Source organism: Gammaproteobacteria bacterium, assembly GCA_013151035.1.
Lineage (GTDB): Bacteria > Pseudomonadota > Gammaproteobacteria > JAADJB01 > JAADJB01 > JAADJB01.
Genome location: JAADJB010000009.1, coordinates 1 through 57,671, shown reverse-complemented (window position 1 = coordinate 57,671; position 57,671 = coordinate 1). Strand labels below are relative to the sequence as shown.

The following is a 57,671-nucleotide window of genomic DNA, read 5'->3' as shown; positions in this document are numbered from 1 at the left end:
GGGGAATTCAAACAGGGTTTCATCGGTTTTGTTCATTGGTTTTTTTCTCCATTGCGAAGAGCCTCACGGCAATCGTGGTAGAGGGCTGCCATGTGGCGGAATAAAGGCCCTGGCTTGCCATCACCAACGAATTGATCATCCAGTTGGGTGATGGGGATGATCTCACGGGTTGAACTGCTCATCCAGATCTCGTCAGCATGGCGTAGATCCTGTTCGCTAATATCCTTTTCACACAGGGGAATATTATGGTGGCTTGCCAGTTCAACGATTAGATCACGGGTAATGCCGGGCAGAATATAACCACCCTTGGGTGGGGTAATGAGCTGCTTGTCACGCACAATAAACAGATTGCTGGCAGCACCCTCGGTGGCCTTGCCATTCCGGATCAGGATGGCCTCGGCGGCATCGGCCTCAACCGCCTTTTGTCTTAATAGCACATTGGGTAACAGGGTAATGGCCTTGATATTACAGTATTTCCAGCGGATATCCTCGTGGGTAATCGCCTTGTAGCCCTGTTGTAGATCGAGTTCAGGGATGTGGATCGGGTTACTCATGGCAAACACGGTGGCGATGACATTATCAGGGAAGTGATGTTCGCGTTTGCTGGCAACGCCGCGTGTGATCTGAATATAGATGGACTGGTCATGCACGCCATTACGTTGTACCAGATCTTCCAGCATATCCTGCCATTCGTTGCTTGTCTTTGGATTGCTCAGCTGAATAGCTGCCAGGCTATTATCCAGCCGTTGCAGGTGTTCTGTCAGACGGAACAAACGGCCACCATAGGCAGGGATCACCTCATAGATACCATCACCCAGCAGAAAACCCCGATCCAGAACAGAGACATGGGCCTGTTCTATTGGCAGGAAATCACCATTTAGATAGACGATGGACATTGATTAAAATTTCCCTTGTTACTCGAAATATAACAATATCTTGTCGCTAATGACCTGCCAGAGGGAGCCTTCTTTTACGGCTTGCAGGGCAATCAGGGGTTGTTGTTTGATAATCTTGTCGTGGAGTTGAATGTCCAGTGAGCCATATTTCTGACCGGTGGTCACCGGTGCGATAATCTGTTCATCAATCTCTAGTATGGCTTTGACCTGTGCATGTTCACCACGCGGTATAGTGATGTATAGATCATCCATCAGACCCAGGGCAAGCTTTTCCTGTGTGCCTTGCCAGACGCGAGTGGTGGTTAATTCGGTGTTTGCACTATAGGGTTTGTGAGTTTCAAAGAAACGAAAACCATAGTTTAATAATGCCTGACTCGCCTCGGTGCGGGCTTTTTTGCTTTCGGTGCCCAGTACCACTGAGATCAGGCGCATCTCGCCGCGTTTGGCTGAGGTTACCAGGCAATAACCGGCAGAATCGGTATGGCCGGTTTTTAGTCCATCAACACTGGGGTCACGCCAGAGCAGCTTGTTGCGATTGTATTGGGTGATATTGTTAAAGGTGAATTTCTTTTCGGAATACCAGCTGTAGTATTCGGGGAACTCGCTGATCAAGGCACGGGCCAGTTTAGCGATATCTGCGGCTGTGGTGATATGTTCAGGATCAGGCCAGCCGGTACTATTGACGAAGTGGGTGTGTACCATATCGAGGGCGACGGCGTGCTGGTTCATCAGTGCGGCAAAGGTGATTTCATCACCGGCTGTGTATTCAGCCAGGGCGACAGTGGCATCATTACCCGATTGGATAATCATGCCCTTGATCAGGTCTTCCAGTAGAACCTTTTTACCGACCTCGATAAACATGCGTGAACCTTCCATGCGCCATGCGCGTTCACTGATGGTCACCTTGTCGGTTAATTTGATATTGCCTGCCTTGAGTTCCTTGAAGATGACATAGGCGGTCATCATCTTGGTGATACTGGCCGGTTCCATCGGTTGTTCAGCATCCTTGGCAGCGATGATATAAGCACTATTGTAGTCTTGCAGAATAAAGCTGCGCGCACCAATCGCAGGTGCCTTGGGCACTGGGCGCGGGGCAGTCTGTGCCATCATGGGTAAGGCGATCAACAGTAAAACAAGGATTCTCTGGATTTTAATAAGCATAATATTTCTGGTGTGTTCCGGGCTGGTTAATATATGGGGGCAGTTTTGGCTTATTCAAGCAGGATATGCGGGTTATGTATGCCTAACTCAGCAAGATGACGAGTGAGTCGATCAGCAGCATCGTTGCTATTCAGTGGCCCCAGTTTAACACGGTACACGCGTTGCTGTCGGCTGTTAGTAACGGGTTGAATGACAATATTATGGATGGCAGCCTGTTGCAGACGTGATCTTAGACGATGGGCGTTTTCCTGGTTGGCAAAGGCACCCACCTGTAGGTAGATGTTGCCGCTACGTGTGTAGGGGGTCAGCGTTACTTCATCCTTATAGGCTGAATGTCTTTTTTCCTGGACACCCGGTTGCAGCGCGCGTACCTCGACACGACCGGTTCCTCGTTTGTTAATGCCGAGTTTGATGGCAGCCGCATAGGATAGATCAATAATACGTCCCTCATGGAAGGGGCCACGATCATTGACGCGAACCACCACCGAGCGTTGATTATCCAGATTTGTTACCCGCACATAACTGGGCAGAGGCAGGCTCTTGTGTGCCGCTGTCATCTTATACATATCATAGGGTTCACGGCTGGAGGTCAGTCGACCATGAAATTTAGTGCCATACCAGGAGGCAATGCCGCGTTCGACATAACCCTCAGCGTGATCCATTACATGGTAACGCTTACCTAGCACCTCATAGCTGGAGGGGTTGCCATAACGTGCCCTCGCCTCGTGACGAGGAACGGCATCCGGGATCTTGCTAACATCAACATGACGTGACGGGGCACTATCTTGTTGCTCAAAGATTCGGCTACCACTACAGGCTGTGAGCAAAATGGATAGCAGTAATAGGCTAATTAGTTGCATGGTGTCCTCTTGATTCAGGATGATTATACTATAAGCAGAAAAACCGGGGACAGACCCCAATAAAAACCGGGGACAGACCCCAATTAAAAAGAATATGTTATCCTCAACAGACCATGAATAATATTGCTGCACGGCTGATTGAGTCACTTCAAAACCCGGCTATCTACCCCCATGAGGTCACTGGGCTGTCTGTGCTTGAAACTCATATCTCCTGGGTGATTCTCACGGGTCGCTATGCCTACAAAATTAAAAAGCCGGTTAATTTTGGCTTTCTTGATTTTTCAACACTGGAAAAACGTAGGCACTATTGTGAGGAAGAGGTTCGGCGTAATGCCTGCCTGGCTGCGGATATCTATCTGGGAGTGGTCGCCATAACAGGCAACCCGGATAGCCCTGTTCTTGATGGCGATGGTGAAGTGTTGGAGTATGCCGTCAGGATGCGTGAATTTAATCCGCATAATGAACTGGATAAATGCCTTGCGCGTGGTGAACTCAGAGCTGAGCATATTCGCTTGCTAGCGAAAAAGGTGGCACGCTTCCATCAGCAGATTATGGTTGCAGATAGTGCTTCAAGCTATGGTGGTAATGAGGCTATTCTTGCCCCGAGTATGGAGAATCTGGATCAGATTAAGACCCTGATTGGTGATGAGGTTGAGTCTGTTATAGATCCTGTTCGGCAATGGATGATGCAGGCCTGGGATCAATTAAGACCGGTATTTGAAGGACGTAAGGCGGGTGGCTATATCCGCGAATGTCATGGCGATCTTCATCTGCATAATATCGCACTGGATCAAGGTGATCTCTTGATCTTTGACTGCATTGAATTCAATCCCGATCTATACTGGATTGATGTGATGAGTGAGATTGCCTTTACTGTTATGGATCTGGATGATCGTCAGCAGTCGCAACTGGCGTGGATATTTCTCAATTATTATCTACAGCAAACGGGTGATTATGAGGGGCTGTCGGTATTACGCTTCTATCTTGTCTATCGAGCGATGGTGCGTGCCAAGGTGGATTGTATCCGCGCCCATCAGGAAGGGGTGTCTGCCCATGACCGGGATCAGATATTGAATGAATTCCGTTCTTATCTTGATCTGGCAAAACAATATATTGATCATAAAAAACCGTTGTTGGTGATCACTCATGGTTTATCGGGATCAGGCAAGACCTTGATTGCCTCTCAATTGGCACCCGTGCTGGGGGCTGTTCATCTACGCTCTGATATTGAACGCAAGCGTCTATTCGGTTTGGCTGAGACAGCATCATCAGGTGCATCAATTAATACGGGTATCTATAACAAAGAAGCTACGGAGAAGACCTATCAACAGCTTTTCGATATTACTAAAAAAGCTATTCAATCGGGTTTTAATGTTATTGTCGATGCTGCGTTTCTTGAACAGGACAGGCGTCAGTTATTTTATGAGTTGTCACTGGCGCTGGGTATGCCCTGCTACATACTGGATTGTCAGGCACCAGAAGCAGAACTAGCTATGCGTATCAGTCAACGACAAAGAGCGGGCAATGATGCGTCAGAGGCTGATCTTGATGTGCTTAAACATCAACTGAAGACAGCGGCCCCGTTGACACCGGCCGAGACCCTGCGATCCATCCCTATTGATACCTGTCAGATCTTAAATATTAACAAGATATTATCAACCGTAAACAGGGCGTAAGCTGGGGAAAAACCGTGGTCTGTCCCCGGTTTTATATATTGTCTATTACGGCATTAAAACACTCACTTGGGCGCATAATTCTTGCAGTGAGTTCTCGGTCGGGGTGATAGTAACCCCCCATATCAACAGCGTGACCCTGCACTGAGTTTAGCTCGGTAATAATCCTGTCTTCATTGTCGGTCAACTGTTGTGCAACGGGTGTGAATCTGGTTTGCAAGTCTTTATCATCATCCTGGCTAGCCAGTGCCTGTGCCCAGTACAGGGCAAGGTAGAAATGACTGCCTCGGGTATCTCTTTCACCGGTCTTGCGTGAGGGTGATTTATTGGTTTTCAGGAATTGTCTATTGGCCTGATTCAGTGCGTTGGCAATGACCTGAGCCTTATTATTGCCAGTTTTCTGCGCCATATCCTCCAGTGAAACGGCAAGGGCAAGGAACTCACCCAATGAATCCCAACGTAGATGATTTTCTTCCAATAGTTGTTGTACCTGTTTCGGTGCGGAACCACCGGCACCGGTCTCAAACAGACCACCACCTGCCAATAGTGGCACGATAGATAACATCTTGGCACTGGTGCCCAGCTCCAGGATGGGGAATAGATCGGTGAGATAGTCACGCAGTACATTGCCGGTTACCGAAATGGTGTCTTTACCCGCTGCTACACGATCCAGGGTATAACGAATCGCCTCAATGGGTGACATGATCTTTATGTCTAATCCATCGGTGTCATGGTCTTTTAAATAAGTTGTTGCCTTGTCAATCAGATGGGCATCATGGGCACGATTCTCATCCAGCCAGAAGATAGCGGGTTGTCCGGTGAGTCGGGCACGATTAACCGCCAGTTTAACCCAGTCCTGTATCGGCAGGTCTTTGGTCTGACACATACGCCAGATATCCCCTTTTTCAACCTGATGTTCCAGCACGGTATCACCCGCTGTATTGGTGACACGCACGCTACCATTGGCAGGTATCTCGAAGGTCTTGTCATGGGAGCCATATTCTTCAGCCTTTTGTGCCATTAAACCGACATTACTGACTGTACCCATAGTGGTGACATCAAAGGCACCGTGCTGACGGCAGTAATCAAACATCTCCTGATAGATGCCTGCGTAGTTGCGATCAGGGATCATCGCCTTGGTATCATGTAGCTTGCCATCGGTTCCCCACATCTTGCCTGAGGCACGCAGGGCAGCGGGCATGGAGGCATCAACAATAATATCGCTCGGCACATGCAGGTTGGTAATGCCCTTGTCCGAGTTTACCATCGCCAGTTCAGGACGTGACTGATAGACCGCCTGGATATCGGCCTCAATCTCGTTACGTTGTGCCTCTGGCAAACGGGCAATTTTGGCGTAGACATCACCCAGACCATTGCGGGTGTTGACACTCAGTTGTTCAAAGGTAGTAGCGTGTTTGGTAAATACATCTTTGTAATAGACGTTGACGGCGTGACCAAAGATGATGGGATCAGACACTTTCATCATGGTTGCCTTCATGTGCAGTGAGAGTAATATGCCCTGTTTTTTGGCATCCTGCATAGCCTGTTCAAAGAAGTGGCATAGTTTATTGCAACTCATTAATGAGGCATCAATGACCTCGCCATCAAGTACCGCAACGGATTCCTTGAGTACGCGGGTATCACCTCCATTGCTTATCAATTCAATCTTCAGCTTATCAGCCGATGTCATGACGATAGATTTTTCACTGGAATAAAAATCACCATCGCTCATGGATGCAACATGGGATTTTGAATCGGCAGACCACTCGCCCATGGAGTGAGGGTTATTCTGTGCATATTCCTTCACCGGTGCCGCCACACGGCGATCCGAATTGCCTTCGCGTAATACCGGGTTAACCGCACTACCTAATATTCTGGCATAACGATCCTTGATAGCCTGATTAGTCTCACTGCTAGCCTCTGCCGGGTAGTCGGGTATTTTGTAACCCTGGGCTTGTAATTCCTTGATCGCGGCGATGAGCTGTGGAATCGAGGCACTGATGTTGGGTAGTTTTATGATATTGGCAGTGGGAGCCTTTGCCAGTTCACCCAGTTCCGTCAGGGCATCATCCTGTCTCTGGTTTTCATCAATATATTCAGGGAAGTTAGTGAGGATACGGCTTGCCAGCGAGATATCGCGAGGTTCAATAGTAATATCAGCCGCCTGGGTAAAGGCCTGCACAATGGGTAGAAAGGAATAGGTTGCCAAGGCAGGGGCTTCATCGGTTTCGGTATAAAATATAGTTGAGCTTGGCATTGTTCAGGTGTCTCTTCTCTGACTGGTTAATGTTGTCATTATAACGCAAAGGGGTAGGGTGCGTGGTACGCACCCTACCGTTCGTGTAGGGTGCGCACTGCGCACCATTCTGTACTATTGGCACGCACCAACTTTTCTTCCATCTGTTGCTCAGTCACAGGATGAGCCAATATCGCATGGATAGGAAACAATTCCTGTAGCAGTGACACATATTGTTGTTCCTGACGACTCACCAGGATAATGACGCGTGCATCGGGGGCATATTTTTGCAGGCTGGATAGAAAGACATCAAGATTACAGACATTGACTCCGGCGTAGTTATTACCAAAGCCATAAAAAAACTCAGCGACGACAATATCAGGTTTTGTCTTTTTTAATGCGCCCATGGCCTTGCGGCTGGAATTGTGGCGTGTCTGTTGAATATCCAGGCGTTGATACAAGCTGGAAAAGTCCGGATGTGACGGGGACTCTACCAGGGATAGCAATTGGTTCATGTTTGATCCGAATGATGGGCCCTGCGTTGACGAATGGCTTCACTCAGTTGATAAACGGCCATGGCATACATACTGCTGTGATTGTAGCGTGTGATGACATAAAAATTATGCAGAGCGACCCAGTATTCCAGCCCTTGTTTTAATTTGAACTCAATGAGTTTAGCTTTCTGCTGAGGGTTCAGTTGATCATCGGTGCTTATGCCGTGACGTAACATCTCGGATAGATCGGCCTCGGGCTTGAGTTTTTTGTTAAGGAAATGGGTGTAGCCATCACCCTGAACAGTGGCGCGACTGGTGATCGGCTCGCCGGCCTTCCAGCCGTGTTTCTTGAAGTAATTGGCAACGCTGGCAATGATATCGTGTGGGCTATTCCATAAATCTCTCTGACCATCACCATCCGCATCAATGGCATAGTGTCGGTAACTGCTGGATATAAACTGTGATTGCCCCATGGCGCCAGCATAAGAGCCCTTGGCCTTGGCGGGGTCAATATTCTCCTCACGAGTGAGGAGTAAAAAGTGTTCCAGCTCACGGGTGAAAAACTTGCTGCGTTTGGGGTAAGCGAAGGCAATGGTGCTAAGGGATTCAATGACTCGATTACGTCCGGTCCGTTGACCATAGAGTGTCTCTACGCCAATAATGGCAACAATAATCTGTGGATCTACACCGTATTTTTGAGCCGCTTGTTGCAGTATTTTTTCATGCTTGTTCCAGAACTCAACCCCGCCCTTGATGCGTGATTCCTTGATGAAGATCGGTCGGTATTCAAACCATTCTTTACTTTTCTCTGCCGGACGGGAGATTGCCTTGAGGATATCCTCTCGTACCTTAATGCCCTTGAATAGATGGATCAAAGGTTCACGTTCAAAGTGATGCTGTTTTACCATACGCTCAATAAAGGGCGTGAAGCCAGCCTGTTGACTAATGAGCTGATCGGCATTGCTGGTTAATGGTAGCAATAGTAGTCCGCTGATAAGGAAAAAGATTTTCATGAATGTGCCCTATGCTGGTAGAAGTTTGCGATGTGTGTGAATAGACATAAGAATACCGAACCCTGCCATTAAGGTCACCATAGATGTACCGCCATAACTAATTAGGGGTAAGGGTAGACCAACCACGGGAAGAAGACCAGTGACCATGCCGGTATTAACAATGATATAGATCAGGAAAGTGAGTGCCAGGCTGCCACCTAACAGGCGTGTGAAGGTGTCCTGTGCCTGGGTCGAGATAAACAGGCTACGGACGATGATAAATCCGTAGATAAATAATAACACTAATATCCCCATCAGACCGGCCTCTTCGCCCAGCACGGCGAAGATAAAGTCAGTTGAACGTTCGGGTAAAAAGTCGAGTTGTGCCTGAGTACCATTGAGCCATCCCTTGCCATAGATGCCACCGGAGCCAATGGCAATCTTGGACTGGATAATGTGATAGCCCGAGCCCAAAGGGTCCTGTTCAGGGTTGAGGAAGGTAATGACTCTTTGACGTTGGTAATCATGCATGAAGTGCCATAGAACGGGGGCCCCTGCGGCAGCGAGAAAGAACATGCTGCCGAGGATGCGCCAGCTCATACCGGCGAGGAACAGTACAAAGAAACCGGCGCTGCCAATGAGCAGGGAGGTGCCCAGATCGGGTTGCATGGCAATCAGGACGACCGGGACAATAATAATCAGACCTGCAATGATTAGGCGTTTAGGTGCCGGTGGTAGATGTGCCTCGGCGAGATAGCAAGCGACCATCATGGGTACTGTGAGCTTCATAATCTCCGATGGCTGGAAACGAATAAAGCCTAGATCCAGCCAGCGCTGTGCTCCCTTACCGATATCACCCATCAAGGGTACGATTGCCAGCATAATAAGTCCGCTGGCGTAGAGCCAGGGGGTCCAGCGTTGTAATAGAGAAGGTGGCACCTGGGCTACAACAAAGAGTACGGTGAAGGCAATCCCCAGGCGTGTCAGTTGGCGTAAGGTATGCCCCATATCCTGGCTGCTGGCACTATAGAGTACCAGTAGACCCAGGCTACATAATACAATAAGACCTAATAGCAGGGGCGAATCAATATGCAGACGTTGTTGCCAGCCCGGAGCGGGTCTTTCATGAAAATTTTGTGCGGAGTGTATGTTCATTTGATTAGATAGGCATCCAGTATTTTTCTTGCAATCGGCCCGGCAACTGAACCACCTGAACCTCCGTGTTCAACAATTACAGCAACGGCAATACGAGGTTTATCAACCGGGGCAAAGGCAATAAATAAGGCATGGTCATGGAGTTTTTTTGCCAGTTTCTTTGCTTCATATTTTTCTTCTGCCTTGAGTCCAAAGACCTGGGCGGTACCGGTCTTGGCGGCCATCTTGTAGGGGGCATTACGGCCAATACGCCGAGCGGTACCGTGCGCACCATGGGTAACCTTGGTCATCGCCTCGATAATACGTTGCCAGTTCTTATGGTTATATATCCTGATTGATTCACCAATGGGTTGTTGTGCCAGTAGTAAGGGAGCATTACCTTTGCCACGAGTGGCATGAACCAAACTTGGGCGGATATGTTTACCATGACGTGCCAGAGTAGCGGTGGCGGTGACCAGTTGTATTGGTGTAACAAGATTAAAGCCTTGTCCGATACCACTGATCAGGGTCTCACCCGGATACCATGATTTATTCTTTGTGCGACGTTTCCATTCCCTTGAGGGTAATAGCCCGGGCAATTCACCATTGATATCAACCCCGGTCTTTTTACCAAAACCAAACAGAGTCAGATAATCATGGATCTTGTCGATGCCCATGGAACGTGCGAGATCATAGAAATAGACATCACAGGATTGAGCAATGGCCTTGGTAATATCAACGGTACCATGCCCTCTGCGCTTCCAGTCACGGTACTTACGGCGGCTGTTGGGCAAAGTATAAAACCCCGGACAGAAGGTCTTACTGTGTTCGTTGGTAATACCCAACTCCAGTCCGGCAAGTCCAATAAAGGGTTTTAGTGTAGAGCCTGGGGGGTACTGTCCGCGCAGGGCACGGTTGAATAGGGGTTGGTTTTCATTCTGTGTGAGCGTTTGATAGTCCTGATAGCTGATGCCATTGACGAAGCTGTTGAGGTTATAGGTGGGCATGCTGACCATTGCCAGGATCTCACCGCTTTCTATATCCATCGCAACAGCGGCACCATTGTAATCATTAAAGGCATCCTCAGCGACATTCTGTAAGACGGTATCAATACTAAGGTAGATATCACGACCCGGCTCCGGTGGTTGGGTGCTGAGGGTGCGTAAGACGCGCCCGCTGGCAGTGGTCTCGGTTTGTCGATAACCAACCTTGCCATGCAATAAGGACTCGTAGGTCTTTTCGATACCGGTTTTGCCGACATGACTGGTGCCTCGATAGTTGACGGCATCCAGTTGTTGTTGTTCGCGTTCATCAATGCGTCCAACGTAGCCCAGGATATGAGCACTACGTTTATCCTGGGGATAATGTCGGGTCAGTACGGCCTCAACATCAACCCCCGGGAAGCGGTGACGGTTGACAGCAAATGTGGCAACCTCCTGGCTAGTGAGATTAAACAGCAGAGGGATAGCCTCAAATTCATGTGAGCGTTTACGTAGACGCTGGAAACGCTTGAGATCGCGAGTTGATATTTCCAGGATTCCAGACAAGGCGTTGAGGGTCGTATCCATATCCTTGACCTGTTCCGGGGTGATTTGTAAACGATAGGCGGGTAGGTTGGTTGCCATTAATACCCCGTTACGGTCATAAATAAGCCCGCGATTAGGTGGTACCGCACTGATCTTGATACGGTTATTGTTCGCCAGGGTAGTGAAGTGTTCGTGTGCGATGACTTGTAGATAGATGAGTCGCCATATGAGAAGTAAAATAAGTATGCCGCCAATAATCAGGGCGATGAATACCCGGTTAAGGAATAAACGATTCTCCAGAAAATGGTTTTTTATTTTAGTAGGACTTGGCATGGTATCTGACTTGAATTCGTGGGCTTGAATTGATGTCTATTTTACATGAAACCAGCGTCTTATCTTACGCAGTAGATAAAATATAACAGGCCATAGCAGGGTGCCGGTGACGCTCGGCAGCCAGTAAGACCAACTATTGAGTGAGCGTCCTATAATGCCATTAATCCATAATGTGATCAGTTGGGTAAGCAGGAGTAATAAGGCAACAATAATAGCCTGTTGCCAGGGCGGAAAGGGGCGGATACGCTGATGAAAACGGAGCACAATATAGGCAATTAAGGCGAGTATGAGTGCATGTTGCCCCAGCAGACTGCCAATTAACACATCTTGTAGTAGACCTGTTATCCAGGCAATACCCACGCCAATACGTTGTGGCAGAGCAAGACACCAGTACAGCAGGGTCAGGGCAACCCAGTCGGGTCGAAAGACCTGTAGTGTCTCTGGTAATGGGGTAATACTCAGTAATAATGCAGTCAGTAGGCTCAGCAGGATAATACGACCGCCATGATGTTGGCTGCGTATCATGGCTGTATGTCCTCTGCCGGTTTATCCTGTTGCCATACCAGTAGCACTTCACGGCTGCGGTTTAAACGTGCGAGTGGCAGGGCACTGACCTCAGCAAAGGCTTGTCCGGGATGTTGTTTGATGCGGGTGATGCGGGCGACAGGATAACCGGGGGGGAAGCGACCACCCAGCCCTGAACTGACCAATAGGTCACCAATTTTAATATCAGCATTATTGGGTAGATGAGGTAGATTGAGACGATCCAGGTTGCCGGTACCAAGGGCAATGGTGCGTAAACCGTTACGGTTGACCTGTACCGGGATGGCGTGAGCGGGATCAGTAATGAGCATGGCGCTGGCACTAAAGGGGCCGATGTGGATGATCTGCCCCATAATGCCCTGGGCATCAATCAGGGCTTGCCCTGCATAGACACCATCATTGCTGCCCTTATTTAATAGTATTTGATGGCGATAGGGGTCGAGGTCAACAGAGAGTAATTCTGCGATAAGTACCCGGTCGCTGATCTTGAATGAGGAATCGAGCAAGCTACGCAGACGTTGGTTCTCTGCCTCCAGCGCATCGAGTTTTTGTCGTTGTGCCTGTAATAGCAGGTTCTGGGTCTTGAGGCGGGTGTTTTCGTCAGCCAGGGTACGGCGGCTGACCAGGGTTTCTTCAATCCACTCACTTGCCGTGGTGGGTAAATCAACCAGCCATTGCATTGGATAAGCGATAATGGAAAGTTTGCTGCGTAGTGTCTCCAGGTGTTGTTGACGGTGGTCAACCGTCATCAGGATAAGGGAGATAAGGACAAAAACGACCAGGCGTGTGGTAAGCGCGGGACCTTGTGAGAACAGGAGTTTCAATTATTCCACTGTTCCGCTATTCCACAGCGAATACATCGCCACCACGTTCATCAATCAGTTCCAGTGCGCGACCACCGCCACGGGCGACACAGGTGAGGGGGTCTTCGGCAACCACCACAGGCAGCCCTGTTTCTTCCATCAATAGACGATCCAGGTCTCTTAGCAGGGCACCACCACCGGTGAGTACGATGCCGTGATCGGCAACATCCGCACCGAGTTCGGGCGGGGTTTGTTCCAGTGCCTTTTTAACTGCATCGACAATACCTGATAGAGGCTCTTGCATTGCCTCCAGGATCTCGTTGCTGTTGAGGGTGAAGCTGCGCGGGATGCCTTGTGCCAGATTACGACCCTTGACCTCAATCTCCCTGACATCTGTGCCAGGGAAGGCAGAGCCAATTTCCTGTTTGATACGTTCGGCGGTGGCTTCGCCAATCAGGGTGCCATAGTTGCGGCGTACATAGCTGATAATGGCCTCATCAAAGCGGTCACCACCAATGCGTACTGAGGCTGCATAGACAATACCATTGAGTGAGATAACAGCGACTTCCGAGGTGCCACCACCAATATCCAGCACCATAGAGCCACTGGCCTCCTCAACCGGCATTCCGGCACCAATCGCTGCTGCCATCGGTTCTTCAATCAGATAGACCTCACGCGCACCCGCACCTGCGGCTGATTCCTTGATGGCGCGACGTTCGACTTGGGTGGAACCACAAGGTACACAGATCAATACGCGTGGGCTGGGTTTGAAAAAACGGGTCTCGTGCACGCGATGGATGAAGTGTTGTAGCATCTTCTCGGTGACGGTGAAATCGGCAATTACACCATCTTTTAACGGGCGAATGGCGGTAATGTTACCTGGGGTACGTCCCAACATCCGTTTGGCCTCACTGCCAACGGCGGCGACGCTCTTAGGACCACCAGGGCCTCGATCCTGACGAATCGCAACGACGGATGGTTCGTTAAGGACAATACCTTGTCCACGGACATAGATCAGGGTATTGGCGGTACCCAGATCAATAGATAAATCGTTGGAGAACATCCCCATCAGACTCAGACGTTTAAACATTTTGACTTGCAACCCGGTTCTTATATGAAATCCGAAATACTGTAACAACGGGCGGGGGTTTCAGCAAGGTATTAATTAGGTATAATTTACGTAAAATGGCATAATAGCCCGTTATTAGTGAAACGCTTAAGGAATACACATGGCTTTGGATTCATCCGATATTAACAAGATTGCTCATTTGGCACGCCTTGGCATCAATGATGCCGATGTCCCGGACTATGCCAGGAACCTGTCCGATATCCTGGCCTTTGTCGAACAACTGGAAAATGTGGCGACGGATGATGTCGAACCGATGTCGCACCCGCTGGATGCGGTACAACTATTGCGTGAGGACAAGGTGACCGAGGGTAATCATCGTGAAGAATTTCAGGTCATTGCACCACAGGTTGAAGCGGGACTCTATCTGGTGCCGAGGGTTATCGAGTGATGTATACAAAAAGTGTTGTTGAATTAGTGGCGGGGCTTAAAGCGGGAGATTTCTCCAGTGTCGAGTTGACTCAGGCCTATCTGGATCGTATCGCTAGCTTGGATGCCCGGATTAATAGTTTTATTACGGTGACCGGGGATCAGGCGTTAGCTGCTGCCAGGCAGGCTGATGAGCGCATTCATAAGGGTGAGACTGATTATTTAACCGGGATTCCCTATGCCCATAAGGATATCTTTTGTACCCAGGGGGTACGGACCAGTTGTGGTTCGAAGATGCTGGATAACTTTATCTCGCCTTATGATGCGACCGTGACGCAACAGTTAAATGCAGCGGGTGCAGTTATGCTGGGCAAGACCAACATGGATGAATTTGCCATGGGTTCCAGTAATGAAACCAGTTTTTATGGTGCGGTGAAAAACCCCTGGCGGCTGGATGCCGTGCCGGGTGGTTCCTCCGGTGGCTCAGCGGCAGCGGTTGCCGCACGTCTGGCACCACTTGCAACGGGCACCGATACCGGAGGTTCGATTCGTCAGCCAGCGGCATTATGTGGTTTGACGGGGCTTAAGCCTACCTATGGGCGGGTATCTCGTTATGGCATGATCGCCTTTGCCTCCAGTCTGGATCAGGGCGGCCCGATGGCACGTTCTGCCGAAGATGCAGCCGCCTTGATGCAGGCAATGGCAGGTTTTGATCGACGTGACTCAACCAGTGTGGATCGTGCCGTGGATGATTATTCGGCTGACCTGAATCAATCCCTCAAGGGCTTGAAGATTGGCTTGCCAAAGGAATATTTTGGTGAAGGTCTGGAAGCTGATGTGGCTCAGGTAATTGAACAGGCGATTGATGTCTATAAGAGTCTGGGTGCGGAGATTGTCGAGATTAGTTTGCCTAATACTCATCTGGCAGTACCCGTATATTATGTGGTGGCACCGGCTGAGTGTTCATCCAACCTGTCGCGTTTTGACGGGGCGCGTTTTGGTCATCGTTGTGATGCACCTCAGGATCTGGAAGACCTTTACAAACGCTCGCGTGAGGAGGGTTTTGGTGATGAAGTCAAACGTCGTATTATGATTGGTACCTATGCCCTATCAGCTGGTTACTATGATGCCTATTATCTGAAGGCGCAGAAGGTGCGTCGTCTGATTCGTGATGATTTTCGGCAGGCACTGTCCGAGGTAGATGTCATCATGGGTCCAACCACCCCGGACACAGCCTTTGGCGTGGGTGAAAAGAAGGATGATCCGGTCACCATGTATCTTTCTGATATATACACCATTGCCGTGAATCTGGCCGGGGTGCCGGGGGTGTCGATTCCTGCTGGTTTTGCCAATGATATGCCGGTGGGTCTACAGATTATTGGTGATTACTTTGCCGAGGCAAAATTATTGAATGTGGCGCATCAGTTTCAGCAACAGACCGATTGGCATACACAGATTCCAAAAGGTTTCGAATGATGGTGTGTCATCCCCGCACAGGTGGGGATACCAGCGGTAGGGTGCGTACCACGCACCATAACCCAACAATTTGCAATTAAGAGGTTATTAAAAGATGGAATGGGAAGTCGTAATCGGTCTGGAGATCCATGCCCAGCTCGCAACCAAGAGTAAGATATTTTCCGGTGCATCGACTGCCTATGGTGCCGAACCCAATACCCAGGCCTGTGCCGTGGATCTAGGTTTCCCCGGTGTGTTGCCGGTCGTTAATGCCGAGGCAGTACGTATGGGTGCTAGCTTTGGTTTAGCGATTGGTGCCGAGGTGTTGATGCGTTCGGTGTTTGCCCGTAAGAATTATTTTTACCCTGATCTGCCCAAAGGCTATCAGATTAGTCAAATGGATCTGCCTATCGTGGGTAAGGGTGAGCTTTATATTGAGTGGGGTGAGGGTAATAGCAAGACCGTAGGGGTCACGCGCGCTCATCTGGAAGAGGATGCGGGCAAGTCTCTGCATGAGGATTTTCATGGCTCCACTGGGATTGATCTTAATCGTGCCGGTACCCCGTTATTGGAGATTGTCTCCGAACCAGATATGCGTTCAGCCGCTGAGGCCGTTGCCTATATGAAGAAGATTCATGCCCTGGTGCAATATCTTGGCATCTGTGATGGTAATATGCAGGAAGGTTCTTTTCGCTGTGATGCTAATGTCTCGGTGCGTCCAAAGGGGCAGGGTGAATACGGTACCCGTGCCGAGGTTAAAAACCTGAACTCCTTCCGTTTTGTCGAGAAGGCGATTAATCATGAGGTGGAACGCCAGATTGATGTGATTGAGGGTGGTGGCAAGGTGGCACAAGAGACGCGTCTATATGATGCGGATAAGGATGAGACCCGTTCCATGCGTAGCAAGGAAGAGGCGAATGACTATCGTTATTTCCCTGATCCTGACCTGTTGCCAGTAGAACTGGATCAGGCCTTTCTTGATGAAATCAAGGCCTCTTTGCCTGAGTTGCCCGATGCCAAGCGTCAGCGTTTTATTCAGGAATATGAACTGAGTGAATATGATGCCGGGGGATTAACCTCATCCAGGGCGATGGCTGATTATTTTGAGGCGGCATTAAAGGCCTCAGCAGGCAAAGGTAAACTGACTGCTAACTGGGTATTAGGTGAATTATCTGCCGCCTTGAACAAAGCGACGATGGGCATTGAACAAAGCCCGGTCGATGCTGTAGCTTTTGGTGGTTTGCTCAAGCGTATTGAGGATGGCACCATCTCTGGCAAGATTGCCAAACAGGTATTCGAAGCCATGTGGAATGGCGAAGGTGATGCCGATGCGGTGATTGAAAACAAGGGTCTGAAACAGATCAGTGATCCAGCGGCTATCGAGAAGATTATCAAAGAAGTATTGGCAAATAATCCCGGTCAACTGGAACAGTATAAGGGTGGGCAGGAAAAGCTGTTCGGTTACTTTGTTGGTCAGGTAATGAAGGCGACCCAGGGTAAGGCTAATCCGGGTGAAGTGAATGCCATGCTGAAGAAACTGATTGCCGAAGCCTGATGTCGGTGATCAAACTCTCCAGGGTGTTGGTCAACCAGTTATTGACCCATGCACAGTCCTCACCTGAGCAAGAAATCTGTGGCCTGGTTTCAGCGCGTGATGGTGTGGCTAATCACAGTTACCCGATAAAAAATAGTGCCACCGATCCGGGGCGTATTTTTGAGATGGCACCCCAGCAACAGATTGATGCCATGCGCCAGATGCGAGAGCAGGGTGATGAGCTGTTTGCCATCTATCATTCCCACCCCCATGCCTCTGCCGAACCCTCATTAGCCGATATCCAGCAGTCAGCCTATCCCGATACCTGTTATTTGATTATCTCACTCGATATCGAAGGTGTGCTGGAGATGCGTGCCTGGCAGTTGCGGGATGATGGTGTGGTGGCGGTTGATATAGCAGTTTGAGATATAGGTTTTGTTTGGAGCTGTTTTCAGGAGTGAGGCATGAATCACCTATATTGATCATAGACACGCCGTGAATACATCCCTGTCTCGAGCTTACCAGGCATATTTTTTCTATTAATATCATATTATTACAGTAATTAAATAAATCCTTAACGGGGCAGTAGTGTAATTACATATAACAAGGGACTATTATCAAGGATACCATGATGAATGATCAAGATATTCGTTGGCAACAACGATTTAATAATTTCAAGCGTGCCTTTTTATTGTTGCGAGAAGCAATGGAAGGCGATCTGGATAATATGAGTCAGTTGGAAAAGGAAGGCATTATTCAACGTTTTGAATATACCTTCGAACTGGCATGGAATGTTTTAAAAGATAAAATGGAATATGATGGTGTTAACCTGGATAAAATATCGCCAAAGACAGTAGTAAGACAGGCCTATGCCTCCAGGTATATCAAGGATGCAGATACATGGTTAAAAATGATCGGTGACCGGAATCTAATGAGCCATACCTATGATTTTGCAAAATTCGAGATGGTGATAGAAAGTATTGCTGCGAGTTATTTGCCTATGCTGGATGAATGGTATATGGAACTTTTGTCGGAAATTAACGCGTAATGCAGGATACGGGTTTAACAGGACAAAATAGGATGACTCTGGAAAATATACTCAAGAGGTTTCCTGCTATTGAGCAGGTGAAACTCTATGGATCTCGTGCTAAGGGCACGTATAACTCGCGTAGTGATATTGATTTAGTCGCCTTTGGTCAGGGAATTGATCGTGCTGTTATTGCAGAGGTGTTAATGGATCTGGATGATTCGGATATTCCTTATTTGGTTGATTTGCAGGCCTACCATGATTTAAGGAACCCACAACTTATTGATCATGTTGATCGTGTCGGTGTGGTTATTTACCCATAAAGTGTAGACGGAGTTTCACCATGAAAAAATATATTGTCGTACTAAGAATGCTGTTATCAGTTTGTTTGTTAATTGCTCCACTATCGGCGACTAATGCTGGCTGGAATCCATTTGATGACAAGACTAAAGATAATTCGACCAATGATAAGGGAATCAATAAAACTATTACCAGTTTCAAGAAAAAGGATGCCGATTTAAAACGGTTCTTTGCTGATGCCTACGGCTATGCTGTTTTTCCAACGGTAGCGAAAGCCGGTATGGGTATTGGTGGTGCCTATGGTAAGGGTAAAGTTTATCGCCGGGGAAGTTATATTGGTGATACTAGTCTGACACAACTGACCATTGGTTTTCAGTTGGGCGGGCAGACCTACAGTGAAATCATCTTCTTTGGTACTAAAGCCGCGCTTAATGAGTTTATGCGCGGCGAGTTTGAGTTTAATGCGCAGATCTCAGCGGTTGCTGTGACAGCAGGTGCCTCGGCTGATGTGGACTATAATCATGGTGTCGCAGTATTTACTGTTGCCAAGGGTGGCTTGATGTATGAGGCCTCGGTCGGTGGGCAGAAGTTTACATTTAGCAAAAAATAGATAATGTTAAAAATCACCGCGAACATATCTATCCCTGATGATGAGATTGAATTGACGGCAATCCGTGCACAGGGGGCGGGTGGTCAGAATGTCAATAAGGTCTCTTCAGCGATTCACTTGCGTTTTGATATTAATGCATCTTCATTAGCCGGTTTTTATAAACAGCGACTGTTAAATCTGCGTGACCGGCGTATCAGCAAGGATGGCATTATCATTATTAAGGCGCAGCGCTTTCGCACTCAGGAAAAAAACAGGGAGGATGCGCTGGATCGTTTACAAGAAATGCTCGGAGCTGTTACGGTGATAAAGAAAAAACGCAGGCCGACCAAACCAACAAAAGGTGCGCAGAAAAGACGAGTGGACAGTAAGGTTCAACGCGGTAAGATCAAGTCATTACGAGGGAAGATTCTAGATTAACCCGTTCTTGAATGCATGGGTGGCATCCGCATTAAATTATATTTACATGCGTTTTTTTTGATATGAATCAATTTCATCTCTAGCTATTTACAGCATACTGGTATCTGTATTATAAAATAGGTCGGTTCTTTATGAGTGCTAATGGTAAGACTGAATCTAATGTGTTAAATCCAATCCAGTTATCGAAACAGTGGGTTCGTTGTGATAACTGTGGCTTATTCGGTATCTGTAATGAGCTTGGTCTGAATAGTGATATGAAGTTATTTGATCGGCTAATCACCCGATGCAGCCATGTGCTTAAGGAAACCCGCCTCTTTGATGTGGATGATGAGTTTAATTATCTTTATGTGGTGAAGTCCGGATTTATTGCTACCTTTAGTAGTGACGATCATGCAACAGGCAGAATGACGGGGCTATATTTCCCCGGAGATCTTGTTGGTCTCGATGCTATTGAACGCGGTGCCTATAATAGTTATGCCATTGCGTTAGAGGAAAGCAGTGTCTGTATGATGGATTATAGTCAGGTTCATTTGTTGGAAGATCGCAAGACGGGTTTTTATCATCAGCTTGTTAGTGCCATGAGTAATCGCATTATGCATGAGCGTTGGTTTTCGACCTTTATTAGTGCCAGGTCAACTGAAGAACGGCTCGCTTCTTTTCTGATTTATATCTCATCACGCCTTTATGTGCGTGGTCTACCCCATATTGAATTTCGTTTGCCCATAACACGTCGTGATATTGCCGAATATCTTGGTCTCGCTGTGGAGACTGTTAGTCGTGGTTTTCGTCGCTTTCAGGATAATGGTGTATTGACAACGAGTGGGCGAAAAATACGCATTGATAACCTTGATAAACTAATGCTTTCGGCTGCGCTGGAACCGGGCTTCTTCGATTTCCTGGAAACGGATAAGTCAGCATCATGACTTTACCTATTTGGCCTCTTAAATTTGCGCTACGTGCTATTCCTGATTGGGTTCACGCGCGTGTTTTGAGTCAGGGATTTAATTATTTAATGAAGGGTCAATGTTTTTGTTCAAGACTGGAGTATCTGAATGGTAAACGTTTATGGTTGACTTTAAATAACACGGGTAATAGCTGGCGCTTTCAGATTGATAATGGTCGTTTTTATCCCGATAAGATGAACGCCTCTCCCGAGATTCACATCAAAGGTGACCTTGAGCATTTTATTCAGTTGGCAACACGTAGTGAAGATCCTGATACTCTGTTTTTTGCACGCCAGCTGAGTCTGGAAGGTAATACCGAAGATGGCCTCTATCTAAAAAATATGCTTGATGCAATGGAGTTTGATACCGAGGCTCATTTCAAGATGTATCTTGGTAAGGCTATCGGGAAGAAGCTGGATGAGCTATTCAAACAACTTGATATTGGTGGTAGGGCGCATCGTATTGTCAGTAAATCAAGGGGTCAGAGCTTTTGAAATATTCCATTTATTCAAAGAACCGATGATTCTTTCAAAAGCTCTGACCCCTTGATTTATTATTGCCAGTTCATGCCGGGCTCGCCATGCCAGAATCCGTTACACCACTTATTGTCATCACTGCGTTTTTGTATTCTGCTTTCAGCCTGTTGTGATGATATTTCACCTATTGATGTTTGATGAAATATATCAATCAATTCCCCCATACCCTTTAATTCAGGTGACAGGCGTAAAATATCAACGCCCGTTTTCTCCAGACTATCCAGTTCGCTAACCAGATTACAGGGTACTCCTGATTGTAATTGTATGCCGTTAATAGTAAATAACTCGTCACCTTCCTGGGTCAATAGAGGCAGACCTTTGTTATCAGCAAGGCAGCGCAGTTCACACTGATCTTTACCAACATTGTGAGCTCTTGCAGTGAAGCATCGGGCTGAAAATGCCAGGGGTATGCGACCATAAACCAGTACTTCGCTTTCCATACCACCAGGCTTTTGTTTAATGAGATCGCGTAAGGTATGCTGACTTAATTCAAAAGGCATCACCCAACGTATGGCACCACACTCATGTAGTACATCAATGGTCTCCGGGTTGTAGCTATTGATATGAGGGCCAGCAATAAAGCTGGACTGTTTATTGAGTAAATACACTGCTGACATATCATTGGCTTCAACTTTGAAGTCTGTTTGGGCACAGATATGTTCCAGTCTTTTTAGTTCTGAATCGGCCTCAAGCAAGATCAGGGTGGATAGCACCACTTCTTTACCTGCCTGTTGTAACTGAGAAGCAATATCAAGCCAGTCATTGAGTTTTAATTCACGCCGTTTGGAACAGACCACTTCACCTAGATAGATAATATCAACAGGCCAGTCTGTAGCCTGTTGGTAAAAGCTGCGAACCTTGTCTTCTGGCCAGTAATATTGGATGGGGCCGAGTGATAATTTCATGTTATTGCCATGGTCTATGGAAGGCACCGAGGGTATGTGAACGACCTTCAGATACCTTGTCCAGTGTTGATATCCAGCGTTTATCGATTTTATAGTTATTGAGATTATTCTGACAACAGTCTAATGCAGCGCGCATGACACTGGTGACCTGCCTGACATAGGCAGGACTTCGTTGACGGCCTTCAATCTTGATGGCTGCAACACCCATTGTTATAAGGTCAGGTAATATCTCCAGTGTATTCAGACTGGTTGGCTCTTCCATGGCGTAAAATATATTTTCGCTTTCACCCACCTTGAAGCGACCTTTGCATAAGGTAGGATATCCCGCTGCCTCACCTTTTGCATAACGATCAATGAGCACATTATTGAGCCGTGATTGACGACCTTGAGCGGTCTCTTCCCAACGGACATCCTTTGCGGGTGAACAAACTCCGCAGGTGTTGGGTGATTCTCCAGTAACATAAGATGAAAGCGCGCACCGTCCTTCAACCATTACACACAGGCTACCAAAGCCAAACACTTCGACCTCGACTGGACTGGAATCAACAATGTTTTTAATTTGTTTTAGAGATAATACCCGTGGCAGAACAACGCGCTGGATATTAAATTGTTCGTGATAAAAGGCAATCGCGTGGCGGGTGGTTGCAGAGCCTTGTACCGATAAATGCAGCCGTAAACCGGGGAAATTACGGGTTGCATAGCGCATTAATCCAGGATCAGCCAGTATTACTGCATCGATACCGAGTAACGCTGCCTGTCTTACTGCTTGAGTCCAACGGTTAAAATGTTCAGGCTGGGGATAGGTATTTAGCGCGAGCAGTACCTTGCAGCCTTTATTATGTGCATATTTAATACCCTGTCTTACTTCTTCATTATCAAAATTCAGTCCGGGAAAATTGCGAGCATTGGTTTCATTACGAAATCCAATGTATACCGCATCAGCGCCATGATCAACGGCTGTTTTTAGTGCAGGTAGACTGCCGGCAGGGCAAACCAGGTCGATCTTTTTACGTGCTGAAGGCATAATCATTCTCCAGCGCAGCGCCTTGATAGCTGCCTCGATTGATTAGTTCCCTCTCTATTGAATTAAGTACATGCCATTTTTTTGAGCACCACTGTGGTGCTAATAGTAAATTTTCCGATGCTGTACCTGTTAGTCGGTGAAATATAATTTTTTTGGGTGTTAACTCCACTATGTTGGCAACTGTCTGAATGTAGTCATCAAAATCAAGTGGCTGGTATTGTCCTTCACGCCATTCGTTAGCCAGTACAGTGCCTTTTACAACATGCAGAGGATGAATCTTTAAACCATCAACGCCTTTATCCAGAACCTTTAGTAAGGTTTCTTCGGCATCTTTCCCCGTCTCTCCGGGAAAACCGATAATCAGGTGTGTGCATACCTTTATACCATGCTGTCGAGCCATTTGTACTGCGTCACAATAGTCCTCATAGGTATGTCCACGATTGACACGCTCCAGGGTCTCGTTTGAGGATGATTGCAGCCCCAGTTCCAGCCAGATTTCATAACCTTGTTGTTGGTATGCTTGCAGTAATTTGACTACCGGTTCGGGGACGCAGTCCGGGCGGGTGCCAATGGCGAGACCAATGACATCCGGCTCGGAAAGTGCCCGATCATAAAGTTCTTTTAGCTGGTTGATATCAGCATAGGTATTGGTGTAGGCTTGAAAGTAGGCAATGTATTTACTGGCTCGGGTACGTTTTAGAATAACCTGTCGTCCGGCTTCAATCTGTTGTCCTAATGATTTTGGTTGTCGACCATTGGGACTGAATGAGCTGTTATTACAAAAGGTGCAGCCGCCAACACCTTTTGTTCCATCCCTGTTTGGGCAGGTAAATTCAGCATCAATCGCCAGCTTATGGATGCGTTCACCATACAGTTTTTTCATGGCCTGACCAAAGGTGTGAATATAATCGGATAAGGCCATTCTAGGTTCTCTAAGTTTCTGATGCGTCTTTGTTTTTATGACAAAAAGCAATTTTTATGCTTGTAATATAGAGCATAATTAAGATGGCAGTGATCCTATCATTATGATCGAATAGAATCGTTGATCCAGGTCAGGTCTGTATAAGGTTTTACTTTGGGGTTTTCCTATGAAATGCACGGTATTCATTTTTTCAGTCTGTCTGTTGGTGCTCTCTTCGCTTGCCTATAGCGATAAGTCGAACCTTGGCAATCGCCTTATCCTGGAGTCCTCCCCTTATCTGTTACAACATGCAAATAATCCGGTGGATTGGTATCCCTGGGGTAAAGAAGCCTTTGATCGGGCACGGCAGGAAAACAAGCCGATTTTTCTTTCAATTGGTTATGCGGCATGTCATTGGTGCCATGTGATGAGGAAAGAGAGTTTTGAGAATATAGATATTGCCCGGTTTTTAAATAAACATTTTATTGCCATCAAGGTAGATAGGGAACGTCGCCCTGATATTGATGAGTTTTATGGTAATGCTGTGATGGCCTTTCAAGGACATCAGGGCTGGCCTATGTCGGTGTTTCTTACGCCGGATAAAAAGCCTTTTTATGGTGGCACTTATTATCCTGCCAAGGCATTCCGAGCACTTTTATCCGAGATGTCAGATTATTGGACTAATCAAAGAGAACAAGCGGTTAATCAGGCTAGTCAATTGGTTGATCAATTGTATAGTAGAAAAAAAACAGGGGGGCAAGCCTTAATGTTTGATAAGGTTCTCAGGAACAGGGCAATTAAGTCTCTATTATCGATTGTTGATCGTGATAATGGTGGATTTGGTGAGGGGAGTAAGTTTCCTCGTGAACCATGGTTGTATCTTTTGCTGGATGATAGTTATGGCAAGGCAGAGGATAACCTCTCGTTAATGTCATTACGTACTACATTAACCCGAATGGCCTATGGCGGTATTTATGATCAATTGGGTGGTGGTTTTCATCGTTATACAACAGATCCTCACTGGAGAACACCTCATTTTGAAAAGATGTTGTATAACCAGGCCTTGTTAGTGCCTTTATATTTGCGTGCTAATGATATTTATCCTGATCCATTATACCGAATGGTTGCACAACAAACGCTTGATTTTGTATTAAAAGAAATGCGCTCTCCACAGGGTGGGTTTTATGCTTCTCTGGATGCGGATAGTGAGGGTGGTGAGGGACATTATTATTTATGGACACGGGATGAATGGCAAGCACTGTTGAATAATGATGATAGCCGGTTGTCAGCCAGTATTTTTGATGTAGATGAATATGGTGAGATGGATAACGGGGATAATGTTCTCTATTTTTATCTGACACCGGAAGAATATTCTGATGAGAATAATATATTACTTTCCAGTGTGTTAGGTAAATTAAATAAGATTCGCTTTCAGTTGAAGCAGGCGCGTAATAAACGTATTAAACCTGCGCTGGATAAAAAAATAATAATGGCTTGGAATGGCCTTGCTATTACAGCTTTGGTTGAGGGTGCTATGCGGTTTAGTGAGTCAGATTACCTGACTTATGCCAGGGGTGCGGCTCGATTTATATGGGAAAACATGCAGGGTGATGATCACTTTTATCGTATCAATTTCCAGGGGAAAAATTCGCAGGATGCACAATTAGAGGATTATGCCTATTACCTACAGGCATTAATTGCTCTTTATGATATTGATCAGGATAGGGCCTGGCTGGATAAGGCAAAAATCCTGGCTGGAATGATGCAGCAATTATTTTGGGATAATCAGCAGGGTGGTTTCTATGATATTCCTGTTGATCAGGATACTCCTTTACCGATACGACCCAAAACAGGCTTTGATAAAACACTGCCTTCAGGCAATGCTGTTGCAGCGCGCATGTTTATACGGCTTGCTCGTCGCACAGGTGATGATGCCTATTATGATAAAGTTAATGCAGTATTAGCACTATTTTTCCCCGAAACCAAAGAAACGCCAAGTGCTTTTTCCAGTCTTTTAGTGGCTTCCCGTGAGGAACAAGAAGGGGTTGTTACACTGCCGGTTTATGCGGCACGGGGGCATGTTCGTATTGACGCTTTTATCCGTGCTGTGAATGATAAACAATATACCCTGAATATTGAGATGAAATTTGATGATAAGTGGCATATTAATTCTCATACCCCTTTTGATACTCAACTGATTCCTACTGCTATTCGTTTGCAAGAACCGTCAGAATGGACACTGTCTGATATCCAGTATCCTGAGCATGAGGTGGTAAAACTGGGTTTTAGCCAACAGGCTTTGGCTCTTTATCAGGGGTATGTTAGTATTCGATCCCTGTTGAAGAAAGGATCAACAAGTGTGAATCCATCTATCAGATTACGATTGCAGGCGTGTAATGATCAGCTTTGTCTGCCACCTGAAGATTTATTGTTATATCCCCGCTTTATGGTCAATCACATCGTGGAATGAAAAAATGAGGGTTAATTAATTGGATCAGGATAAAAAAATTGAGCAGTTGGTATTAACGTGTATTGATACGGCAAAGGCAATGCTGGATGAGTATGGTCTGGTTGTGCCTTTTGGTATCAGGTCATTTAATGACTCCAATGATCTAAAAATGAATTGTCCCGCTGACAAGAACCCTGAGGATAATATGGATTTACAGGTTGATTATATTGTTGCCGAGCTGAAGGAGTTTGTTGTTAATGAGGATGTTTTTGCTACAGCACTGGTTACTGACCTTGAGGCAGGTGATGAAAAAGGGGTTGGTTTACAGATTGAAACAGCGATGTCATCAGTATTATTTGTTTACCCTTATGTAAAAGACAATGATGAATGGCTTATCTCTGATCCGATACAAACAGATCAATTATTGGTGACGGTTTTTCCTGGGAGTTGATCAAAGCATCTCTAGTTCCCCTGGTTTTTTTTTGCTTTTTGTTCCACTACCCATACTGCTGCCTCAACCCGACTATGAAGATTTAATTTTCGTAGTATATTTTTTACATGAACCTTGACTGTGGATTCAACAATATTGAGTTGTCGGGCAATGACTTTGTTGCTGAGGCCTTTTGCAACAAGAGATAAAATCTGCTCTTCACGCTGGGTTAGTTCTGTTTTTTCTCGTGCTTTTATACTGGATTCTTTATGTAATCCACGGACAATTAATTCAGATACCTTCTGGCTAAGTATAATATGCCCATTAACAACCTGGTGCAGTCGTTGTAGCATATCTTCCGGTTCCATGTCCTTCAGGAGATAGCCATCTGCACCTGCTCGTAAGGTTTCAACTACATTTTTTTCATTATCTGATACGGTTAATATAATAACCCGGCTATTAATGTTTGCAGCCTTTATTGCTTTTAGTGTTTCCAGTCCATTCATCTTGTCCATGTTAAAGTCAAGCAGGATAATGTCAGGTTGTAGTGATTTTGCCAGCTCGATACCACTAAGGCCATTATCGGCATCGGCAACCACCTCAAAAGAATTATCCATGGACACCAGGTCTCGGATGCCTCTTCGAATCAGAGGATGATCATCAATAACCAGAATTGTAATTATTTTATTCATTGATCTGTACAGGGGTTGCCTTGTTTATTGGTGTGAATGTTAATTTAACCTCGGTTCCAGTGTCTTGATTATTGATTATTTCAAATGTGCCATCCAGTGTTTTAGCGCGTTCTTTCATTATGCTTAGTCCATAATGATGTGTTTTTGATTGTTCTTTATCGATTCCTATGCCGTTATCTTCGATAATTATCTGTATGTCACCAACAGAATTATATTGTATGAGGAGAAAGGCTCTGGAGGCATGGGCATGTTGAATGATATTTGATAGCGCTTCACGTATTAGTTGGAGTATATGTATTTCTTCATTAGGGCTTAGGTCGAAATAAGTGATTTTACTATCGCAACTTATGTTTGTTTCACTACGATCATTAAATTCAAGGACGGTCTTATGTAATGTGTCATTGAAGTCATTGCCATCAATTTTTAGACGGAAGGTGGTTAATAACTCGCGTAATTCACGATAGGCGCTATTAAGCCCAATACGTAATTCAGAAATAATATTTATTTCCTCGGGATTATTAGAAGATTTTTCAGATATTGCCTGTAGGCGGCTTACCTGGATCTTCATAAAGGTTAGTGATTGTGCCAGGGAATCATGTAATTCCCGTGCGATGGCACCACGTTCTTCAATTAAGGCCAGTCGACGGGTTTCTGCTGATTGTTGTGAGAGTTTAATGGCTATCCCGATATGATTGGTAATATTTTCAAGTAATTGCTGTTGCCAGGGTGTAACAGGTTTGTTATTGGTTTGCTCTATTATTAAAACACCATATTGTTGGGTCTGGTCTTGAATAGGTATAGTGAGTAGTTGTTTTTTATTTTTATTGTTGTCAGTAATATTTATTAAATGATTTTTTTTACCTGTCAGGCATTGTCTGCAATTGGTTTCTTCGCATAATTGTGTGACAAGATCATCTATAGGCAAGGTTGAAGCCAACATAGTAGCATTCTCTTTTTTATTATTATTCAGACAAATGGCACCTTTACCAATGCCGGGTAGTTTCTCTATATCCTCCAGAATTATCGGATACGTTGTGTTCAGAGATTCAGCTTCATTTAAGCGGTTAACGGTTTTATAGAGGAGTTCTAATGATAGATTGCTTTGCTCTAGATCAATGGTTTTCTGTTGTACGCGTTCTTCCAACTCTGTATAAATCTTTGAAAGATCTTCAGCCATGGAATTGAAGGCTGATCCCAGTTGTCCTAATTCATCCTTGCCCGTATAGGTTGAACGAAATGAAAAGTCCCCATTCCGGGCTTTTTCTGCCCCTGTAAGTAGTTGTTTTAATGGTTTTTGTATGCGGCTATAGATAAGAACAAGAGCAATTAAAACCAGTATTATGGTCAGTATTAATACAATGAACTGAAAATTGCGTAAGCGTTTAATTTTTATTTTTGCATCTTGTTCCAGCAGTGCAACAAGATTGTCAATGTTGGCAACAAAATCGGGCGCGATCATAAAGTAGCGATTACGTAGATTAGTAACCGCAGCCTCACTAATGGACATATCCATTCCTGCGTTACCTGCTGTCTGGATGTCCATAATCCCATCTAGATAAGTGTCAAACAATGGTCTTATTTCTTCTACCCACTGTTTCTCAGTTTGTGCATATCCTGTGTGTAAGTGGTGATGTTTCTCATTGGGGCGCACGCTATTTAGATTGAAATTAGATAGGTGTTTTTCAAATTCAGTAATAAGCTGATGTGTTTTTATCCAATGTTCACGATTATCTACTGTGTTATGTATAAGCTCATTTGCTATTCGGTAGGAGCTCATGCGTAAGGTGCCCGATTCATTAATGGCGGTAGCCAGGCCTTCTGTAGTATTGGTAATAAATAATGATGCTGCCATGCTGGCAAAGGCCAGCAGGGTAATTGTTATCATAACAATACCCATGCTTGTTAATAATGAATGCTGTAAACGTAGGTTCATGGTTTTTTATTGTATCTTTAATTGTTCAGTTAAGCGATAAAATACAGATACTACCAATGAATATATTGATCTTTTTGTTTCTATAATAATTTTCTTAATATATAAAAATAACTATTTTTTTCAATTGGTTATCTTGTTTTATGATCTACTACTTTGGTGGTAGATAGATGAAATTACGTGTCTTTACTTTATGAGAACAGGATGGACATGCGTGTTCGGCTGCTATATAACCATTACTCATACCAGTGAATATTAATTAACTATAAAGGGGATAGCTATGATGCGTCACAAACATTTTATTAATGGGGTGATTGGTATCGCGCTGTTTGTTGTCAGCTTAATGGGGTACGCGGCTTCAAATATTGTACAGGAAGGTAAGCAGATATTCGATATGAACTGCATGGCCTGTCATCAGGCTGATGCTATTGGTAAACCTGGTTTTGCGCCCTCCCTGACCAATAAGGAATTACTCAGAGTTGCTTCTGACAGGTTCTTTATGTCAACTATCAGAGATGGCCGTGTAGGTACCGGTATGCCTCCATTTGCACATCTGGGCAAAAAGAAGATAACAGCCGTTGTAGCCTATCTGCGGGCACATGAAAAAGGGCCTAATCATTCCAAAGAAATTGATGCGCAGCCTGATTCCTACGGTGATGCACGCAAGGGTGATTTGTGGTTTGAGGAGATATGTGAAAGCTGCCATGGTGTGAATGGTGAGGGCTATGCCGCGGGTGTTGTGGGCCCTGCAATTGGTCGAGCTGGATTCCTGAACAAGGTATCAGATGGTTTTATTCGTGAAACCATCAAAAAGGGTCGATCCAATACGCGTATGCGTGGTTTTTCGGGGACGGAAGGTTTGGCTAATCTGAGCGATTCCGAAATTGATGACATTATCTCTTTCTTGCGTAGTTTAAAACCAAGTAATCGTACCGCTAGATAAGCATCGCTGTTTATTAAGCATGATAATATACAAAACATTATTTTACGGGAATAAAATATTATGAAACGTAGCAAAGATATTTCCAGACGTGAATTTATAAAGAATAGCACCTTTATTACAGGTTCAGCTGCCGGTGCCGGTTTGTTTGTCGGTGATAATCCTGAGCTGGAGGCGGCAACAAATCCAGATAGTTCTTCAACCAAACGGACAACGGCACTGGCACAGTGTCCATATTGTGGCGTGGGTTGTGGAACGGTGATTATATCCGAGAATGGTCGGATTGTTTCCATGCGTCCTGATAAGGATCATCCAACCAATTATGGTCTTCAGTGTATTAAGGGTTTAACGGCTGCGGAGCCTATCTACGTTGATCGTATGGAAGGTGATTCGTACGTGCGAAAAGATGTGTGGGAAGAATGGAATAAGCCTGATCATGGTGATATGGACTTTATCAGTAAGACCAAAAATGCCTTTGATGAAGAGTTATTTGTTCGTGTGCCATATCATGATGCGTCTAATATGGTGGCACATAAAGTAGCTTATTTTGCCAAAAAATATGGCGGTAACTCGATTGCATTGTATGGCTCAGGTCAGTTGACTATGGAAGGGCAGTATCTCGAAAATTTATTTATGAAGGGTGTTCTGGGTTCCAATACTATTGAAGCCAATGCTCGTATGTGTATGACCTCGGCGGTAACAGGTTATTTTGCCACCCTGGGTTCTGATACGCCACCGCTGGCTTATGAAGATCTGGAGATGAGCGATATGATTATGCATTTTGGTCATAACGCGCGAGAGTCCCATCCTATCATTTATTGGCGTATTGCGGATTATAAGAAGAAGACAGATATTCCTACCGTCATTGTTGATCCACGTTGGACGGGTTCAAGCCAGGGTTATGCTGATATTAATCCGAAAAACCACGTGCATCTTCCTGTTCTGAATGGTGATATCAGCTTATTAAATTCTATCGCTCATGTGTTATTGAATGATCATGATGATGTGATTGATTGGGGTTTTGTCAAGCAGCATTCCACCGGCTGGAAGGAATATGTTAAAGAAGTGAAGAAGAGCTATAGCCCTGAGCAGGTTCAGGATCGTATGGGTACTGATAAAGTTACCCCAGAGCTGATTCGTAAAGTAGCGGGTATGTTTGCGGATGCAACCCGTAAACGTCTGGCGAGAAGCAAGATGGATCAATCTGGTGATGGTTATGGTGGCGTTATCATCATGTGGGGTATTGGTTATAACCAACATATTCATGGGCAGAACAATGTTATTTCCATTATTAATTTGTTAACGCTAACGGGTAATCTGGCAAAACCAGGTTGTGGACCTTTTTCAATGACAGGGCAGCCTAATGCTATGGGTGAGCGTTTTACGGGTGGTTTAACCGGGCGTCTACCCTTTAATTTGCCACTAAAGGATGAGAAGCATCGTAAACATATGGCAAAGGCCTGGGGTGTGCCAGAAAAGAACCTGATTACTGCAATGAACGGTGATAACAGGGGTATGGCCATTGGTATGATGGAACGTGCAAACAAGGGTGAAATCAAGGCAATGTTTCTGGTCTATGCCACCCATATTGATTTACCGGATCAACATAATCTTGTTCGTCCTGGATTGATGAAATCATTTAATGTGGTGCAGGAAATCTATCGTCATGCACCCAATAATCTATTTGCTGATGTGATCTTCCCTGCAGCGACCTGGGGTGAGGTTGAGGGTGTTTATATTAGCTCTGAACGTCGAATTAATATCTGTCAGGCGGGAGGGACACCACCTCCAGGTTGTCTGCCTGATATGGATATGGTCATTGATAAGGGTAAGGAGATCGCCGATCTTCTGGGTCTGGATGGTGACAAGATCTTCCCGTGGGGTAGGAATGATAAAGGATTCTACGATTCCGAGCAGATCTTCCGTTCTGTTGTAGAGGCCTCCGGGGGGACGGATACTGACCTTACGGGTATGTTGGAGGTTGAGAAGATTGATGGTATCGGTTTGTACCAGCAGTTAATTAATCTGCGTGGTATTCAGTGGCCTGCACCAACGTATAGTATTGCAAAAGAAGGGGGTGCAAAACGTCGTTATATGGGGCAGGAAGGGGTATGGGAATCCAAGCCTTATGGTTATTTCCGTACCAATGATGGCAAGGTGCATATTAAATTGTGCAAGCAGGATTACAGTCAACGTAAGGAAGTTACCAGGAAACTGATGGAGTTTGGTGTCAAGAAGGATCATTACGTTATTGATAATCTTGATTTGATGAAGCAAGCGCGTGATATGGCCTTAACACCGGATCTTCCTGATGAAGAACATCGAGACAAGAACTGGGAGGATATTCCAAAAGACCAATATCCTTACTGGTTAGGACTCGGTGTCGTATATGAACATTTCCATACCGCGAAATCCAACCGTAGTCCAACGACACGTCGTTTGGTTCCCGAGATGTATGTAGAGATGCATCCTGATGATGCCGGGGTGTTGGGTATAAAGGATGGTGATCAAGTGCGCCTTATTACTCGTCGTGGTCATTATCAGGCACGCGCTCAGGTTGGTAGTAATAGTATTGTTAAACCGGCACGAAACTCGGTGCCAAGAGGGTATTTATTTAGCCCATGGAATCTGTCGGTAGCAGATAGTGCTGATCCGAAGAAAAACAAATGGTTAGTAAATGCAGTTTCCAGTCGTGTCTTTGATCCTGTATCGGGTCAGGTGGATTTCAAGAAACTGGCCTGTCGAATTGAGAAGGTTTGATGATGAGTTCAAGGCATGGATCACTCATCTTTATCAGAGACATGCCGTGAATACATCCATGTAGGTTCGATACCGGTGTTCATGTGGGTAACAGTGATTAATTGATGGAAAGACGAAAGTTTTTTAAAGAGCTTATTGCCGGTGCGGTAGCAAGCACTGTGTTGAAGTCATCTTTACTTGAGGCCGCTTTTTCACAGCAAACAGGGTTGAGGTTTCTACGGCCTCCGGGGTCATTGCCAGAAGATATATTTGAAAGCCGCTGTATTCGTTGTGGTCAATGCAGTGAGGTTTGTCCTAATCGTTGTATTGAATATTTCAATCTGGAGAATGGAGTCAAGTCTCTTAATACGCCTTATATTATCCCACGTACCAAGGCCTGTATCCTTTGTATGAAATGTGGTGATGTATGCCCGACGGGTGCTATAAAGCCACTTGAACGAACTGCGGAAGATATCCTTGGTTATGTACGAATGGGTAAGGCTCGCGTTGAAAAAAGTCTGTGTTTATCCTATCAGGGAAAGACCTGTGGTGTTTGTTATCGAGCCTGTCCATTGCAGGATGTAGCGATAAGGGTAGGTATGCTTGAGCAACCCCATGTGCTGGATGGTTGTGTCGGTTGTGGTCTGTGTGAACGGTCATGTATTCAATTACCACAGGCAATCAGGATTATCCCTGATCACATTAGAAGGACGGTATAGGGGAATGAATAATAATATTAAGCCATTCTTTCTCTGGAGGCATCTTAACAAGCTTCGTTGGGTCGTTTTGAGTATTGTTTTTTTGATGCTTGTTCTACTACCTTTTATACATGTTTACCAAACTTTTGTAGCCTCATTTTCCTATGATTTACTCGATGAATCAGAGAAATTCCTATTTGATATTATGGAGGCAATTACCTCGCCGTTTGTTGATGATCCTGCACAGGAACTGGATGCCATTAAAGGTACCACATGGTCAGGCAATTTCTTTGGTTATCAAATATCAGATCCTTTGGCCGTTATTGGTCAGCTTGCCGCAAGTATGTCTATCTATTGGCCATTTGTTTTAACGGCCTTGGTGCCGGTTATATTTACAGTGGTATTCGGACGTTTTTTTTGTGGCTGGATTTGTCCCGCTAACTTTCTTTATGAGCTTAATACAATTGTTTCGCTATGGTTACAGGATCTTGGTATCAGGGCAGGACATAGAAAGCTTGATCGACGCATGAAGTATCTGGTGCTCGCTATTGGCCTGGGGCTTTGTGTCATTAGTGGTTCGGTTTTGATATCGATTATTTATCCTCCTGCAATTATTGGTCGTGAGCTTTATTTTGCAATTGCATTAGGCGGTTTTGGCTCAGGGTTGGTGTTCTTTATTTTAACCTTATTATTTGATTTGTTCGTATCCCGGCGTGGATTTTGTCGTTATATATGCCCTGGCGGTGCACTTTACTCGCTGCTTGGTCGATTCAGAATGTTTCGTATTAAACGCATTGTGGATAATTGTAACGATTGTGCCAAATGTAATGCGGTATGTGAGTTTGGTCTGGATCCGTTGCATGATGATTTTGGACAAGAATGTAATAATTGCACGGCATGTATCGCAGTTTGTCCAACCGATGCAATGACCTTTGTGGTGAAAATCAAGGATGAGGGTAATCAGGGGCCGGGACATTTAGGTAAGCAATATATCCGATTAAATCAGGTACAGGGTAAACAGGATGCGGCGACGTGATCTTTTAAAAAAAATGATTGTTGCAGCAAGTACCTTTGGTCTGGCATCAGTTCCTTATGCTATTGGTCGATTAATGGTTCCGCTTACAACGTTTGATTTCTCGAATCATTTACGCCCACCGGGGGCTCTTGTCAATGAGGATGATTTTATCAGAGCCTGTATAGGATGTGGGCTTTGTGGGGAGGTTTGTCCGCCTCGGTGTATCCTGTTCGAGAAACGAGAGGGTGGTAACGGGGTTAATACGCCCTATATAGATCCTGAGCTAAAGGCGTGTATCCTGTGCCAGAAGTGTATGGATGTTTGTCCAACAGATGCCATTACAAAGATTGATATACATGAAGTTAATATGGGCCTTGCACAAATTGATAGAACAGCCTGTTATCCCTGGGTTGATCGAGGGATTTGCGGGGCGTGTGTCAATATATGTCCATTAGGGGAGAAAGCCATCGCCTTTGAATTTGCTAATATGTACAGACCGTATATAAAAGAGGATGGTTGTGTTGGCTGTGGGATTTGTGTAGAGGTTTGCCCACACCCATCTTTACCAATAAGGATTGTTGAATCTGTGCAGGGCACGGTAACAAGACATAATGCTTAAGGGGACCTTAATGATAAACAGTTTTTTTCCCAAGAATAAAATAATAGAGCAATCAATTTTTACAGGATTGATAGTGCTGTTGATTTCTACCGAATTATTAGCTCATCATGTTCTTGGTCGTCCTGCCTATAGTCTGAATGAAGACTCCAATACTCCGCCCAGTATGCAGGTGGAGACCCAGATGGGTGACTATTTTATTACCTATATGGTTTTTCCTGCATTTCCAAAACCAGGTGAGAACGGGCGGGTGAATGTGTATCTTTCACGGATTGATAATGGTGATACCTTTGATGGTGATATTACCTTTACAGTACGTAATAATGGATGGTTTGAGGATGATAATGAAGAAATGCTGGGGGTACAGCCAGTCTATGATGGTGTGTATCGACAGGGTTTTTTATTCAAGAAAAATGGTGAGTATATCATTACGGCAAAATTTGAAGCTGGGGGTGAGCCGTATATTATCGACTTCCCCCTGACCATTGGACAGGATACATCAATGGGGATTATTGGTATTGCTCTTGGGGTGATTCTATTTGCATTGATTACAGTGAATGTTATACAACGCCGACGCTTGATGCGTAACAAGATACGCAGTGCCCGTCAGGATGACGATATATGATAATGACACATCCAGGTTTACCCTCATATTGGGGATATATTGTTTGGGCTTTTATGCTCATTGTTAGTTTGTGGGTTATTGTGGCAAAAATGCCTGGTAGATTAACTATAAGGCATATCCAGTTAAATGATATTAAGTTATTAGGCTCTTTTAGCCGACTTTTTACCTCGTCTACCGGGTTATTACTTTTTATCAGGATAATTGTTGTCGCATTATTCTTTCTGGTTATTTATTCAGGTCTTACCGGAACACCTGTTCCAGCAAGGAATATCGCTACTGTTCTAACATGGAATATCTGGTGGGCAGGGCTGATCATCTCGATTTTTTTTCTGGGTTCTGCCTGGTGTGCGATTTGTCCGTGGGATGCACTGGCAAACTGGTTTGTAAAGCCTCGTCTCTGGTTATTAAAAATGAATAATAGTCTTGAGCTGAAACCACCGCGATGGATGCGGACAGTATGGCCGGCACTATTAATGTTAATTGGTTTGACCTGGTTGGAATTAGGTTATGGTGTGACATCTGATCCTTACGCAACGGCATTACTGTCATTACTTATGGTGGTGATGGCAACATTGTCATTGGCAATATTCAGGAATAAGGCCTTTTGTCATTATATTTGTCCGGTTGGTCGTACTGTGGGTTTCTATGCGCAGCTTGCACCCATTGAATTACGCCCGATTGATCCGGATATCTGTGCGCAATGCACAGGTCTGGAATGCTTTAATGGTACCGATGAAGTTGATCCATGCCCTACACAACTTGTTATGGGCAGTTTGACACAAAACACCTACTGTACATCTTGCGGTAATTGTGTCCGAAGTTGCCCTGATAAAAATATCTCCTGGCGCTTGCGTCCACAGAGTCAGGAGGCAATCTCCAGCGCACGCCCTCATTGGGATGAGGCATGGTTTATGCTGATTCTGCTGGCACTGACCAGTTTTCATGGCATCACCATGATGGAGTTTTGGGAAACCTGGATGCAACAGTTTGCACAAATAATTGGTGATTCAGGACAATTGTTGGTTAGTTTTTCAACTGGTCTAATGGTAAGTATTATTATACCCGTTAGTATCTACGCATTATTTATAGTTATAACCCGTTGGATATCAGGATCAGATGTTGGTTTTAAACCATTTTTTATGGGGCTGGTCTTTGTTACCCTGCCATTAGCTTTTGCCTATCATATTGCACATAATCTAAACCACATGCTGCGTGAAACGGCAGGTGCTGGCCAATTATTGATGGAAACTTTGGGTATGGGGTCGGGGTCGCTGGTATCACATGGTCGTTTGCCGATTCCGGAAGAGGCGTTGTTTGCGATGCAAGGTCTGTTAATGATGTTTGGTTTCTGGGTTGCAGTTAAAGTCTTACGCTATCGTATTAAATCGTTTGTATCAGAAGCTGGTTTTCGCCTTACACCTATTCTGGTCTTTATTATTAGTGTCAATGGTTTCCATCTATGGTTATTGATGCAACCGATGATAATGCGTATGGGGGGAGTGTGAGATAGAGATTGAGTTAATGGGGTAGTAATGAAAAGGAATAATTAATTGGATAGACGTGAGTTTTTTACCAGGAGTAGTAAGAAGATTGTTAAATCGGTTGCTGATGAGGTGGCGGATAGTGTCAGGGTGCGTGCGGCCAAATGGATTCGACCACCTTTTGCCCTGGAGGAAATTGACTTTCTTTTGGCGTGTACACGTTGTAATGAATGTATTGATGCCTGTCCACATGAGGTGATATTTAAATTACCGGCACGTCTGGGAATTCAGGTGACGGCAACACCTGCACTGGATTTATTGAATCATGGTTGTCATCTATGTGAGGACTGGCCCTGTGTCAGCGTCTGTAAACCGGGTGCATTAAAGATTCCGGTAAAGCCTGATGATGCGGATGATGAAAGCGATGAAAGGTTCTTTCCCCGGTTGGCGATTGCGACGCTTGATAGTAAACATTGTTTGCCTTATAAAGGCCCGGAATGTGGTGCCTGCCAGGGGATTTGTCCGGTTCCTGGTGCTATGGTCTGGGATATGACAAGGCCAGTGATTAATGAAAAGATCTGTATTGGTTGCGCCTTATGCCGGGATGCTTGTATTGTAGAACCTAATGCCATTAATGTACGCTCAAAATATAAAAAACTGTCATGATTAAATCCGTAATAAAGGGTATACGGTCATGGGTAATGGGACATGTTGGTCAATATCCATTGTTATTATCAGGGGGTGTTTTTGTTGCCGGAATATTATTCTGGGGGGCATTTAATACGGTATTGGAAGTAACGAATAATATGGATTTTTGTATCTCATGTCATGAGATGGAAGATAATGTCTATCGGGAATATCTCGGGACAGTACATTACAGTAATCGTACCGGTGTCAGGGCAACCTGCCCGGATTGTCATGTCCCTAAAGAGTGGCAACATATGGTGGTTAGAAAAATTAAGGCCTCTAATGAGTTAATACATAAGGTAATGGGTTCGATTGATACGCCAGAAAAGTTTAATGCCAAGCGTTTGGAACTTGCGAAACATGTATGGGGTGTGATGAAGGATGCTGATTCAAGGGAATGTAGAAATTGCCATTCTTTTGATGCAATGAATAAAGCAGTACAACAGTCCCGCACTGCCCTTGTGCATAACTATGCGCAACAGAGGGGCAAGACCTGTATTGATTGCCATAAAGGTATTGCTCATAAGCTACCAGATGGTTATATGGCTTATAAGGGTGGCAATGATGAAGATCATGAATTTTACGAGCAAGAAAAATTATCGTGTTATCAATGTCATGTGGATATGCCGCAACCAGATAATGAGGATTGGGGTTTTTGATGAAGATATGGGTCGATGCGGATGCCTGTCCGGTTGTGGTTAAGGATATTCTGTTCAAGGCATCAATGCGTACCGGGGTGGCAATGACACTGGTAGCCAATCAATTTGTGCGTGTACCGAAATCACCCCTGATTAATATGTTGCAGGTTGGGGCTGGCTTTGATGTGGCGGATGATGAGATCGTGAAAAGACTGGAGGTGGGGGATCTGGTGATAACCAGTGACATTCCCCTGGCGGCAGAGGTTATCGAGAAGGGTGGCCATGCACTTAACCCCCGTGGTGAGTTGTATACTGTCGATAATATCCGTGCCCGATTAAACATGCGGGATTTTATGGATACTCTACGCGGTAGTGGGATCAGTACCGGTGGTCCACCGCCATTAAGTCAGAGTGATAGGCAGTCCTTTGCCAATCAACTGGATACATTCCTGACCCGATATAGTTAATCAGGACTCCCTTAACGTCGACGTGCGATACTAATCAGACCTAGCAGACCACTACCCAATAACCAGACGGCTGCGGGTACGGGTACGGCTGCAGGGGTTACATTCAGTGCGCTGATATAAAATTGATATTCATTTGAATTATATGAGCCACCCTCTGGATTCATATTGGTGAATATAAATTCGGTGCCGGTCAGAATGGTTGAGAATATATTGGTCAGGCTATAAGTTGTCGTTGTACCGCCATCTATAGTCATATCAAAGCTGCCCAGGAAGTTAGTACCATGACTGCCATTAACAAAGGTGGTTTGCTCAATATTAACCTCTTGATCAAAGGTTAATATCAAGTTTTCCAGATAGGTTACATTGTCATCTGAGCTGGGTGTGCATTGATAACTGCTAGTCAGGTTTTGACAGACACCAAGACCCGCATTACCTGAATCCAGATAGGCGTTGTAAGGGATGCTGCCATCGGGAGAGGAACCACTTGCACTGAGCTGGATACCGTCAACAGTATGTACGAAGGTGACATAGCCCCTTTCGTTGGCATTACCGAGTGCCTTGAAATCGAATATTGCCGCATTCGTTATTGAGCTAATAGACAGTAGGATTAACAGTATGGTGTACTTCACGCCCTGATTATTCATTTTGTGATCCTTGCAGATGGTGACTGGTTTTAATACTCTTGCATTAATTGTGCCATCATATTAAATTTCAATTAATACATGGTGTTACAGTTTATCCTTGTTTTTGTTTACACTCTAAAGTGTAATGTTTTACGACAAAAAATTATATATGTGGCCTGTGATTTATATAAATTTATTATTAATCAATAAGATATATTTGAATTGCGGTTGTTTGTTATTTTTACAAAAAAACACTGAGATCCTGATTTTTATTGTTTAAACCCTATTGTTGTATATAACTATATGTTTTTATTCGTTTATTATTATTTTTGTTGGTTTTTATTTGTGTAATTAATTCCGACATATTGCTTCTTTAGGCAATAATATAATGACTGTATTCTGAATTAGTATAGATAACCTTTGCTGCATAGTGGTTATTTGCGGTATTATCGATTCTACTTGAAAATGATTAAAAAGAACCTGATACCATTAATGCTGAACATATTAGACCGACTTGATGATATTCCTCTGCTACATGCAGCAATTAATAGCGTTGAAGATATTGTTACCATCTCCGATTCCACGGGTGTGATTATTTATACCAATGATGCCTTTAGTCGGATTACAGGCTATGACCGTAGTGAGGTTATTGGTGAGAAGACTAATTTACTCAAGTCGGGTGTGCAGGATGCGCTATTTTACAAACGGATGTGGGACGTGATTAGTACCGGGGAGGTTTTTGAGGGAACGTTGGTTAATCGCAGGAAGGATGGTAACTTTTATCATGAGTATAAGAGGGTAACTCCGGTACTGGATGAGCAGAGTGTGATTCTCTATTATATTTCAATCGGTAAGGATGTTACCGAGTCCGTGAATGATAAGGCCTATATCCATCGCTTGACTTATTTTGATGAGTTAACAGGTTTACCCAAGCTAGCTGTAGTCAAATTGCGTCTTGACGAACGTCTGCAGGATATGGACGTTAGTCAGCAAAAGCATACTATGTTGATGGTTTGCATCAATCAGATTAAACCTATCAAGGATGTTTATGGACAAGAGATTGCTGATGAACTGATTCGTAGCATGTCTACACAGATGCAGTCATTGTTACAAGATGCGGTGACGTTAACCTATATGGGGAGTGGGCGTTTTGGTGTTTTTCTCGAAGGTGTTTCAGATAATCATGATGTCGAGGAAAAGATTAAGCAAATCTTCTCGACGATTCATCTGGATGTCTCTTCAATCAATAAGGATATGACCATTACCTTTTCTGTTGGTATCAGTAACTATCCTGAGGATGGTATCTCGATTGAGCTATTACTGAAGAACGCAGGCCTGGCGATTACCCTGGGGAAAACGATTGATTACGAACATCAATATTATTTTTACACCTCGTTTCAGAGCAGTAAGCAGGAGAAGAATACCCTGTTGCTGGAGATTGAGTTATTGAGGGCGTTGGAGCGTGATGAATTTGTTTTGCATTATCAACCACAGGTAGATATTCAAACGGGTAAGATTACAGGTAGTGAAGCTTTGTTACGTTGGCAACACCCGGAACGCGGGATGGTGTTTCCGGATGAATTTATACCGGTGCTGGAGTCATCAGGTCTGATTGTTTCAGTAGGGAACTGGGTATTGCAGGAGGCCTGTCGACAGAATCAGTACTGGATACAGGAATGTGGTTATGAGTTGAGTGTTTCGGTGAATGTATCCGCAGTGCAGCTACAGACGGATGATTTCCCTGATCGGGTACTTTCTTCTTTATCGGATAGCAATATGCTATCGAGCGCGTTGGTGCTGGAGTTGACGGAAAGTGCCATGATAAAGAACCTCGGTAGGACTCAAGCACTTTTACGCACGTTGTCTAATATGGATATTAATATTGCGATTGATGATTTTGGTACGGGCTATTCTTCACTTTTATATTTAAAGGATCTACCTTTGTCATCATTGAAACTGGATAGAACCTTCTCCCAAAGTATGTGTGAGAATAAGAAAGATGAGGCTATTGCGGAGGCCATTGTCTCTATTGCCCGGTCTTTTGATTTGAAGGTTGTGGTGGAAGGGATTGAAACGCGTAAGCAGTTATCCAGGGTGTATCAATTAGGTTGTCATTCATTGCAAGGCTATTTATTTAGCCGTCCTCTAGCAGTGGATGATATGACAGTATTGCTGGAGAGTGGCAGACGCTTGTAATGGTATGACGATAGAGATATTACGGTTATGAAAAAAGGACGTGTGCTGGTAGCCGATGATGACAAGATCTTTTGTATGATGACTGCTGAGGTTCTGACGCGTAGTGGTTATAGCGTTATTACTGCCTCGAATGGTAAAGAGGCTGTTTACCGTTATCAGCAAGATACCCCGGATGTGATCTTGATGGATATTGATATGCCTGTTGTGGATGGTTTGCAGGCGGCAGAGATGATTAAGTCTCTGGCTGGAGATTTGTTTATTCCAATTCTGTTTCTTACGGGTACCGATGAGGATCGTGTTCTGGCGCGTTGTTTTGCTGCGGGTGGGGATGGTTTTATGGTCAAACCCTGCTCTAATTTGGCACTGAAGAGCAAGATCGATCAACTGTTAAGGGAAAAAGAATACCGGAGATCCACCCAGAGTCGTATTGATGAATTACATTCCATGGTTAATATTCTGCAAATTGAGCAGGAGGTGGCGGAACGTTTTTTTCAGCATATCAGTAATAGCCGCAAGCTTGATATGCCCGTTAATATTCAACATTACTCATCGCCCAAGGGTCTGGTTAGTGGAGATATTGCGTTATGTTCGGATGCGCCTTCCGGCAAACAATATGTGTTGGTGGGGGACTTTACCGGGCATGGATTACAGGCTGCGATGGGTGCTTTCTTTGTTTCAGAGTTATTTTATTCCATGGTGGAGGATGATGTTCCATTAAAGGATATTGTGTCCACGATTAATCGTCGTTTGCGGGAGGCGACACCGGGTGATTTTTATCTGGCAGCAACAGTGCTTGAGATTAACCATGAGACCCGTGAGATCCGTAGCTGGGCGGGTGCTTGTCCACCGGCATTAGTGTTTTCTTCAGAACGGGGTGTGTTAGCAAAGATTGAGTCAGATCATATGCCGTTGGGGATTCTGAATGATGAAGGTTTTGATGCCTTGACCCGGGATCAAGTGCTGCCATCGGATGCCTCAATCTTTTTATATACCGATGGTCTTGTTGAGGCCTCTAATGTTGATGGTGACATGTTTGGTGCCGATCGTATTGAGGCAATTCTCAAAGATAGCAAAAACAGTGATGAGCTATTTGATAATATCTTGAACCAGGTTAATTATTTTAGTGGAGGTTGTATGCAGAGTGATGATACGACCTTTGTTGAAGTGAAGTTCAGGTCTTAGAATATTCCCTGGAACATACCGGGCAATCAGGATCTCTGCGTAATTTTATACTGCGCCATTCCATGTGTAACGCATCAAGGATCATTAGCTGACCTGCCAGGGTCTGTCCCAGATCAAGTAATACCTTGAGGGTCTCCAGAGCCTGCATGCTGCCGATGATGCCGACTAAGGGGGAGAGGACTCCATTTTCACTGCAGGTCTGTTCCAGTTCGTCACCCTCGGTATAGAGACAGTGGTAGCACGGGCTATTATCCTTACCCGGTGTAAAGACACTGATTTGTCCCTCCATACGTATTGCTGCACCGGATATGAGCGGGATTTGTTGGCGTACGCAGGCGGCATTGATGGTAAAACGGGTATTAAAGTTATCACTGGCATCGACGACAGCATCGACCTGTTGCATGATGACTTCCAGCTCCTCTGCGTTGAGTCGGTGTGCGATGGTGTTAATCTTGATATCGGGATTAATGCCCTTAAGTGTATCCACTGCTGAATCCACCTTGTCACGGCCGATATCCTGTTGATGATGCAGTATTTGGCGTTGTAGATTAGAAAGATCGACCTGATCATCATCAGTAATGGTGATTTGTCCCACACCGGAGGCAGCCAGGTACATGGCTACGGGTGAGCCTAGTCCACCTGCGCCAATGATGAGTACATGCGACTGTAGCAGACGTTGTTGCCCCTCAATATCAATACCGGGAAGCATAATCTGGCGACTATAACGAAGGAGTTGCTGATCATTCATAGGTTAATTTGTCATTCTCGCGCAGGCGGGAATCCATTATCTTGAGGATAACTTAAAGATAACGCCGCCAGCAATCAGGGCGGCCATCTCTACAGCCGTGCGGCAATTTTTGATAACGCTTGATAAAGACTCGTTGGGTGGTGTCACTGTAGCCCAGAGTTTCACGCTGAGCGTCCTCGCTGTAGTAGTACAACGCACGTTTAAGTTTACAGAACAGATTGTTATCCAGGTGTAGCCCAATCTCGACTAAGAGTTCATCAATAATACGCAGGGAGATTAACTGGATGTCATAGCTGATATGGATGATGTCGTCACCTTCAGATGTCACTTTGAGGATGCCCTCGATATCACTTAATATCAGCGTCGCTGTTTGCGCCTGACTCGTATTCTCGTGTGGACCACGAAAACAGATCTTGCGATGTCGAATAAGCGTGTTTGCCTGATCGTCCATAGCTCCATCCTAACGGGTTTGTAATAATTATCAAGTTTTGTGGCAGGCAGGGGTTTGTTATTTTAACGGGATTACCGGCTATGCCGATGTGAATAACAAGGGCATAGCCGAGAGTAAATAATATTGTGTAATCAGATGGTTAGGTGGTATCTGATTGATCTTCTGAATGTCGTCGACTTACAGCTAGTAAACCAATCAGGCCAGAACCAAATAACCAGAGTGCGGCAGGTGCTGGAACGGCAGACATACTGGTGAGTTCAAGTGTGTTGAAGTCGATATTTATATTGTATGCCAGGAAGGGTCCTGCCAGCAGCGGCGATCCACCAATACCAATATCGCCATTGGTGGCATCGATGATCAGGTCATTGATGATAGGGAGTTGGCCACTGTGTGTATAATTAAGACTAACGGGTGGATTGACAGGTGTGGTATCAAAGGTTGTTGTTGCCAATGGTGAAGGGCCTACCGGATAGGTTATACCACCGGAGGGACCATAACTTTTCACTGTATTACTTGTTGCAGGAATAGCACCACCCAGACTACCATTAATGATTGATCCATTGCTCAAACCTGAGTTAATGGCATTGTTCAGTCCTGTTGCATCCCAGACCAGAGAAACGGGAACACCATAGATGCCATTCCAGTTAAACATACCATTAAATAATGCACGATTAGAGCCTATACCCTCCATCTCCATACCTACCCACGATAAAATGGATTCATTGAACCAGAAGGGAACCATGAGCAATGTACCTGCATCAAGTGTTGTATCATATTGCATGCTTCCCGTGACAGGTGTTCGGTTACCATTTGTACTATTACCCAGTTCGGAGATATTGGTAAAAAATTCGCCACTCGCTGTTACCATAGTAAATGTAGCGGTGTAATCGAATTCCAGAATTTGGCTGGATCCAGTGGTTGGTGTCAGCAAGAGACCGAGCGCTAAAGCTATCGAATTAAATGCTGGAATATTACGCTTGATAGAAGCTGTTTTGCAGGTAAGATCTAGGTGTTGATTTTTCATATCCAGGTATCCTTTTCTTGTATTGGTCAGTTCCTTGTTTACAATGCATATCATAATAAAGGGATAACCAATTTATGTGTTTATGCGAATGATGCAGCAACCATTTTCACTGCATTAAAAATAATAACACAGAAAAAGTATGGGGATAATGAATGGTTTGTTATTAATAATGCTGTGCCACACTTATACGGTTATTGCCTGCGATATCTCTTATTGTTGAGATGGATTGGTAGTTATTTAATTGCAGTGTTTTTTTTACAGTATTGCCTTGATCGTAACCATGTTCCAGTGCCAGCCAGCCGGCCGGTTTCAGGTGGGCTGGAGCCTGTTGAATGATCTTCCTGATGTCATCAAGCCCTGTTGCACCGGAACTGAGGGCACTGCGTGGTTCGAAGCGCACATCCCCTTGTAGCAGGTGAGGATCGGCCTCAGGGATGTAGGGAGGATTACTGACAATCAGATCAAAATCATATTGATCAACATCCTCCAGCCAATCATGTTGGCTGAAACTGATATTGTGGATATTGAGGCGTTCTGCATTACCTTGCGCGAGTGCCAGTGCCGCGACTGAATAGTCGGTTGCCAGTAGCTGCCAGTTGGGGCGTTCTTGCGCTAGTGCTAGGGCGATGGCACCACTGCCGGTGCCCAGGTCGGCTACCTTGATGGGTGTGTGTGGGAATTGATTAAGCACCCATTCAACCAGGGTCTCGGTATCCGGACGGGGGATCAGGGTAGTCGGGTTTACCTCCAGATCAAGTGACCAGAATTCACGCCGACCGGTGATGTAGGCAACGGGTTCACCGGCTAACCGGCGCGTGATCAGGTCTTCATAGCGATGATGCTGGTCATCGCTCAGGTGTTTTTCTGGCCAGGTATGGAGATAGCTACGGGGTTTGTTGATCAGGAAGCAGAGTAATACCTCGGCATCCAGATGAGCGCTGTTAGAAGATGGACTCAGTTGCTTGTGAGCCTGTTTTAATGCCTGTTGGATGGTTGGTGGGGACATAACGTATTGCTCGCTATAAGAGGATACTTAACATACTGCATCATAATGGATTCCCGCCTACGCGGGAATGACCGCTATTCGGTGTGTCGGTATCGCAAATGACGGTAGGGTGCGTACTACGCACCATAGATTCTAACCCTGTTGTAATTCAGTTAGTCGATCAGCCTGATCTTCATTGGTCAGCGGATCAATAATCAGATCAATCTTGCCCTGTAAAACCTCATCCAGTTTGTATAAGGTTAGATTAATACGATGGTCAGTCACGCGCCCCTGGGGGTAGTTATAGGTACGGATGCGTTCGGAACGATCACCACTACCTACCAGTTGGCGGCGTGTTTGTGCCTGTTCCGCCTGTTGTTTGTCTCGTTCGATGGTCTCCATCCTGGAGGTCAGCAGGGACATGGCACGGGCGCGATTTTTGTGCTGGGAGCGCTCGTCCTGACATTCGACAACGATACCACTGGGTAGATGAGTAATGCGTACCGCGGAATCGGTCTTGTTGATGTGCTGACCACCGGCGCCGGAGGCACGATAGGTATCAATGCGTAAATCAGACGGATTAATATCGACGGCCTCGCTTTCCTCAATCTCGGGCATGACGGCAACAGTGGCAGCCGAGGTATGAACACGTCCCTGGGATTCGGTCTCGGGGACGCGTTGAACCCGGTGTACACCGGATTCGAATTTGAGCCTGGAATAGGCACCCTCACCTTTAATACGCGCAATAATCTCTTTATAGCCACCGTGTTCACCTGCGTTTTCGCTGAGAATCTCAACCGGCCAGCGATGTTGTTCGGCATAGTAGCTATACATACGGAACAGGTTGCCAGCAAAGATAGCGGCCTCATCACCGCCGGTTCCGGCACGGATCTCAAGGAATACGCTGCGCTGGTCATTGGGGTCGACGGGTAATAACAGTTTTTGTAGTTCGAGCGAGAGTTCTTGTTGACGTTGTTTGCTGATAGCCAGTTCTTCTTCTGCCATCTCACGCAGTTCTGGGTCAGGGTCCTTGCTCATTTCCTCGGCTTCTTGTTGGTCTTTCGCAGCCTGTTGATGTTCCTCAAAGCATTTTACTACCGGGGTTAGTTGTGCATATTCTTTGGAAAACTCACGAAACTGATTCTGATCAGCAATGATCTCGGGTGAGGATAATAAAGCACCCAGTTCGATAAAGCGTTCAGACAGGGTCTCCAGTTTGCGGTTAATTGATGTGTTAATCAGCGTTTCCTCAGCGGTCTTTCGCTATCAGTAATTTGCGTGCCATGGCAATAAAATCGGTCTCACCATCGTAGCCCGCCTGGCGCAGTTGTGTACTGGGTTCATGGATGAGCTTGTTGGTTAAGGTATGAGCCATATATTGTAATACCTGTTCGGGATCCTTGCCGTTGTTTAATTGCTGCCGGGCTGTTTGCAGGACAAGATCACGTTGCTTTTCGGCATGGTTGCGATAGTCGCGTATGGTGGAGACAGATTGTAGTGAGCGTATCCAGCCAAGAAAATCCTCGGTGCGGTTGTCAACAATTTCCTGTGCCTGTTTGGCGGCTTCTTGTCGCGACTGGAGGTTGTCTTGAATGACCTCTTGCAGGTCATCGACGGTGTACAGGTAGATGTCTGCCAGATCACCAATTTCAGGTTCAATATCCCTCGGTACAGCAAGATCCACCATGAAAATGGGTTGTCGTTTACGTTGTTTGAGTACGCGTTCAACCATGCCCTTGCCGAGAATGGGTAATGGGCTTGCCGTTGATGAGATAACTATGTCGGCTTCAGGTAGGTGGTCTGGCATCTCTGACAGGCTAATCGCATAGGCATCAAATTGAGTCGCCAGGGTATGGGCGCGTTGAACGGTGCGATTGGCAACAATCATCTTGTTGAGACCATGTTGATGTAGATGCCTGGCGGTCAGTTCTATGGTTTCACCGGCACCGACAAGCAAGGCTGTTTTATTGTTCAAGTCACCAAATATCTGTCGTGCCAGGCTAACAGCAGCAAAGGCAACAGAGACCGGGCTAGAGCCAATGGCAGTATCTGTACGTACCTGCTTGGCAACAGAAAAGGTATGTTGAAATAATTTGCCGAGCAGATTGTGCATACAACCGGCACGCAAGGCATCCTGATAGGAGGCCTTAACCTGTCCGAGGATCTGTGGTTCACCCAGGATCATGGAGTTTAGCCCGGTGGCTACTTGAAGCAGATGTTGAATAGCACCCTGGTCACGATGCTGGTAGAGGAACGGAGTGAGTTTGTTGATGTCAATGTTGTGAAAGCGTGTGATCCAGTCAGTGATTGCCTTGTCTGCCGCTTCATCTCCACTACAATAGATCTCCATGCGGTTGCAGGTTGATAGAATAGCGACCTCATGAACACCCGGTTGGGTTGATAGTTGTTGTAGTGCTTCATTCATTTGCACAGGCGAAAAGGCGACCTTTTCGCGGATGTCCACGGGTGCTGTTTGATGATTGAGGCCGAGCGCAATGAGAGGCATGAGGTTTATCTGGATGTTAGTGTGAATTATACTGGTTTGGTACTAAAAGCGTGTATTGTATACGTTTAGTCTGCATATTGCATGACTGTGTGGATTTTTGGGGTATAGATTGAGATTAATGAAAAGAACAACAGGGATAAGACGATTACTGGTGATGCTTGGTTTCCCTCTGATATTGGTGGTGCAAGGAGGATGTGCGTTGCAACCCGCTTCTTCAAATCGCTCACTTGAAGTACCTGAAAAACGGGTGTTGGCATCTGATCCAGCGGAGTTATGGCCACAGGAAGTGCTCGGTGGCAAGGCGTTGTACGATATTCTTTTGGCAGAGATTGCAGGTAAGCGCGGTTATATCGGGGTTTCTTCCCGTCATTATATCGCTGCTGCACTGGCTTCACAGGATCCAAGATTATCTGCCAGGGCGATGCGTATTACACTGTATGCACGGGAATATGCTGCGGCTTTGAAGGTAGCAAAGCACTGGATTGCCCTGCAGCCGGATAATCCTGAACTTAGACGTTCCCTGGTTTATTTGTCGATGCGTACCGGGCAAGGTGATGAGGCGCTTGAACATCTGGTTTATTTGCTCAAGACAGCAGAAAACAGAGATGAGGTCTATCAAGGACTACAGGATATCTTGAGTGATAGTGATCCCTTGCTGGTGATGGAGCTTATGGCTGGCTTGCTGGAATTGTTCCCACAGGATGCATCAGCCCATCTGATGTATGCGCGTGTCAGTTTGCAATCGGAGTTATATGTCCTGGCACAAGAACATGCACAGCAAGCTATGATGCTTCGACCACAATGGGAAGACGCTATTGTACTGTCGATTCAGGCTCAGATTGGTGCCGGTAAAAAATCTCAGGCACTGGAAGAATTAATGCTGGCACTGAAGCGTCTGCCAGATTCGCTTGTTTTGCATCGTTTCTATGGTCAGTTATTGATGCTGGATAAGCAGCTACAGGCCGCCAGTGAACAATTTTTGTGGGTGTTATCAAGGCAGCCGGAAGATGCTGACTCCTTGACAGCACTCGGTCTGTTTGCGCTGGAAGATAAACGCATGGAGGTTGCCACAGGTTATTTTGCCCGCATGATGGCATTAAAAAATAGTGCGCGTTTTAATGCCTATTACTATATGGGACTGGTGGCACAAAAGTCAGGTCAAGGGACCCAGGCCGAGCAATGGCTGGAGAAGGTTACGCAGGGTAAATTCAGGGTTGAGGCGATTATCCAGCGGGCTGCTTTGTTGCAGCAACGTGGTGCATTGACAGAGGCGCGTAATTTATTACGTGGCATGGGTAAGGAGCAACCACAGGCTATTAGACGCTTGTTAATTGTCGAGAGTGGTTTGTTGATGCGTGCTGCTCGCTATGAGGATGCGATTGATGTCTTTAGTCAGGGTCTGGGTCGATGGCAGAATGATTTAACCTTACTCTATGGTCGTGCAGAGGCAGCAATGCAGGCTGGGCAGGTAAAACGTGCTGAAGAAGATTTGAAGGCCTTTCTTGAGTTACGTCCAGAGGACGGCAGTGCATTGAATACCCTGGGTTACCTTCTGTTGGAAAAGACAGATCGTTATCAGGAGGCTTTTATCTACATTGAACGTGCATTGGCTCTGATGCCTGATAATCAGGCGGTTATTGATAGTATGGGTTGGGCTTATTATCGTCTGGGTAATTATCAGCAGGCACTGGAATATCTGCAACAGGCCTATGCCATTACTGCTGAGGCTGAGATTGCAGCCCATCTGGGGGAAATCTTGTGGATGTTGGAGAGACAACAGGAAGCAGAGCAGATATGGCGTGATAGTTTGCAGCAATTTCCGGATGACCCCTATCTACAAGAGGTGATGCAGCGATTTCTACCATGAGTTTATTTTTTCGGGTTTTTTTTCTATCATTAGGTCTGGTTGCCTGTAGCACTATTCCGCAGGTGCCACCAGTGACGGCCTGGGAACCGCTGGACTGGACGCAGTGGCGTTTACAGGGACGTATGGCTCTGCGTTATCAGGATAAAAACTGGAATGTCAGTCTGCGTTGGCAACAATATCCAACAACATACAATATGGTGTTACAGGGGCCATTGGGTGTGGGTACGATTAGAATTGATGTGGACGAACAGCAGGCACACCTGACCGATAGTGATGGTCATCAGCAGGTGGCAGCGAGTGCGGAACAGTTACTCTACAATCAAACCGGAATGCGTCTGCCGTTATCAAGGTTACGTTATTGGGTGCTGGCAGATTACACTGTTATCAAGGCGGATGAGCAAACCCTGGATGCACAAGGTCGCCCTGTGAGTGTTGTGCAGGATGGTTGGATTATTCATTATAAACGTTATCAGGTGATCAATGGCTATGTGGTTCCTCGTCTGATTTATTTACAGGGCAAGGATGTGGAGTTGCGTCTTGTTATTGATCAGCTGGAGCCGTTGTTGAGCTCGAGGCATGAATAAATCGGCCTATTATGATCAGCTTGAGCCCTCTGGCCCTTGGCCGGCACCGGCTAAATTAAACCTGTTTTTGCACATTACCGGTCGTCGTGCCGATGGCATGCATGATCTGCAAACGGTGTTCCAGTTTATTGATTATAGTGATGAGTTAATCTTAAGACATCGGGCTGATGGACAGATATCTCGTCATCAGGGGCCGGTTGGAGTGCCTGTTGAGCAGGATTTATGTGTGCGGGCCGCAAAAATATTGCAACAGGCATTTGCGATTGAACATGGGGTCGATATTGAGCTGAATAAATGTCTGCCTATGGGAGCAGGTCTGGGCGGTGGGAGTTCAGATGCGGCGACGGTGCTTGTGGTGTTAAATCGCTTATGGAACATAGAGTTATCTGTTGATGAGCTGGCTATTCTGGGGCTGAAACTGGGCGCAGATGTGCCGGTCTTTGTACGGGGTATGGCGGCATTTGCCGAGGGTGTGGGTGAGAAATTAACCCCGGTTGAGTTGCCAGAACCCTGGTTTTTGGTGCTAATTCCGCCGGTAAATGTCTCTACAGCCAAGATTTTTTCCGATTCTGAATTGACACGGGATTCACAGACCATCAAAATATGCGACCTTCATGCTAACAAGCTTGGAAATGATTGTGAATCGGTAGTGCGTAAACACTATCCATTGGTAGCGGATGCTATTGATTGGTTAGCGCAATATGCACCAGCACGGATGACGGGTACCGGCGGCGGTATCTTTGCCTCCTTTGCGGATCATGCCAGTGCTTGTCGTGTGCAGGAAAAATTACCCTGGGGGTGGCAGAGTTTTGTTGCTGTTGCTCGTAATCGCTCACCATTATATGGAGCGTTGGCAGATCAGGGTTTATAATGGGGCGTGGCCAAGCGGTTAAGGCACTGGGTTTTGATCCCAGCACTCGCAGGTTCGAGTCCTGCCGCCCCAGCCAATTACAAGTAATTAATGAAGACGTTAAGAGGGTTGAACCGTGTCAGACACTGATAATCAGATGGTGGTTTTTACCGGAACGGCAAACCCGGTGCTGGCGCAGGCTATTGTTGATCACTTGAAGATACCGCTGGGCCGTGCAGTGGTCGGCAGTTTCAGTGATGGCGAGCTTCAGGTCGAGATATCCGAGAATGTGCGTGGCAAGGATGTCTTTATTGTGCAACCGACCTGTGCGCCGACCAATGATAATCTGATGGAATTACTGATTATGGTGGATGCATTACGTCGTGCCTCGGCCTGGCGTGTGACGACAGTCATCCCTTATTTCGGTTATGCCCGGCAGGATCGTCGACCGCGTGCCCTGCGAGTGCCGATTACAGCCAGAGTGGTGGCGCAGATGATTGGTAATGTGGGTGCTGATCGCGTATTAACGATAGATCTGCATGCGGATCAAATACAGGGGTTTTTCTCGGTACCGGTGGATAATGTCTATGCATCACCGATCCTGTTGGGGGATATCTGGCGCCAGAAATATCCTGATTTGATGGTGGTGTCACCGGATGTGGGTGGTGTGGTTCGTGCGCGTGCTATGGCCAAACGTCTGGATGATGCCGATCTGGCGATTATTGACAAGCGTCGGCCACGACCTAATGAAGCCAAGATTATGCACATCATTGGCGAGGTTAAGGGGCGTACCTGTGTTCTGGTGGATGATCTGGTGGATACCGCGGGTACCTTGTGTGCGGCAGCTAGTGCGCTGAAGGAACGTGGTGCGGTGAAGGTGGTGGCCTATTGTACCCATGCGGTGTTGTCAGGGGCAGCAATTGAGAATGTGACAAATTCAGAGCTGGATGAGTTGGTGGTAACTAACACCATCCCGTTGAGTAAAGAGGCTGAACAGTGCCCCTGCATACGTCAGTTGAGTATTGCCGAGATGCTGGGAGAGACCATGCGTCGTATCAGTGCCGAGGAATCGGTGAGTACCTTGTATATGGATTAATTTTTTTGAGGTTGGGGTTTCCCACCTTTTTATCACCTCCCTGGTCGCGGGCAGGTGTATTCAGACTGCCAAGGCAGTCGTTATTAGGAGAAGTAAGATGAGTCGTGTAAATTTTGAATTAGATGCCGAGTTGCGTGAGGACATGGGTAAGGGTGCGAGCCGCCGCCTGCGTCACGTTGGCAAGATCCCTGCCATTATCTATGGTGCTGGTAAGGATCCACAGTCCCTGACCCTGAGCCATAATCAGATCTTTCATAGTCTGGAGCATGAGGCTTTTTATTCGCATATCCTGACCGTTGATATTGCGGGTGATAAGCAGCCGGCAGTCTTGCGTGATGTGCAACGTCATCCCAGTAAGCCTGTTATTATGCATATTGATCTATTACGTGTCGATATGAACAAGAAGTTGCATGTCCATGTGCCTGTTCATATTACCGGTGGGGAAGAGGCCAAGGGTGTTAAGCAAGGTGGTGGTCTGTTGTCACATGATGCGACGGATATCTTTATTGAGTGTCTGCCCAAGGATCTACCCGAGTTTATTGCGGTTGATGTTACCGAACTGGATCTTGGTGAGTCGATTCACCTGTCGAGTATTACTTTGCCTGAAGGTGTGATTTCCCTGGATCTTGCGCGTGGTGAGGACCATGATTTGAGTGTTGTCTCGATCCATATCAAACGTGGTGGTGGTGATGAGGAGGAAGAAGTCTCTACAGAGGAAGAAACTCCTGAAGATGGCGCTAGCGAAGAATAAGTTCAGGTAGAGGTTTTTGACCGCTATTAAGCTTATTGTGGGACTGGGTAACCCCGGTTCCGAGTACCAATCGACCCGGCATAATGCCGGGTTTTGGTTGCTGGATCAGCTTGCCTTGCAACATCAATGTGTGCCCCGGCGTGAGACCCGTTTTCATGGTGAGCTTGGGCGTATTCATTGTGCCGGGCATGATTTTCGGGTGTTAAAGCCGGATACCTTTATGAATCGCAGTGGTCAGTCGGTTGCAGCGGCTACTCATTTTTTTCAGATTGATCGTCAACAGATCCTGGTGGTGCATGATGACCTGGATCTGGAACCGGGCGATGCGCGTCTGAAAAGAGCGGGTGGTCATGGTGGTCATAATGGTCTGCGGGACATGGTGAGTCATCTGGGTGGTAATGATTTTTTGCGCCTGCGTATTGGTATAGGTCATCCCGGGGATCGTAATCGGGTGGCTGATTACGTTTTGCATCGTCCAACAACGGATGAGCAGATTGCGATTGATCAGTCGATTGATGCAGCACTGTCAATATTGCCGATGGTGTTGGATGGTGATCTGGAAAAGGCGATGCATCGTTTGCATAGCAAGTAAGAGGTAATACAGTATGGGATTCAAATGTGGCATTGTTGGTTTACCGAATGTGGGTAAATCGACTTTATTCAACGCCCTGACCAAGGCGAGTATACAGGCAGAGAACTATCCCTTTTGTACCATTGATCCGAATGTGGGCATCGTCCCGGTACCGGATGTGCGATTGGATAAGCTGGCTGAGGTAGTTCAGCCCCAGCGCGTTTTGCCAACTGGAATGGAGTTCGTCGATATCGCCGGGCTGGTTGCCGGTGCCTCTAAAGGTGAGGGCCTGGGTAATAAGTTTCTGGGTAACATCCGTGAAACCGATGCAATCGTGCATGTAGTCCGTTGTTTCGAGGATGAGAATGTAATTCACGTTGCTGGCAAGATTGATCCTTTGGGTGATATTGAAGTGATCGAGACCGAGCTGGCACTAGCGGATATGGAAGCCGTCGAGCGGGCTGTGCTGCGTAGCAATAAGGTCGCCAAGAGTGGAGATAAGGATGCCAAAGCGCGCCTGGTCACACTGGATAAGGTACAAAAACAACTGGATGAGGGTCATGCCGTTCGTTTTCTGGATTTGAATGAGACGGAGCTGGAATATATCCATGAACTGCATCTGTTGACAAATAAACCTGTGCTTTATATCGCCAATGTGGCTGAGGATGGTTTTGAGAATAATCCTTACCTGGATCTGGTGAGCAAAAAGGCACAGGATGAGGGTGCTGAGATTGTTGCTGTTTGTGCAGCGATTGAGGCAGAACTGGTTGAGCTGGATGTTGATGAACAAAAGGAATTCTTGGATGAGTTGGGTCTGTCCGAGCCCGGTTTGAATCGCGTCATTCGTGCCGGTTATCATTTGTTGGGTCTACATACCTATTTTACCGCAGGGGTAAAAGAGGTGCGTGCCTGGACTATTCCTGTCGGTGCCACCGCACCCAAGGCTGCCGCTGTGATCCACACCGACTTCGAGAAGGGCTTTATTCGTGCCGAGGTAACCTCCTACGAGGACTTTATCGCGCATGATGGTGAACAGGGCGCACGTAAGGCGGGTCGCCTGCGTCTGGAAGGTAAGGATTACATTGTAGCGGATGGCGATGTGATGCATTTCCTGTTTAATGTGTAAACAGGCCTTCTCCGGTCTGGACATAGGCACGATATTCGCATAGAATTCGTGCTTCAGAAATTCGGCTTGTATTCACAGGTCGTTCTAAATATGGCTATGTAGCTCAGTTGGTTAGAGCACAGCATTCATAATGCTGGGGTCGGTGGTTCAAGTCCACCCATAGCCACCATATTTTATGGAAATATCAATAGGTTGTGGTTTTCCGCGATTAATGGAGGGCCTATTGTTTTGTTTGTGGCAACGTATTGGCAACAGTTTTTGGTGATGGGTTTATTTTTTGCTGTTGGCTGCCCTGTTAATTGTTTTATGTGGTAGGAATATTCTTCTTGTGGATGATTAGATTGATTAGGGATACGTACTTGATAGAAAGGTGTTCTCATGTGAGAATAGCTTAAAATAATCGTAATTAAATTATAGGGAAAGCAAGGAAGCTCAATGCGCTCATATTTAAAATCTTTAGTTGAAACCATTTTAGCTATTGCTGGTGTCATAGCTTTTGTAAATTGGTATGTGACTAATCAAGTTCCAAATTTAGAAGAATCTGGAGTATTGGCGGTTTTAATAATAGGGGTTCTTCTTTTTTATTATCTGGCTGCTTATTTGTTCTTAAGGGTAAGATGGGGAAGAAATAAAAAATATGCTGAAACTATAAAAGATATGAGTAATGGTTTTTCTGCAATTCATGCACTGAATAGAAGAAACCTCTCAACCACTACAGAAAAATACGCGTTTACACATTCGGCTATAATAGAGTTGTGTAATAATCTTGCTCATACAATGAATGTTATAACATCGGCAAGGTGTCATGTTTCCATTAAAGTCTTAATTCTTGATACAGATAATTTGTTTAATGAGCGGTATAAGGCAACAACATTTTGTCGTAGTACAGATAGTGCGAGAGGCAATAACGATAAAAATGAAAATGTTAAGCATTGGGTGGAAGAAAATACTGATTTCTTAGCTATATTTGAGGAAATTGAAAATGGTGCGGCCCCTTATTTTAAGGAAAATAATATTCCTTTCAGGTATGGCTATAAAAATTCTAGTTTTGCAGCTTATGGTCAGGTTGAAGGTAGTGGTTTCTTTAGTAGGCTCTTTCTGTGGAAGCCTCCTTATAAAAGTACCATGGTTGTGCCTATATGCCCATATCAAGCATCTAATAAAAAAGAATTGCTTGGTTTTGTTTGTGTTGATAGTCCTAAACGATTCGTATTTAAAGAAGACTATGATCTAGATTTGTTGAGAGGGGTTTCTGATGGTTTATATAATATTATCAAGGAGTTGTGGGTTGAGGATACAAAGCCGCCTCAAGTAGTTGTAGCTGAGGTCGAAGTACAGGATTAGTAAGATAGTTATATCTATCCCACCTAAAAGGGGATGTGGACATAAGTGGTAAAACAGTGTTTAATAAAAGCAATTGCGATAGGGAGATGATCAAATGACAGATTATGACTATGAAAGAATAAATAAAATATCTCTTAATTCTGTTACTGATGATGATTTTCGGTCAATAGTTACTGTAACAAGTGGTAACACAAGTCACAAAGTAAATGTTTTAGTATTCCCTGAAAGTTTTGAAGATGATATTAGAGAGCTTAATGCCGCAGTTGATGCTGAGGTATAAAAAATAGCTACAAAAAGATTTTATTAGGCTTCACCTCAATAACAGAGGTGAAGCCTTTTTTAATTGTATTTTGTGATTGATGATTATTAGGCTGAGTGTGCCTCTATAAGGTAAGCGCAAAATAAACCCCACTCTATACACCTGAAATAATTTTCTGCACTCTGTGGTTTTACAATCAGAGGAATAGAATATGTCCGATTCAAGCAAGGCAAACCTAACCGAACAACAAAGTCATTGGCTGACGATACTCACGGCCTGTAAAACATCGGGTCAAACAATGA

The 57,671-nt window shown here is 45.5% G+C and carries 57 protein-coding genes, 2 tRNA genes and 1 pseudogene (1 of these 60 running past the window's edge); 36 read left to right on the top strand and 24 right to left on the bottom strand.

Annotation, left to right across the window (positions count from 1 at the left end):
- The 4 genes in view from GXP22_01765 to GXP22_01750 are tightly spaced (at most 50 nt apart) and all read right to left on the bottom strand, a layout consistent with a single transcriptional unit that may run on beyond the window.
- Positions 1–36, bottom strand: partial view of a DUF493 domain-containing protein gene (locus GXP22_01765; GenBank protein NOX08211.1) — the beginning only. It extends 234 nt beyond the left edge of the window; 36 of the gene's 270 nt are visible here — the first part of the coding sequence; the start codon lies at positions 34–36; the stop codon falls past the left edge of the window.
- Positions 33–896, bottom strand: a complete 864-nt coding sequence (dat, locus tag GXP22_01760; GenBank protein ID NOX08210.1) for a D-amino-acid transaminase — start codon at positions 894–896, stop codon at positions 33–35. The genes GXP22_01765 and dat overlap by 4 nt, the downstream gene beginning before the upstream one ends.
- 18 nt (positions 897–914) lie before the next feature.
- Positions 915–2,057 carry a D-alanyl-D-alanine carboxypeptidase gene (locus GXP22_01755; GenBank protein ID NOX08209.1) on the bottom strand — a complete coding sequence of 381 codons (1,143 nt, stop codon included), beginning with the start codon at positions 2,055–2,057 and terminating at the stop codon, positions 915–917.
- Between the two features lie 50 nt (positions 2,058–2,107).
- Positions 2,108–2,917: a septal ring lytic transglycosylase RlpA family protein gene (locus GXP22_01750; GenBank protein ID NOX08208.1), complete on the bottom strand. Its 810-nt coding sequence runs from the start codon at positions 2,915–2,917 to the stop codon at positions 2,108–2,110.
- 113 nt (positions 2,918–3,030) lie between these two features.
- Between GXP22_01750 and GXP22_01745 the strand changes: the two genes are divergently transcribed.
- Positions 3,031–4,593: an AAA family ATPase gene (locus tag GXP22_01745; GenBank protein NOX08207.1), complete on the top strand. Its 1,563-nt coding sequence runs from the start codon at positions 3,031–3,033 to the stop codon at positions 4,591–4,593.
- A 31-nt stretch (positions 4,594–4,624) separates the two neighbouring features.
- Here GXP22_01745 and GXP22_01740 read toward each other — a convergent pair whose 3' ends face one another.
- The 8 genes from GXP22_01740 to GXP22_01705 form a co-directional block, all read right to left on the bottom strand.
- Complete coding sequence (locus GXP22_01740) at positions 4,625–6,847, bottom strand: NADP-dependent isocitrate dehydrogenase (GenBank protein NOX08206.1); 2,223 nt, start codon at positions 6,845–6,847, stop codon at positions 4,625–4,627.
- A 74-nt stretch (positions 6,848–6,921) separates the two neighbouring features.
- Positions 6,922–7,341 carry a hypothetical protein gene (locus GXP22_01735; GenBank protein ID NOX08205.1) on the bottom strand — a complete coding sequence of 140 codons (420 nt, stop codon included), beginning with the start codon at positions 7,339–7,341 and terminating at the stop codon, positions 6,922–6,924.
- Positions 7,338–8,333, bottom strand: a complete 996-nt coding sequence (mltB, locus tag GXP22_01730; protein NOX08204.1) for a lytic murein transglycosylase B — start codon at positions 8,331–8,333, stop codon at positions 7,338–7,340. Before mltB ends, GXP22_01735 begins: the two co-directional genes overlap by 4 nt.
- Positions 8,334–8,342: 9 nt before the next feature.
- Positions 8,343–9,467: a rod shape-determining protein RodA gene (rodA, locus tag GXP22_01725; protein NOX08203.1), complete on the bottom strand. Its 1,125-nt coding sequence runs from the start codon at positions 9,465–9,467 to the stop codon at positions 8,343–8,345.
- Positions 9,464–11,305, bottom strand: coding sequence for a penicillin-binding protein 2 (mrdA, locus tag GXP22_01720; protein NOX08202.1), 1,842 nt, complete (start codon positions 11,303–11,305; stop codon positions 9,464–9,466). The genes rodA and mrdA overlap by 4 nt, the downstream gene beginning before the upstream one ends.
- A gap of 36 nt (positions 11,306–11,341) precedes the next feature.
- The gene (mreD, locus tag GXP22_01715) at positions 11,342–11,830 is read right to left on the bottom strand and encodes a rod shape-determining protein MreD (protein NOX08201.1); all 489 of its coding nucleotides are present in this window, start codon (positions 11,828–11,830) and stop codon (positions 11,342–11,344) included.
- Entirely contained in the window at positions 11,827–12,672 is an 846-nt protein-coding gene (gene mreC, locus GXP22_01710) for a rod shape-determining protein MreC (protein ID NOX08200.1), read from the bottom strand. The genes mreD and mreC overlap by 4 nt, the downstream gene beginning before the upstream one ends.
- A 16-nt stretch (positions 12,673–12,688) precedes the next feature.
- The gene (locus GXP22_01705) at positions 12,689–13,741 is read right to left on the bottom strand and encodes a rod shape-determining protein (GenBank protein NOX08199.1); all 1,053 of its coding nucleotides are present in this window, start codon (positions 13,739–13,741) and stop codon (positions 12,689–12,691) included.
- 139 nt (positions 13,742–13,880) lie between these two features.
- On the opposite strand from GXP22_01705, the gene gatC reads away from it, so the two are divergent.
- From gatC to GXP22_01655, 10 genes are all read left to right on the top strand, one after another.
- Positions 13,881–14,168, top strand: a complete 288-nt coding sequence (gene gatC / locus GXP22_01700; protein NOX08198.1) for an Asp-tRNA(Asn)/Glu-tRNA(Gln) amidotransferase subunit GatC — start codon at positions 13,881–13,883, stop codon at positions 14,166–14,168.
- Entirely contained in the window at positions 14,168–15,622 is a 1,455-nt protein-coding gene (gene gatA, locus GXP22_01695) for an Asp-tRNA(Asn)/Glu-tRNA(Gln) amidotransferase subunit GatA (protein ID NOX08197.1), read from the top strand. The genes gatC and gatA overlap by 1 nt, the downstream gene beginning before the upstream one ends.
- 94 nt (positions 15,623–15,716) lie before the next feature.
- The gene (gene gatB / locus GXP22_01690) at positions 15,717–17,156 is read left to right on the top strand and encodes an Asp-tRNA(Asn)/Glu-tRNA(Gln) amidotransferase subunit GatB (GenBank protein NOX08196.1); all 1,440 of its coding nucleotides are present in this window, start codon (positions 15,717–15,719) and stop codon (positions 17,154–17,156) included.
- Positions 17,156–17,560: a M67 family metallopeptidase gene (locus GXP22_01685; protein NOX08195.1), complete on the top strand. Its 405-nt coding sequence runs from the start codon at positions 17,156–17,158 to the stop codon at positions 17,558–17,560. Before gatB ends, GXP22_01685 begins: the two co-directional genes overlap by 1 nt.
- Positions 17,561–17,766: 206 nt before the next feature.
- A complete protein-coding gene (locus GXP22_01680) occupies positions 17,767–18,183 on the top strand; it encodes a nucleotidyltransferase (protein ID NOX08194.1) in 417 nt (138 codons plus the stop codon).
- Positions 18,183–18,485, top strand: coding sequence for a nucleotidyltransferase domain-containing protein (locus GXP22_01675; protein ID NOX08193.1), 303 nt, complete (start codon positions 18,183–18,185; stop codon positions 18,483–18,485). The genes GXP22_01680 and GXP22_01675 overlap by 1 nt, the downstream gene beginning before the upstream one ends.
- Positions 18,486–18,505: 20 nt before the next feature.
- On the top strand, positions 18,506–19,072 hold the full coding sequence (locus tag GXP22_01670) for a lipid-binding SYLF domain-containing protein (protein ID NOX08192.1): 567 nt from the start codon (positions 18,506–18,508) through the stop codon (positions 19,070–19,072).
- A 3-nt stretch (positions 19,073–19,075) separates the two neighbouring features.
- Entirely contained in the window at positions 19,076–19,489 is a 414-nt protein-coding gene (gene arfB / locus GXP22_01665) for an aminoacyl-tRNA hydrolase (protein ID NOX08191.1), read from the top strand.
- A 131-nt stretch (positions 19,490–19,620) separates the two neighbouring features.
- Positions 19,621–20,412, top strand: a complete 792-nt coding sequence (locus GXP22_01660; protein ID NOX08190.1) for a helix-turn-helix domain-containing protein — start codon at positions 19,621–19,623, stop codon at positions 20,410–20,412.
- A gap of 89 nt (positions 20,413–20,501) precedes the next feature.
- Positions 20,502–20,927, top strand: a complete 426-nt coding sequence (locus GXP22_01655) for a hypothetical protein (GenBank protein ID NOX08189.1) — start codon at positions 20,502–20,504, stop codon at positions 20,925–20,927.
- A gap of 59 nt (positions 20,928–20,986) precedes the next feature.
- Here GXP22_01655 and GXP22_01650 read toward each other — a convergent pair whose 3' ends face one another.
- Genes GXP22_01650 through GXP22_01640 form a run of 3 tightly spaced genes read right to left on the bottom strand, consistent with a single transcriptional unit; the run spans position 20,987 to position 23,820 of the window.
- Entirely contained in the window at positions 20,987–21,874 is an 888-nt protein-coding gene (locus GXP22_01650) for a U32 family peptidase (protein NOX08188.1), read from the bottom strand.
- 1 nt (position 21,875) lies between these two features.
- A complete protein-coding gene (locus tag GXP22_01645; GenBank protein NOX08187.1) occupies positions 21,876–22,898 on the bottom strand; it encodes a U32 family peptidase in 1,023 nt (340 codons plus the stop codon).
- Complete coding sequence (locus GXP22_01640; protein ID NOX08186.1) at positions 22,882–23,820, bottom strand: TIGR01212 family radical SAM protein; 939 nt, start codon at positions 23,818–23,820, stop codon at positions 22,882–22,884. The genes GXP22_01645 and GXP22_01640 overlap by 17 nt, the downstream gene beginning before the upstream one ends.
- A gap of 166 nt (positions 23,821–23,986) precedes the next feature.
- Between GXP22_01640 and GXP22_01635 the strand changes: the two genes are divergently transcribed.
- Positions 23,987–26,269: a DUF255 domain-containing protein gene (locus tag GXP22_01635; protein ID NOX08185.1), complete on the top strand. Its 2,283-nt coding sequence runs from the start codon at positions 23,987–23,989 to the stop codon at positions 26,267–26,269.
- A 19-nt stretch (positions 26,270–26,288) separates the two neighbouring features.
- Entirely contained in the window at positions 26,289–26,699 is a 411-nt protein-coding gene (locus GXP22_01630) for a hypothetical protein (protein ID NOX08184.1), read from the top strand.
- A gap of 11 nt (positions 26,700–26,710) precedes the next feature.
- Here GXP22_01630 and narL read toward each other — a convergent pair whose 3' ends face one another.
- Both narL and GXP22_01620 read right to left on the bottom strand, forming a co-directional pair.
- Positions 26,711–27,370, bottom strand: coding sequence for a two-component system response regulator NarL (narL, locus tag GXP22_01625; protein NOX08183.1), 660 nt, complete (start codon positions 27,368–27,370; stop codon positions 26,711–26,713).
- A complete protein-coding gene (locus GXP22_01620) occupies positions 27,363–29,255 on the bottom strand; it encodes a HAMP domain-containing protein (GenBank protein ID NOX08182.1) in 1,893 nt (630 codons plus the stop codon). The genes narL and GXP22_01620 overlap by 8 nt, the downstream gene beginning before the upstream one ends.
- 325 nt (positions 29,256–29,580) lie before the next feature.
- On the opposite strand from GXP22_01620, the gene GXP22_01615 reads away from it, so the two are divergent.
- From GXP22_01615 to GXP22_01570, 10 genes are all read left to right on the top strand, one after another.
- Positions 29,581–30,243 (top strand): c-type cytochrome, encoded by a 663-nt coding sequence (locus GXP22_01615; protein NOX08181.1) that lies wholly within the window; start codon positions 29,581–29,583, stop codon positions 30,241–30,243.
- 60 nt (positions 30,244–30,303) lie between these two features.
- Positions 30,304–33,000, top strand: coding sequence for a molybdopterin-dependent oxidoreductase (locus GXP22_01610; protein NOX08180.1), 2,697 nt, complete (start codon positions 30,304–30,306; stop codon positions 32,998–33,000).
- 104 nt (positions 33,001–33,104) lie between these two features.
- On the top strand, positions 33,105–33,698 hold the full coding sequence (locus GXP22_01605) for a 4Fe-4S dicluster domain-containing protein (protein ID NOX08179.1): 594 nt from the start codon (positions 33,105–33,107) through the stop codon (positions 33,696–33,698).
- A gap of 4 nt (positions 33,699–33,702) precedes the next feature.
- The gene (locus tag GXP22_01600; GenBank protein NOX08178.1) at positions 33,703–34,713 is read left to right on the top strand and encodes a 4Fe-4S binding protein; all 1,011 of its coding nucleotides are present in this window, start codon (positions 33,703–33,705) and stop codon (positions 34,711–34,713) included.
- Positions 34,700–35,311 (top strand): 4Fe-4S dicluster domain-containing protein, encoded by a 612-nt coding sequence (locus GXP22_01595; GenBank protein ID NOX08177.1) that lies wholly within the window; start codon positions 34,700–34,702, stop codon positions 35,309–35,311. The genes GXP22_01600 and GXP22_01595 overlap by 14 nt, the downstream gene beginning before the upstream one ends.
- Positions 35,312–35,351: 40 nt before the next feature.
- Positions 35,352–35,933, top strand: coding sequence for a hypothetical protein (locus GXP22_01590; GenBank protein NOX08176.1), 582 nt, complete (start codon positions 35,352–35,354; stop codon positions 35,931–35,933).
- Positions 35,930–37,438 (top strand): 4Fe-4S binding protein, encoded by a 1,509-nt coding sequence (locus GXP22_01585; protein ID NOX08175.1) that lies wholly within the window; start codon positions 35,930–35,932, stop codon positions 37,436–37,438. The genes GXP22_01590 and GXP22_01585 overlap by 4 nt, the downstream gene beginning before the upstream one ends.
- Positions 37,439–37,483: 45 nt before the next feature.
- Entirely contained in the window at positions 37,484–38,080 is a 597-nt protein-coding gene (locus GXP22_01580) for a hypothetical protein (GenBank protein NOX08174.1), read from the top strand.
- 35 nt (positions 38,081–38,115) lie between these two features.
- The gene (locus tag GXP22_01575; protein ID NOX08173.1) at positions 38,116–38,760 is read left to right on the top strand and encodes a cytochrome C; all 645 of its coding nucleotides are present in this window, start codon (positions 38,116–38,118) and stop codon (positions 38,758–38,760) included.
- Positions 38,760–39,206 carry a YaiI/YqxD family protein gene (locus GXP22_01570; GenBank protein ID NOX08172.1) on the top strand — a complete coding sequence of 149 codons (447 nt, stop codon included), beginning with the start codon at positions 38,760–38,762 and terminating at the stop codon, positions 39,204–39,206. The genes GXP22_01575 and GXP22_01570 overlap by 1 nt, the downstream gene beginning before the upstream one ends.
- 11 nt (positions 39,207–39,217) lie before the next feature.
- Here the strand turns inward: GXP22_01570 and GXP22_01565 are convergent.
- Positions 39,218–39,310, bottom strand: a pseudogene (locus tag GXP22_01565) (VPLPA-CTERM sorting domain-containing protein).
- A gap of 1,011 nt (positions 39,311–40,321) precedes the next feature.
- Between GXP22_01565 and GXP22_01560 the strand changes: the two are divergent.
- Both GXP22_01560 and GXP22_01555 read left to right on the top strand, forming a co-directional pair.
- Positions 40,322–42,025 (top strand): EAL domain-containing protein, encoded by a 1,704-nt coding sequence (locus GXP22_01560; protein NOX08171.1) that lies wholly within the window; start codon positions 40,322–40,324, stop codon positions 42,023–42,025.
- Between the two features lie 27 nt (positions 42,026–42,052).
- A complete protein-coding gene (locus GXP22_01555; protein ID NOX08170.1) occupies positions 42,053–43,207 on the top strand; it encodes a fused response regulator/phosphatase in 1,155 nt (384 codons plus the stop codon).
- On the opposite strand, the gene GXP22_01550 is transcribed toward GXP22_01555, so the two are convergent.
- The 6 genes from GXP22_01550 to GXP22_01525 form a co-directional block, all read right to left on the bottom strand.
- On the bottom strand, positions 43,197–43,955 hold the full coding sequence (locus GXP22_01550) for a molybdopterin-synthase adenylyltransferase MoeB (GenBank protein ID NOX08169.1): 759 nt from the start codon (positions 43,953–43,955) through the stop codon (positions 43,197–43,199). The two genes, GXP22_01555 and GXP22_01550, sit on opposite strands and share 11 nt — an antisense overlap.
- A 52-nt stretch (positions 43,956–44,007) precedes the next feature.
- The gene (locus GXP22_01545; GenBank protein NOX08168.1) at positions 44,008–44,406 is read right to left on the bottom strand and encodes a hypothetical protein; all 399 of its coding nucleotides are present in this window, start codon (positions 44,404–44,406) and stop codon (positions 44,008–44,010) included.
- 139 nt (positions 44,407–44,545) lie between these two features.
- Entirely contained in the window at positions 44,546–45,430 is an 885-nt protein-coding gene (locus tag GXP22_01540; GenBank protein ID NOX08167.1) for a hypothetical protein, read from the bottom strand.
- 163 nt (positions 45,431–45,593) lie between these two features.
- Entirely contained in the window at positions 45,594–46,436 is an 843-nt protein-coding gene (gene prmC / locus GXP22_01535; protein ID NOX08166.1) for a peptide chain release factor N(5)-glutamine methyltransferase, read from the bottom strand.
- Between the two features lie 132 nt (positions 46,437–46,568).
- Positions 46,569–47,654: a peptide chain release factor 1 gene (gene prfA / locus GXP22_01530; protein ID NOX08165.1), complete on the bottom strand. Its 1,086-nt coding sequence runs from the start codon at positions 47,652–47,654 to the stop codon at positions 46,569–46,571.
- Between the two features lie 10 nt (positions 47,655–47,664).
- Positions 47,665–48,921, bottom strand: a complete 1,257-nt coding sequence (locus tag GXP22_01525) for a glutamyl-tRNA reductase (protein NOX08164.1) — start codon at positions 48,919–48,921, stop codon at positions 47,665–47,667.
- Positions 48,922–49,039: 118 nt separating this feature from the next.
- Between GXP22_01525 and GXP22_01520 the strand changes: the two genes are divergently transcribed.
- The 11 genes from GXP22_01520 (at position 49,040) to GXP22_01470 (ending at position 57,390) form a co-directional block, all read left to right on the top strand.
- A complete protein-coding gene (locus GXP22_01520; protein NOX08163.1) occupies positions 49,040–50,788 on the top strand; it encodes a tetratricopeptide repeat protein in 1,749 nt (582 codons plus the stop codon).
- Positions 50,785–51,372 (top strand): outer membrane lipoprotein LolB, encoded by a 588-nt coding sequence (gene lolB, locus GXP22_01515; GenBank protein NOX08162.1) that lies wholly within the window; start codon positions 50,785–50,787, stop codon positions 51,370–51,372. The genes GXP22_01520 and lolB overlap by 4 nt, the downstream gene beginning before the upstream one ends.
- Positions 51,365–52,243 carry a 4-(cytidine 5'-diphospho)-2-C-methyl-D-erythritol kinase gene (ispE, locus tag GXP22_01510; GenBank protein ID NOX08161.1) on the top strand — a complete coding sequence of 293 codons (879 nt, stop codon included), beginning with the start codon at positions 51,365–51,367 and terminating at the stop codon, positions 52,241–52,243. The genes lolB and ispE overlap by 8 nt, the downstream gene beginning before the upstream one ends.
- Positions 52,244–52,319, top strand: a tRNA-Gln gene (locus GXP22_01505).
- Positions 52,320–52,379: 60 nt separating this feature from the next.
- On the top strand, positions 52,380–53,318 hold the full coding sequence (locus tag GXP22_01500) for a ribose-phosphate diphosphokinase (GenBank protein ID NOX08160.1): 939 nt from the start codon (positions 52,380–52,382) through the stop codon (positions 53,316–53,318).
- A 97-nt stretch (positions 53,319–53,415) separates the two neighbouring features.
- The gene (locus tag GXP22_01495) at positions 53,416–54,069 is read left to right on the top strand and encodes a 50S ribosomal protein L25/general stress protein Ctc (protein NOX08159.1); all 654 of its coding nucleotides are present in this window, start codon (positions 53,416–53,418) and stop codon (positions 54,067–54,069) included.
- Between the two features lie 16 nt (positions 54,070–54,085).
- Positions 54,086–54,661 carry an aminoacyl-tRNA hydrolase gene (pth, locus tag GXP22_01490; GenBank protein NOX08158.1) on the top strand — a complete coding sequence of 192 codons (576 nt, stop codon included), beginning with the start codon at positions 54,086–54,088 and terminating at the stop codon, positions 54,659–54,661.
- A 13-nt stretch (positions 54,662–54,674) separates the two neighbouring features.
- The gene (ychF, locus tag GXP22_01485) at positions 54,675–55,766 is read left to right on the top strand and encodes a redox-regulated ATPase YchF (GenBank protein NOX08157.1); all 1,092 of its coding nucleotides are present in this window, start codon (positions 54,675–54,677) and stop codon (positions 55,764–55,766) included.
- A 92-nt stretch (positions 55,767–55,858) separates the two neighbouring features.
- Positions 55,859–55,935 (top strand) — tRNA-Met (locus GXP22_01480).
- Positions 55,936–56,201: 266 nt separating this feature from the next.
- Positions 56,202–57,110 carry a hypothetical protein gene (locus GXP22_01475; protein ID NOX08156.1) on the top strand — a complete coding sequence of 303 codons (909 nt, stop codon included), beginning with the start codon at positions 56,202–56,204 and terminating at the stop codon, positions 57,108–57,110.
- A 94-nt stretch (positions 57,111–57,204) separates the two neighbouring features.
- The gene (locus GXP22_01470; GenBank protein NOX08155.1) at positions 57,205–57,390 is read left to right on the top strand and encodes a hypothetical protein; all 186 of its coding nucleotides are present in this window, start codon (positions 57,205–57,207) and stop codon (positions 57,388–57,390) included.
- The last annotated feature ends 281 nt before the right edge of the window (positions 57,391–57,671 follow it).

What these genes read in the sequence shown, in the direction of transcription:
- arfB (NOX08191.1), top strand. Translation starts at nt 19,076, where the DNA reads ATGTTAAAAATCACCGCGAACATATCTATCCCTGATGATGAGATTGAA.
- GXP22_01560 (NOX08171.1), top strand. Translation starts at nt 40,322, where the DNA reads ATGCTGAACATATTAGACCGACTTGATGATATTCCTCTGCTACATGCA.
- GXP22_01520 (NOX08163.1), top strand. Translation starts at nt 49,040, where the DNA reads ATGAAAAGAACAACAGGGATAAGACGATTACTGGTGATGCTTGGTTTC.
- GXP22_01685 (NOX08195.1), top strand. Translation starts at nt 17,156, where the DNA reads ATGTCGGTGATCAAACTCTCCAGGGTGTTGGTCAACCAGTTATTGACC.
- gatC (NOX08198.1), top strand. Translation starts at nt 13,881, where the DNA reads ATGGCTTTGGATTCATCCGATATTAACAAGATTGCTCATTTGGCACGC.
- GXP22_01575 (NOX08173.1), top strand. Translation starts at nt 38,116, where the DNA reads ATGGGACATGTTGGTCAATATCCATTGTTATTATCAGGGGGTGTTTTT.
- mltB (NOX08204.1), bottom strand. Translation starts at nt 8,333, where the DNA reads ATGAAAATCTTTTTCCTTATCAGCGGACTACTATTGCTACCATTAACC.
- lolB (NOX08162.1), top strand. Translation starts at nt 50,785, where the DNA reads ATGAGTTTATTTTTTCGGGTTTTTTTTCTATCATTAGGTCTGGTTGCC.
- GXP22_01555 (NOX08170.1), top strand. Translation starts at nt 42,053, where the DNA reads ATGAAAAAAGGACGTGTGCTGGTAGCCGATGATGACAAGATCTTTTGT.
- rodA (NOX08203.1), bottom strand. Translation starts at nt 9,467, where the DNA reads ATGAACATACACTCCGCACAAAATTTTCATGAAAGACCCGCTCCGGGC.
- GXP22_01540 (NOX08167.1), bottom strand. Translation starts at nt 45,430, where the DNA reads ATGAAAAATCAACACCTAGATCTTACCTGCAAAACAGCTTCTATCAAG.
- GXP22_01705 (NOX08199.1), bottom strand. Translation starts at nt 13,741, where the DNA reads ATGTTTAAACGTCTGAGTCTGATGGGGATGTTCTCCAACGATTTATCT.
- GXP22_01605 (NOX08179.1), top strand. Translation starts at nt 33,105, where the DNA reads ATGGAAAGACGAAAGTTTTTTAAAGAGCTTATTGCCGGTGCGGTAGCA.
- gatA (NOX08197.1), top strand. Translation starts at nt 14,168, where the DNA reads ATGTATACAAAAAGTGTTGTTGAATTAGTGGCGGGGCTTAAAGCGGGA.
- GXP22_01680 (NOX08194.1), top strand. Translation starts at nt 17,767, where the DNA reads ATGAATGATCAAGATATTCGTTGGCAACAACGATTTAATAATTTCAAG.
- GXP22_01615 (NOX08181.1), top strand. Translation starts at nt 29,581, where the DNA reads ATGATGCGTCACAAACATTTTATTAATGGGGTGATTGGTATCGCGCTG.
- GXP22_01475 (NOX08156.1), top strand. Translation starts at nt 56,202, where the DNA reads ATGCGCTCATATTTAAAATCTTTAGTTGAAACCATTTTAGCTATTGCT.
- GXP22_01740 (NOX08206.1), bottom strand. Translation starts at nt 6,847, where the DNA reads ATGCCAAGCTCAACTATATTTTATACCGAAACCGATGAAGCCCCTGCC.
- GXP22_01755 (NOX08209.1), bottom strand. Translation starts at nt 2,057, where the DNA reads ATGCTTATTAAAATCCAGAGAATCCTTGTTTTACTGTTGATCGCCTTA.
- GXP22_01570 (NOX08172.1), top strand. Translation starts at nt 38,760, where the DNA reads ATGAAGATATGGGTCGATGCGGATGCCTGTCCGGTTGTGGTTAAGGAT.
- GXP22_01585 (NOX08175.1), top strand. Translation starts at nt 35,930, where the DNA reads ATGATAATGACACATCCAGGTTTACCCTCATATTGGGGATATATTGTT.
- narL (NOX08183.1), bottom strand. Translation starts at nt 27,370, where the DNA reads ATGAATAAAATAATTACAATTCTGGTTATTGATGATCATCCTCTGATT.
- GXP22_01645 (NOX08187.1), bottom strand. Translation starts at nt 22,898, where the DNA reads ATGCCTTCAGCACGTAAAAAGATCGACCTGGTTTGCCCTGCCGGCAGT.
- GXP22_01470 (NOX08155.1), top strand. Translation starts at nt 57,205, where the DNA reads ATGACAGATTATGACTATGAAAGAATAAATAAAATATCTCTTAATTCT.
- mreD (NOX08201.1), bottom strand. Translation starts at nt 11,830, where the DNA reads ATGATACGCAGCCAACATCATGGCGGTCGTATTATCCTGCTGAGCCTA.
- GXP22_01750 (NOX08208.1), bottom strand. Translation starts at nt 2,917, where the DNA reads ATGCAACTAATTAGCCTATTACTGCTATCCATTTTGCTCACAGCCTGT.
- GXP22_01655 (NOX08189.1), top strand. Translation starts at nt 20,502, where the DNA reads ATGAAGGGTCAATGTTTTTGTTCAAGACTGGAGTATCTGAATGGTAAA.
- GXP22_01635 (NOX08185.1), top strand. Translation starts at nt 23,987, where the DNA reads ATGAAATGCACGGTATTCATTTTTTCAGTCTGTCTGTTGGTGCTCTCT.
- GXP22_01640 (NOX08186.1), bottom strand. Translation starts at nt 23,820, where the DNA reads ATGGCCTTATCCGATTATATTCACACCTTTGGTCAGGCCATGAAAAAA.
- GXP22_01550 (NOX08169.1), bottom strand. Translation starts at nt 43,955, where the DNA reads ATGAATGATCAGCAACTCCTTCGTTATAGTCGCCAGATTATGCTTCCC.
- GXP22_01650 (NOX08188.1), bottom strand. Translation starts at nt 21,874, where the DNA reads ATGAAATTATCACTCGGCCCCATCCAATATTACTGGCCAGAAGACAAG.
- prmC (NOX08166.1), bottom strand. Translation starts at nt 46,436, where the DNA reads ATGTCCCCACCAACCATCCAACAGGCATTAAAACAGGCTCACAAGCAA.
- gatB (NOX08196.1), top strand. Translation starts at nt 15,717, where the DNA reads ATGGAATGGGAAGTCGTAATCGGTCTGGAGATCCATGCCCAGCTCGCA.
- GXP22_01545 (NOX08168.1), bottom strand. Translation starts at nt 44,406, where the DNA reads ATGGACGATCAGGCAAACACGCTTATTCGACATCGCAAGATCTGTTTT.
- GXP22_01600 (NOX08178.1), top strand. Translation starts at nt 33,703, where the DNA reads ATGAATAATAATATTAAGCCATTCTTTCTCTGGAGGCATCTTAACAAG.
- GXP22_01610 (NOX08180.1), top strand. Translation starts at nt 30,304, where the DNA reads ATGAAACGTAGCAAAGATATTTCCAGACGTGAATTTATAAAGAATAGC.
- GXP22_01675 (NOX08193.1), top strand. Translation starts at nt 18,183, where the DNA reads ATGCAGGATACGGGTTTAACAGGACAAAATAGGATGACTCTGGAAAAT.
- GXP22_01735 (NOX08205.1), bottom strand. Translation starts at nt 7,341, where the DNA reads ATGAACCAATTGCTATCCCTGGTAGAGTCCCCGTCACATCCGGACTTT.
- ychF (NOX08157.1), top strand. Translation starts at nt 54,675, where the DNA reads ATGGGATTCAAATGTGGCATTGTTGGTTTACCGAATGTGGGTAAATCG.
- GXP22_01595 (NOX08177.1), top strand. Translation starts at nt 34,700, where the DNA reads ATGCGGCGACGTGATCTTTTAAAAAAAATGATTGTTGCAGCAAGTACC.
- GXP22_01745 (NOX08207.1), top strand. Translation starts at nt 3,031, where the DNA reads ATGAATAATATTGCTGCACGGCTGATTGAGTCACTTCAAAACCCGGCT.
- GXP22_01670 (NOX08192.1), top strand. Translation starts at nt 18,506, where the DNA reads ATGAAAAAATATATTGTCGTACTAAGAATGCTGTTATCAGTTTGTTTG.
- ispE (NOX08161.1), top strand. Translation starts at nt 51,365, where the DNA reads ATGAATAAATCGGCCTATTATGATCAGCTTGAGCCCTCTGGCCCTTGG.
- mrdA (NOX08202.1), bottom strand. Translation starts at nt 11,305, where the DNA reads ATGCCAAGTCCTACTAAAATAAAAAACCATTTTCTGGAGAATCGTTTA.
- GXP22_01620 (NOX08182.1), bottom strand. Translation starts at nt 29,255, where the DNA reads ATGATAACAATTACCCTGCTGGCCTTTGCCAGCATGGCAGCATCATTA.
- GXP22_01660 (NOX08190.1), top strand. Translation starts at nt 19,621, where the DNA reads ATGAGTGCTAATGGTAAGACTGAATCTAATGTGTTAAATCCAATCCAG.
- GXP22_01525 (NOX08164.1), bottom strand. Translation starts at nt 48,921, where the DNA reads ATGCCTCTCATTGCGCTCGGCCTCAATCATCAAACAGCACCCGTGGAC.
- dat (NOX08210.1), bottom strand. Translation starts at nt 896, where the DNA reads ATGTCCATCGTCTATCTAAATGGTGATTTCCTGCCAATAGAACAGGCC.
- GXP22_01500 (NOX08160.1), top strand. Translation starts at nt 52,380, where the DNA reads ATGGTGGTTTTTACCGGAACGGCAAACCCGGTGCTGGCGCAGGCTATT.
- GXP22_01495 (NOX08159.1), top strand. Translation starts at nt 53,416, where the DNA reads ATGAGTCGTGTAAATTTTGAATTAGATGCCGAGTTGCGTGAGGACATG.